Annotated in this window: 60 protein-coding genes, 4 tRNA genes and 1 riboswitch (2 of these 65 only partly in view); of the genes, 53 read left to right on the top strand and 11 right to left on the bottom strand. The window is 50.3% G+C overall.

Going from position 1 to position 56,269, the window contains the following annotated elements; genetic code table 11:
- The 3 genes from H9I52_RS14545 to H9I52_RS23265 all read right to left on the bottom strand — a co-directional run.
- Positions 1-1,927: the 5' portion of a B12-binding domain-containing radical SAM protein gene (locus H9I52_RS14545; protein ID WP_187454428.1), read on the bottom strand. 272 nt of this gene lie to the left of the window's left edge; only the first 1,927 of its 2,199 coding nucleotides appear in the window; it begins with the start codon at positions 1,925-1,927; its stop codon lies beyond the left edge, outside the window.
- 106 nt (positions 1,928-2,033) lie between these two features.
- The gene (locus tag H9I52_RS14540) at positions 2,034-3,479 is read right to left on the bottom strand and encodes a hypothetical protein (RefSeq protein ID WP_187454427.1); all 1,446 of its coding nucleotides are present in this window, start codon (positions 3,477-3,479) and stop codon (positions 2,034-2,036) included.
- Positions 3,480-3,589: 110 nt separating this feature from the next.
- Entirely contained in the window at positions 3,590-4,165 is a 576-nt protein-coding gene (locus H9I52_RS23265; protein WP_139515868.1) for a helix-turn-helix domain-containing protein, read from the bottom strand.
- 620 nt (positions 4,166-4,785) lie between these two features.
- Between H9I52_RS23265 and H9I52_RS14530 the strand changes: the two genes are divergently transcribed.
- Positions 4,786-5,061, top strand: coding sequence for a hypothetical protein (locus H9I52_RS14530; RefSeq protein ID WP_187454426.1), 276 nt, complete (start codon positions 4,786-4,788; stop codon positions 5,059-5,061).
- Between the two features lie 89 nt (positions 5,062-5,150).
- Here H9I52_RS14530 and H9I52_RS14525 read toward each other — a convergent pair whose 3' ends face one another.
- The gene (locus H9I52_RS14525) at positions 5,151-6,239 is read right to left on the bottom strand and encodes a DUF5074 domain-containing protein (protein WP_187454425.1); all 1,089 of its coding nucleotides are present in this window, start codon (positions 6,237-6,239) and stop codon (positions 5,151-5,153) included.
- 35 nt (positions 6,240-6,274) lie between these two features.
- A complete protein-coding gene (locus tag H9I52_RS14520; protein WP_187454424.1) occupies positions 6,275-8,251 on the bottom strand; it encodes a TonB-dependent receptor plug domain-containing protein in 1,977 nt (658 codons plus the stop codon).
- Between the two features lie 145 nt (positions 8,252-8,396).
- Positions 8,397-8,620: riboswitch (cobalamin riboswitch) on the bottom strand.
- 151 nt (positions 8,621-8,771) lie between these two features.
- Between H9I52_RS14520 and H9I52_RS14515 the strand changes: the two genes are divergently transcribed.
- Entirely contained in the window at positions 8,772-9,371 is a 600-nt protein-coding gene (locus H9I52_RS14515) for a DNA-3-methyladenine glycosylase (RefSeq protein WP_187454423.1), read from the top strand.
- A 107-nt stretch (positions 9,372-9,478) separates the two neighbouring features.
- Here H9I52_RS14515 and H9I52_RS14510 read toward each other — a convergent pair whose 3' ends face one another.
- The gene (locus tag H9I52_RS14510; protein ID WP_187454422.1) at positions 9,479-10,666 is read right to left on the bottom strand and encodes a THUMP-like domain-containing protein; all 1,188 of its coding nucleotides are present in this window, start codon (positions 10,664-10,666) and stop codon (positions 9,479-9,481) included.
- A 28-nt stretch (positions 10,667-10,694) separates the two neighbouring features.
- A complete protein-coding gene (locus tag H9I52_RS14505; protein ID WP_187454421.1) occupies positions 10,695-11,243 on the bottom strand; it encodes a hypothetical protein in 549 nt (182 codons plus the stop codon).
- Positions 11,244-11,553: 310 nt separating this feature from the next.
- Between H9I52_RS14505 and ahcY the strand changes: the two genes are divergently transcribed.
- Positions 11,554-12,864, top strand: a complete 1,311-nt coding sequence (gene ahcY / locus H9I52_RS14500; RefSeq protein WP_187454420.1) for an adenosylhomocysteinase — start codon at positions 11,554-11,556, stop codon at positions 12,862-12,864.
- 64 nt (positions 12,865-12,928) lie between these two features.
- Here ahcY and H9I52_RS14495 read toward each other — a convergent pair whose 3' ends face one another.
- Positions 12,929-14,125: a hypothetical protein gene (locus H9I52_RS14495; RefSeq protein ID WP_187454419.1), complete on the bottom strand. Its 1,197-nt coding sequence runs from the start codon at positions 14,123-14,125 to the stop codon at positions 12,929-12,931.
- 149 nt (positions 14,126-14,274) lie between these two features.
- On the opposite strand from H9I52_RS14495, the gene H9I52_RS14490 reads away from it, so the two are divergent.
- From H9I52_RS14490 to nadD, 7 genes are all read left to right on the top strand, one after another.
- On the top strand, positions 14,275-15,039 hold the full coding sequence (locus H9I52_RS14490; protein WP_187454418.1) for a glycosyltransferase family 2 protein: 765 nt from the start codon (positions 14,275-14,277) through the stop codon (positions 15,037-15,039).
- Positions 15,036-16,073 (top strand): glycosyltransferase family 9 protein, encoded by a 1,038-nt coding sequence (locus H9I52_RS14485; protein ID WP_187454417.1) that lies wholly within the window; start codon positions 15,036-15,038, stop codon positions 16,071-16,073. Before H9I52_RS14490 ends, H9I52_RS14485 begins: the two co-directional genes overlap by 4 nt.
- Before the next feature lie 84 nt (positions 16,074-16,157).
- The gene (locus H9I52_RS14480) at positions 16,158-17,387 is read left to right on the top strand and encodes an O-antigen ligase family protein (RefSeq protein WP_187454416.1); all 1,230 of its coding nucleotides are present in this window, start codon (positions 16,158-16,160) and stop codon (positions 17,385-17,387) included.
- A 77-nt stretch (positions 17,388-17,464) separates the two neighbouring features.
- Positions 17,465-18,109, top strand: a complete 645-nt coding sequence (locus tag H9I52_RS14475) for a sigma-70 family RNA polymerase sigma factor (protein ID WP_187454415.1) — start codon at positions 17,465-17,467, stop codon at positions 18,107-18,109.
- A 28-nt stretch (positions 18,110-18,137) separates the two neighbouring features.
- Positions 18,138-18,422, top strand: a complete 285-nt coding sequence (locus H9I52_RS14470; protein WP_139515882.1) for a hypothetical protein — start codon at positions 18,138-18,140, stop codon at positions 18,420-18,422.
- 9 nt (positions 18,423-18,431) lie between these two features.
- A complete protein-coding gene (gmk, locus tag H9I52_RS14465) occupies positions 18,432-19,016 on the top strand; it encodes a guanylate kinase (protein ID WP_139515883.1) in 585 nt (194 codons plus the stop codon).
- A gap of 8 nt (positions 19,017-19,024) precedes the next feature.
- Positions 19,025-19,600 (top strand): nicotinate (nicotinamide) nucleotide adenylyltransferase, encoded by a 576-nt coding sequence (gene nadD, locus H9I52_RS14460; RefSeq protein WP_187454804.1) that lies wholly within the window; start codon positions 19,025-19,027, stop codon positions 19,598-19,600.
- Positions 19,601-19,677: 77 nt separating this feature from the next.
- Here nadD and frr read toward each other — a convergent pair whose 3' ends face one another.
- The 3 genes from frr to H9I52_RS14445 all read right to left on the bottom strand — a co-directional run bounded on the left by frr (position 19,678) and on the right by H9I52_RS14445 (position 21,717).
- Entirely contained in the window at positions 19,678-20,241 is a 564-nt protein-coding gene (gene frr, locus H9I52_RS14455; RefSeq protein ID WP_139515884.1) for a ribosome recycling factor, read from the bottom strand.
- A 93-nt stretch (positions 20,242-20,334) separates the two neighbouring features.
- Positions 20,335-21,120, bottom strand: a complete 786-nt coding sequence (pyrH, locus tag H9I52_RS14450) for a UMP kinase (RefSeq protein WP_139515885.1) — start codon at positions 21,118-21,120, stop codon at positions 20,335-20,337.
- Positions 21,121-21,213: 93 nt separating this feature from the next.
- The gene (locus H9I52_RS14445; protein ID WP_187454414.1) at positions 21,214-21,717 is read right to left on the bottom strand and encodes a biotin/lipoyl-containing protein; all 504 of its coding nucleotides are present in this window, start codon (positions 21,715-21,717) and stop codon (positions 21,214-21,216) included.
- Positions 21,718-21,816: 99 nt separating this feature from the next.
- Between H9I52_RS14445 and H9I52_RS14440 the strand changes: the two genes are divergently transcribed.
- The 43 genes from H9I52_RS14440 to map form a co-directional block, all read left to right on the top strand.
- Positions 21,817-24,399: a M1 family metallopeptidase gene (locus H9I52_RS14440; protein WP_187454413.1), complete on the top strand. Its 2,583-nt coding sequence runs from the start codon at positions 21,817-21,819 to the stop codon at positions 24,397-24,399.
- Positions 24,400-24,643: 244 nt separating this feature from the next.
- Positions 24,644-24,726: transfer RNA gene (locus H9I52_RS14435), tRNA-Tyr, on the top strand.
- A gap of 60 nt (positions 24,727-24,786) precedes the next feature.
- A tRNA-Gly gene (locus H9I52_RS14430) sits at positions 24,787-24,859 on the top strand.
- An 86-nt stretch (positions 24,860-24,945) separates the two neighbouring features.
- Positions 24,946-25,017, top strand: a tRNA-Thr gene (locus H9I52_RS14425).
- 170 nt (positions 25,018-25,187) lie between these two features.
- Positions 25,188-26,378, top strand: coding sequence for an elongation factor Tu (tuf, locus tag H9I52_RS14420; protein WP_139515888.1), 1,191 nt, complete (start codon positions 25,188-25,190; stop codon positions 26,376-26,378).
- Between the two features lie 114 nt (positions 26,379-26,492).
- A tRNA-Trp gene (locus H9I52_RS14415) sits at positions 26,493-26,563 on the top strand.
- A 51-nt stretch (positions 26,564-26,614) separates the two neighbouring features.
- Positions 26,615-26,809, top strand: a complete 195-nt coding sequence (secE, locus tag H9I52_RS14410) for a preprotein translocase subunit SecE (RefSeq protein WP_139515889.1) — start codon at positions 26,615-26,617, stop codon at positions 26,807-26,809.
- 12 nt (positions 26,810-26,821) lie between these two features.
- Positions 26,822-27,382 carry a transcription termination/antitermination protein NusG gene (gene nusG / locus H9I52_RS14405; protein WP_187454412.1) on the top strand — a complete coding sequence of 187 codons (561 nt, stop codon included), beginning with the start codon at positions 26,822-26,824 and terminating at the stop codon, positions 27,380-27,382.
- Between the two features lie 117 nt (positions 27,383-27,499).
- Complete coding sequence (rplK, locus tag H9I52_RS14400; protein WP_139515891.1) at positions 27,500-27,943, top strand: 50S ribosomal protein L11; 444 nt, start codon at positions 27,500-27,502, stop codon at positions 27,941-27,943.
- A gap of 20 nt (positions 27,944-27,963) precedes the next feature.
- Positions 27,964-28,659, top strand: a complete 696-nt coding sequence (gene rplA, locus H9I52_RS14395; RefSeq protein ID WP_139515892.1) for a 50S ribosomal protein L1 — start codon at positions 27,964-27,966, stop codon at positions 28,657-28,659.
- Positions 28,660-28,677: 18 nt separating this feature from the next.
- Positions 28,678-29,232, top strand: a complete 555-nt coding sequence (gene rplJ, locus H9I52_RS14390) for a 50S ribosomal protein L10 (RefSeq protein WP_139515893.1) — start codon at positions 28,678-28,680, stop codon at positions 29,230-29,232.
- Positions 29,233-29,297: 65 nt separating this feature from the next.
- Complete coding sequence (rplL, locus tag H9I52_RS14385) at positions 29,298-29,678, top strand: 50S ribosomal protein L7/L12 (protein WP_139515894.1); 381 nt, start codon at positions 29,298-29,300, stop codon at positions 29,676-29,678.
- A gap of 224 nt (positions 29,679-29,902) precedes the next feature.
- Positions 29,903-33,778, top strand: a complete 3,876-nt coding sequence (rpoB, locus tag H9I52_RS14380; RefSeq protein ID WP_187454803.1) for a DNA-directed RNA polymerase subunit beta — start codon at positions 29,903-29,905, stop codon at positions 33,776-33,778.
- A 170-nt stretch (positions 33,779-33,948) separates the two neighbouring features.
- Positions 33,949-38,298 (top strand): DNA-directed RNA polymerase subunit beta', encoded by a 4,350-nt coding sequence (gene rpoC, locus H9I52_RS14375; RefSeq protein ID WP_187454411.1) that lies wholly within the window; start codon positions 33,949-33,951, stop codon positions 38,296-38,298.
- Between the two features lie 117 nt (positions 38,299-38,415).
- Positions 38,416-38,748, top strand: a complete 333-nt coding sequence (locus H9I52_RS14370) for a DUF3467 domain-containing protein (RefSeq protein ID WP_139515896.1) — start codon at positions 38,416-38,418, stop codon at positions 38,746-38,748.
- Positions 38,749-38,819: 71 nt separating this feature from the next.
- Positions 38,820-39,572: a class I SAM-dependent methyltransferase gene (locus H9I52_RS14365; RefSeq protein ID WP_187454410.1), complete on the top strand. Its 753-nt coding sequence runs from the start codon at positions 38,820-38,822 to the stop codon at positions 39,570-39,572.
- Between the two features lie 206 nt (positions 39,573-39,778).
- Positions 39,779-40,207: a 30S ribosomal protein S12 gene (gene rpsL, locus H9I52_RS14360; protein WP_139515898.1), complete on the top strand. Its 429-nt coding sequence runs from the start codon at positions 39,779-39,781 to the stop codon at positions 40,205-40,207.
- Positions 40,208-40,313: 106 nt separating this feature from the next.
- Positions 40,314-40,781 (top strand): 30S ribosomal protein S7, encoded by a 468-nt coding sequence (gene rpsG, locus H9I52_RS14355; protein WP_139515899.1) that lies wholly within the window; start codon positions 40,314-40,316, stop codon positions 40,779-40,781.
- 106 nt (positions 40,782-40,887) lie between these two features.
- Entirely contained in the window at positions 40,888-43,032 is a 2,145-nt protein-coding gene (gene fusA, locus H9I52_RS14350; RefSeq protein WP_139515900.1) for an elongation factor G, read from the top strand.
- A gap of 21 nt (positions 43,033-43,053) precedes the next feature.
- Positions 43,054-43,359: a 30S ribosomal protein S10 gene (gene rpsJ / locus H9I52_RS14345; RefSeq protein ID WP_044515480.1), complete on the top strand. Its 306-nt coding sequence runs from the start codon at positions 43,054-43,056 to the stop codon at positions 43,357-43,359.
- Between the two features lie 156 nt (positions 43,360-43,515).
- Positions 43,516-44,790, top strand: a complete 1,275-nt coding sequence (locus tag H9I52_RS14340) for an O-antigen ligase family protein (RefSeq protein ID WP_187454409.1) — start codon at positions 43,516-43,518, stop codon at positions 44,788-44,790.
- Positions 44,791-45,059: 269 nt separating this feature from the next.
- Positions 45,060-45,680, top strand: coding sequence for a 50S ribosomal protein L3 (rplC, locus tag H9I52_RS14335; RefSeq protein WP_139515902.1), 621 nt, complete (start codon positions 45,060-45,062; stop codon positions 45,678-45,680).
- 6 nt (positions 45,681-45,686) lie between these two features.
- On the top strand, positions 45,687-46,325 hold the full coding sequence (gene rplD, locus H9I52_RS14330; RefSeq protein ID WP_187454408.1) for a 50S ribosomal protein L4: 639 nt from the start codon (positions 45,687-45,689) through the stop codon (positions 46,323-46,325).
- Positions 46,325-46,612 carry a 50S ribosomal protein L23 gene (gene rplW, locus H9I52_RS14325; protein ID WP_139515904.1) on the top strand — a complete coding sequence of 96 codons (288 nt, stop codon included), beginning with the start codon at positions 46,325-46,327 and terminating at the stop codon, positions 46,610-46,612. Before rplD ends, rplW begins: the two co-directional genes overlap by 1 nt.
- Before the next feature lie 43 nt (positions 46,613-46,655).
- On the top strand, positions 46,656-47,483 hold the full coding sequence (rplB, locus tag H9I52_RS14320; RefSeq protein ID WP_139515905.1) for a 50S ribosomal protein L2: 828 nt from the start codon (positions 46,656-46,658) through the stop codon (positions 47,481-47,483).
- Positions 47,484-47,486: 3 nt separating this feature from the next.
- Entirely contained in the window at positions 47,487-47,765 is a 279-nt protein-coding gene (rpsS, locus tag H9I52_RS14315) for a 30S ribosomal protein S19 (protein WP_139515906.1), read from the top strand.
- Position 47,766: 1 nt separating this feature from the next.
- Positions 47,767-48,243 carry a 50S ribosomal protein L22 gene (gene rplV / locus H9I52_RS14310; RefSeq protein WP_187454407.1) on the top strand — a complete coding sequence of 159 codons (477 nt, stop codon included), beginning with the start codon at positions 47,767-47,769 and terminating at the stop codon, positions 48,241-48,243.
- A 5-nt stretch (positions 48,244-48,248) separates the two neighbouring features.
- Entirely contained in the window at positions 48,249-49,103 is an 855-nt protein-coding gene (gene rpsC / locus H9I52_RS14305) for a 30S ribosomal protein S3 (protein WP_187454406.1), read from the top strand.
- A 34-nt stretch (positions 49,104-49,137) separates the two neighbouring features.
- Positions 49,138-49,563, top strand: coding sequence for a 50S ribosomal protein L16 (rplP, locus tag H9I52_RS14300; protein ID WP_139515909.1), 426 nt, complete (start codon positions 49,138-49,140; stop codon positions 49,561-49,563).
- A 1-nt stretch (position 49,564) separates the two neighbouring features.
- The gene (gene rpmC / locus H9I52_RS14295) at positions 49,565-49,777 is read left to right on the top strand and encodes a 50S ribosomal protein L29 (RefSeq protein ID WP_139515910.1); all 213 of its coding nucleotides are present in this window, start codon (positions 49,565-49,567) and stop codon (positions 49,775-49,777) included.
- A gap of 3 nt (positions 49,778-49,780) precedes the next feature.
- Positions 49,781-50,071: a 30S ribosomal protein S17 gene (rpsQ, locus tag H9I52_RS14290; RefSeq protein WP_139515911.1), complete on the top strand. Its 291-nt coding sequence runs from the start codon at positions 49,781-49,783 to the stop codon at positions 50,069-50,071.
- A gap of 1 nt (position 50,072) precedes the next feature.
- A complete protein-coding gene (gene rplN / locus H9I52_RS14285) occupies positions 50,073-50,441 on the top strand; it encodes a 50S ribosomal protein L14 (RefSeq protein ID WP_139515912.1) in 369 nt (122 codons plus the stop codon).
- Positions 50,442-50,444: 3 nt separating this feature from the next.
- A complete protein-coding gene (rplX, locus tag H9I52_RS14280; protein ID WP_139515913.1) occupies positions 50,445-50,711 on the top strand; it encodes a 50S ribosomal protein L24 in 267 nt (88 codons plus the stop codon).
- Between the two features lie 15 nt (positions 50,712-50,726).
- Positions 50,727-51,287 carry a 50S ribosomal protein L5 gene (rplE, locus tag H9I52_RS14275; protein ID WP_139515914.1) on the top strand — a complete coding sequence of 187 codons (561 nt, stop codon included), beginning with the start codon at positions 50,727-50,729 and terminating at the stop codon, positions 51,285-51,287.
- Complete coding sequence (rpsN, locus tag H9I52_RS14270) at positions 51,280-51,549, top strand: 30S ribosomal protein S14 (RefSeq protein ID WP_187454405.1); 270 nt, start codon at positions 51,280-51,282, stop codon at positions 51,547-51,549. The genes rplE and rpsN overlap by 8 nt, the downstream gene beginning before the upstream one ends.
- A gap of 190 nt (positions 51,550-51,739) precedes the next feature.
- A complete protein-coding gene (gene rpsH / locus H9I52_RS14265; RefSeq protein ID WP_139515916.1) occupies positions 51,740-52,138 on the top strand; it encodes a 30S ribosomal protein S8 in 399 nt (132 codons plus the stop codon).
- 18 nt (positions 52,139-52,156) lie between these two features.
- Entirely contained in the window at positions 52,157-52,711 is a 555-nt protein-coding gene (rplF, locus tag H9I52_RS14260; protein ID WP_187454404.1) for a 50S ribosomal protein L6, read from the top strand.
- A 9-nt stretch (positions 52,712-52,720) separates the two neighbouring features.
- Entirely contained in the window at positions 52,721-53,071 is a 351-nt protein-coding gene (rplR, locus tag H9I52_RS14255; RefSeq protein WP_139515918.1) for a 50S ribosomal protein L18, read from the top strand.
- Positions 53,072-53,075: 4 nt separating this feature from the next.
- Positions 53,076-53,612 (top strand): 30S ribosomal protein S5, encoded by a 537-nt coding sequence (gene rpsE / locus H9I52_RS14250; RefSeq protein WP_139515919.1) that lies wholly within the window; start codon positions 53,076-53,078, stop codon positions 53,610-53,612.
- Between the two features lie 6 nt (positions 53,613-53,618).
- Positions 53,619-53,798: a 50S ribosomal protein L30 gene (rpmD, locus tag H9I52_RS14245; protein ID WP_187454403.1), complete on the top strand. Its 180-nt coding sequence runs from the start codon at positions 53,619-53,621 to the stop codon at positions 53,796-53,798.
- A gap of 10 nt (positions 53,799-53,808) precedes the next feature.
- Positions 53,809-54,258 (top strand): 50S ribosomal protein L15, encoded by a 450-nt coding sequence (gene rplO, locus H9I52_RS14240; RefSeq protein ID WP_187454402.1) that lies wholly within the window; start codon positions 53,809-53,811, stop codon positions 54,256-54,258.
- A 12-nt stretch (positions 54,259-54,270) separates the two neighbouring features.
- Positions 54,271-55,587 (top strand): preprotein translocase subunit SecY, encoded by a 1,317-nt coding sequence (gene secY / locus H9I52_RS14235; protein WP_139515922.1) that lies wholly within the window; start codon positions 54,271-54,273, stop codon positions 55,585-55,587.
- Positions 55,588-55,589: 2 nt separating this feature from the next.
- Positions 55,590-56,269, top strand: the 5' portion of a protein-coding gene (gene map / locus H9I52_RS14230; RefSeq protein WP_139515923.1) for a type I methionyl aminopeptidase. The gene runs 91 nt beyond the window's last position; 680 of the gene's 771 nt are visible here — the first part of the coding sequence; its start codon is at positions 55,590-55,592; the stop codon falls past the right edge of the window.

Below are 56,269 nucleotides of genomic sequence, written 5' to 3'. Positions count from 1 at the left end.
GGGCGTTGCCAAGCCAGAATAAGCGCAGGTTTTGCTTGACACTGTCGGGCTTGCCTTCGGCTTGCAGGGCCTGTTGAATAAGCTGGCGCGGTACGGTGGGACGTGGCACCCGGAAATCAAACCAGAATTGCAGCGGCTCGTTGAGGGCTACGCCGTGCATGTAGTTGTACAAGGCCTTTGCCAAGCCCGGACCAAACTGCTCGTGATCGGTGCCGGTGGGGTCGTCGTGCCAGAGGTCGTTCCACGCAAAATCACCCGGTTCCGGGCCGATGGCGGCTACTTTGTACTTCGCGGGATTCTTGCCTACTGGGCTGTGCGCCGTCATGGAGAAGCGGTGCCAATAACCCGATTGTACAATGCCTGCCGCCAAGAGCTGCCGCACAACTTCCAGTGAATCAATAGTTTCCTGCGTAGTTTGAGTCGGGAAGCCGTACATCAGGTAGGCGTGCACCATGATACCTGCCTGCGTGAAGCCGTCTGTTACGCGCGCAACTTGGGCAATCGTGACGCCCTTTTCCATCAAGGTCAACAGGCGATCTGAGGCAACTTCTAACCCGCCCGACACCGCAATGCACCCAGACGCGGCCAGCAAGCGGCACAGATCCGGCGAAAAAGTCTTCTCGAAGCGAATATTGCCCCACCACGTAATGTTGACGCGGCGGCGCAGCAACTCCACAGCCAGATCGCGTAAGGCAAGGGGAGGGGCTGCTTCGTCGACGAAGTGAAAGCCAGTTTGCCCCGTCTGCCGCACAATTTGCTCAATGCGGTCGACAAGCAAAGTCGCCGGCGCCGTTTCGTAGCGCGAGATGTAGTCGAGGGTTACGTCGCAGAACGAGCACCGCTTCCAATAGCAGCCATGGGCCACCGTGAGCTTGTTCCAGCGCCCATCGCTCCAGAGGCGGTGCATGGGGTTAAGTACCTCGATTACTGATAGATACTCGGTAAGCGGGAGGTCGCTGTAGTCGGGGGTGCCTACCTCGGGGTGCGGAATATCGGCCTCGCGGCAGGCGTTGAGGTACTGCACTTGCCCTTGGGTATCGCGCAGGAAGGTGCGCTGCAAATCCTCCTGCGCGCGCTGACCTTGTAGGTGCTCCAGCAACCGGAGCCACGGCCCTTCGCCATCGTCAAGGGTCAGGTAATCAATGTAATCGAAGAAGCGAGGCTCGCGAATCTGGCGTAGCTCGGTATTGGGGTAGCCGCCGCCCATGAGCGTTTTTACCTGCGGGCGCTGCTCCTTTACCCGGCCAGCTAAGCGCAAGGCACCATACAGGTTGCCCGGAAATGGGACCGTAAAGCCTACCACGTCGGGCTCGGTACGGGCTACCAGTTCGTCGAGTAGCTCCAACAGCATCTCGTCCAGTAGGTTAGGCGCAGCTTGCAGGGCGTCGTACAGCGGCTCAAAACTTGTAGCCGACATGGCTAGTTTTTCGGCGTAGCGGCTGAAGCCAAACTGTGGCCCAACGGTTTCCTTAATCAGATCGCCGAGGTCTTCGAGGTACAGCGTGGCCAAATGGCGTGCCTGATCGGTGAGGCCCATCGTGCCGAAAGCGCTTTCCAAGTCGGCCACGTTGTCGAAACGGGCGGCTTCGGGCAGAAAGCGGCTGTGGCAAATGCGCGGCGCAAGCGTGTTATCCTTGTTTTGCAGGAATTTTATAACTGGCTCAATAGTAGCTAGATAGCTTTTCTGCAGCCGCAGCATCCGGCGGGAGTTGTCGCTCAGGGAATATGCTCCCTGTTCGATTTCGGCAAAGACGCGCTGTAACCCGGCTTTTGAAAACAGCTTCAATACCAGCTCCAAGCCCAAGTCGGCTTGCGTTACGAAGTAACCGCGTCCGCCCAAAAAGCCCTTCAGGTATGCCGTGGCCGGATACGGCGTGTTGAGTTGCGTAAGCGGAGGCGTAATGAGCAGGATATGAGGAGATTTCACGACGGCATAACAAAGCAGAAGGCAAAGATACTCCCGTCGGGAAGGATTAACCGGAATTTAGCATTGCGCGGCGCTAGGTGTACTGCTGAAGCTGGTAGTTGGGCCTCTACATCTTCATCTTGCCCATGCTCATAAACGGCGCATTCAGGCGCAGGTAAACTTCCGCAGACACCGGAGTTTTTCCGTAGTAGATATGTATTTGGTTATCAGGACGATACACTGAGCCTTGGGCGCCTATGTGCAGCTCGGGGCCGTTCTGGCCGAGCTGGGTAAGGCGGTAGTTGGCCCCCAGTGTAAGAGCGTGAATGTTGTAGGTGGGCTCCGTTTGGTCGTGCGGGATGGCTAGCTCTTCGGCGTCCTTCTGAACAAATTCGTAGCGGCCGTAAAAGGTCGGTCGGCCAAGCGTAAGGTTGGTTTCGGCCAAAACCGAGTGTTCCTTCCCGTGATCGGATTTATTGAGACCCCAGATGAGCGACGAAGCCACGAAATGGTAAGCGCCCCATGTGCGGCTGTGCAACACGGCGGCGGTGGTGCGCGTCACGTCTTCGTCGGGGCGTAGCTGCTCTGGGCTTTTTACGTAAGCACGGCCAACTTCCAACGACAACTCTTCGGACGGGTTCCACAGCAGGCGACTGGCCCATGAGTTGGCCCGTGGTCGGTCGAAGTTGTAACGGTGCTCGTCGGGCTCGCGGCCGGTGAAATTGGAGCCTTCCAGCTTAAACTGCTTGTAGCGCACTCCAAACGTAGCCACGCCAAACGTGATGTGCGTGGCATCTACCCAGTGGTGCCCAAGCGGAGCATCGGGGTTAGGCATGGCCGAAAGTCGGTGCATAAACGCTGTAGGCCCAACAGCGGGCTCACCCGGATACCCTAAATACAGGCTCAAATCCAGGTCTTTGCTGAGGGCGTGCGTATAGCCAATGCTTAGGGCCGAAAACAGATCGTGCGGGTGTTGCCGGTCGACGAGCGGCTTCCCTTTGTAGGCTTCGCCCGATTGAAACAGCAGCGGGTAGCCGTTCGCGCCTTCGGTAAGCGGGTCGAGCGAGATCATGGCGGTCAGGTTGAGCAGGCCGCGTTGCCCGAAGTTGCGCTGGGCCATGGTCATAAACCAGTTGGGCGCGTCGAAGGTGCGGCCGCCGCGCTGGCCGTTCTCCCGCCCGAGGTTCTGGTTGGTGTAGCGCCCAAAAACGGCACCGTGGTACATGAGCATCCAAGGGCCTTTGTGCTGCATCCACATGTACATGGGCGTTGCATCGGGTTGCCACGCCGTGCCGGAACCGTTGCGCGACATGGGCAGATTGCGCGAGTAAGCGTGCGACATGTTCATGTCGCCGTGGTCGCTGTGCTGCATGGTTGTGTCGCCGGACATATCCATTTTGCTCATGTCCATTCCCGGCATGTGTTGGTGCTGGGCTGGCTGCGCAGCATGCACAGTGTCGGTGGGAGAAGTGGCCGGCTGCTTCGGCATCTGGTGCATTTCGTGTTGCGCCCACGCGGGCAGCGAAACACTAGTCAGCAGCAAAAAGGCAAATAGAAGAACTGAAAGCCGCATAAAACAGAATTGGGGTATTCGAAAGGAAATTACCCTTCAAATACCCCAATCGGTAGCAACTAGTTATACAGAATTCTACTGCATAACGTGTAAGCTTTTGTGCGACGTACCTAGCTCGCGAGTTTATCCAACGACAGGCGCTTGGGCATCATATCACGGCGGAACTCGCTTACCGAGCGGCCGGTGACTTGCCGAAATTGGTTGGAAAGGTGCTGACCGCTGCTGTAGCGCATTTGGTCGGCTATCTCGCTAAGCGTCAGTTCGCCGTAGCTCAACATCTCCTTAACGCGCTCGATTTTGAGGCGAATGAGGTATTTCTCAATGGTAAGATTGGCGGTGCGCGAAAATACCTTGCTCAGGTGCGAGTACGTCGCCGCAAACCGATCGGTGAGGAAAGCCGAGGTGGTGAGGGGCATGCGCGCCGTGCGCAAGTGCTCCAGGTATTCGGCCAGCGCGCCTTTAATCTGTTCGGTGAGCTGTTCACCCCGGCCCATGAGCAGGTCGAAACCAGCTTCGCGCAACATAGGGGCCACCGCGGCCGGATCGGCGGGGGTAGTGCGGTCGAGCTGCGCTTGGCCTAGCGTAACTTGTGTAGGGCGATACCCAGCTTGCTCTAGCAGATGGTGTACAGCCTCTATGCAGCGGGGGCACACCATGTTTTTGATATGTAGCAGTGTCGTTTTCACAAGATTTATTTTTGTTCCAACCTAGAAGTAGTGCGAGTGTTTTTGCGAGCGGTAGGAGGAGCCGCCGTACGCGGCCGCCGAAGCGGCTTAGCTGGAGCTTCTACCCAACCTTTCCCAAACCAACTGCCTGATGCCCAGGTAACAAAGGGCACCACGCCTAAAAAAGTGACTGCCAATAGCCAGAAAAATACGAAAAACGCCCAGAACAGCCTCGAAAAAAAGTGGTCCTGAACACCAAACAGATACGCGATCAGCACCAAGGCCAGCAAAAACCCAGTGCCTGCCAAAATAGCCGTGTGCCGCAGCAAAGGCCGGTAAGAAGCAGGAAGGGCGTTTAGCAGGCTCATATACGGAAAGCGAACAACAAATATAAGACTTCCTCTACTCTCGCAATCGGCGGTAGCTCAGGGGCTAAGGTAGCGAATGTCTAATATAGCACTTTTCAACTGATGATGGTTGACCACCCGACGGCAGTCGATTTGGTGCGGAAAAGCCGGGAACGTAGCTCCTGCCAAATTAGGTTCCTGGACTTTGTCGTATTCGATAAAAACCACGTCGTCTGGCAGCCGTACCACGTACTATACCCGTATGATCCTTCTCCCTGCAAAACGCCCTTCCTCATGAAAACTCCTCTTTTACCCCGGCTGATGGCACTCGCGATGGCAGTGACTGGCCTTTCTGTATCTTCTTGTAGCACAGGCACTTCCGAAGGAAGCGCCAACGTAGAACGCGGCCACGACAAAGAATTCGTCAACAACAACACGCAACAGACGCGCGGCAACGATTCGAATACCAACGGCAAAGCTGCGGACACGACCAAAGTAAAAACCGGTCAGCAAGTATACGACCAGACTACGGAGCGGAAAGATCGCAACGGCGATGGCCTAGCCGACTAAGCATTGACTCGGCTAAAACACAAAAAGCCCTCCCATTATTGTGGGAGGGCTTTTTGTGTTTTGAGTGGATTATGATAACCAGTTGACTTTTAATAGAATATAAATCCGTTGGGAAGCAGATTGACGTTGAAAGAGTCAATGGCGGTGCCGTTGGCTTGGTAGCGAATAAACTTGCCGGCGGCGGTGTAAGGCGCCACCGAGCCGTAAATGGTGTTGTCCTGCGGGTCGACGCCGAGGCCGTAGAAGCTGCGCCGTATGAGAGGGGTAGCGGGTAAGGCTGCGTCCGTAGTGCTCAAGCGGTACACGCCGCCTTTGTAGCTATAGTAGAGTTGGTCAGCGGCGCCGTTTAGGTGCAGCCCGCTTGGGCTGCCGGCAAACGGCAGCACCGTCGGCGCAGTTGGGGCGGCAGGTGAGAATTTGATCAGGTTGCCGGGCGTTGAGGAAATGACCGCGTACGGTGCCGAAGTCTGGTACCGCGTGATGCCGGTGCACAGTACCCAGACGTTGCCTGCTTTGTCCTGCACCAAGTCGTTGGGACCATCTTGTACGCTGATGGCGCTCTCCACGGCGTCGGTAGCGGGGTTGATAACGCTCAGGGTATTTTCGTCGGAGTTGCTTACATACACTTTGCCGTTGGCCAGCAGGAGGTGCTCCGGCTGCCGCCCCACGGCTATGGTTTTGGTGATGGTATTGGTGCGCAGATCAAGCACGGCAACGCGCCCCTGCTCACCGCGTTTCACCCATTCGCTCACGTAAGCCTTGTCAGCGCTGACTGCTACGGCGTAGCGTGGCTGCTCCAGCCCGGTCACCGTCGCCACCGATTGAAACGTCGTCAGATTCACGACTTCCAACTTCTTGCTGTTGTTGGCCACGATGTAGCCGCGGTTGCCCACCACCAACATCGACTGCGCCACGTCGCCCAACTCGCGTTGGTTGACGGTGTTGAAAATGTGGTTGTCGACGACGGTGCGGGACGTTTTACTGAACAGGCTTACCTCGGCGTTGGGCGTACCAAAGGCGCCTTCGTTGAGCACGAATACATTGCTGCCATCTTTGGTCAGATTATAAAGCGGCGCTGCGGCTTCGTCGGTATCGTTGCAGCTGAAAACTGTGAATGCGCCAACGCCAACCAAAAAGGCGCGCGTCAGAAAAGAGGGGAAGCGGTGAGTGCGGAACATAACGCTAGAAAAGAGGAAAGGAGATAAAGGAAAGGTTAGTGCCAGGCCACGCGCACGCTCAGCAAGCCCCAGCAAGGTGGCATAGCCCGGAATTCGTAGTTCTGGTAAGTGCGGTTGGTTAGGTTGTAGCCTTGGGCCAACGCCGTCAGCGACCACGTGGGGGCCACATGCAGCGTGCGCCCTATGGTGGCGTTCAGCAGTACATAGGAAGGCAAGGTCGTTGCGGTGCTATAGGTGCGGCGCTCGCCCGTAAACGTCAGTGACGTAGTGAGTTGCCAGCCCCGCCACGTATGGTCTGTGGTAAAGGCTGCGGAATGCAAAGGCACGTAAGCCAGCTGCTGCCCCATCGGGTTGGGGTCGTCGGCGTAGCCCCGCACCTTCTCCGACTGCGTAAGCGCATAGCTGGCCCGCGCCAACAGAGCATAAGCGCCCGGATGCCACTTGGCCTGCGTGCTGGCTTCCAGGCCTTGCGCCCGCACCTTGCGCACGTTATGCGGCGTGCTGCCGCCCGTGATCGGGTCGCTGAGCCACTCCACCCAATTGTCGACCAGCTGCCGATAAGCTGTAAGCTCGGAGTGCAGTGCAAGCTGCGGCGTTAGCGACACCTCATGGCGCAGCCCCCCCTCATAGCCTATGCCGTCTTCCGGAAGAATGTTAGGGTTCCCGGTCGGCCAGTAGCGCTCGTTGAGCGTCGGCGCCCGGTAACTGCGTGAGGCGCTGGTCTTTATTGTAAATAATTGATTATCAATGTGATATATATTCCATTCGGCGCCTGCTGTTGGGGCCAGCGGCGGCCGACGATTGGGCACCATTGCTTGGCGCAGATTGAGCGTCAGGCGTACTTCTGGGCGCGGGTCGTAGCGGAATAGTGCGTAACCCGAATACCGATTTTCCGTCTTCCGGCCGCGGTAGCCATCTACCTGCGCTGCAAAGTGTTGGGCTTCGATGCCCAACCGGAAATTGGCTTTGGCAGCGAAGTTGAGCGTGTGATCGGCCTGCAACTGAGTGGTTTGGACTCGCGAATTGCTGACCAGCCCGATCTGCTGGTAGTTGAGCACATCGTCGAACCAAGCCACGCGCACGTCCGTTTCGTGGCGGCTCGCTACATGCCGATAGCCCGCCAGCAGCCGTCGGCTCTGGTCATGCTCGCGTGCTTGATTGTTGCTGGAACCAATGGCAGGCTGAATCTGGCGGTTGGCGTCGGTGAGCCAAGCCGCGGCCATGAGTTCGCTGGCTTGGCCTAAGCGCAGCGTAACATCTTGGGCAAAGCTGCCTTGGCGAATGGCCGCATTTTGCTGGCGGTGGCGCACCAACCCCCTGAACTCGCGGGCATAGTATGGAAAATCGTTTTGCGCTTCCCGGTAAGTAGCCGATGTGCGCACCGCAATTTTCTGATTGCTGAAGCTGCCCTCCAAGCTGCCCGCGCCCAGGCCAAAGCTGCCAGCATCAAGCTGCACACTAGCCCGTGGCCCGGCGCCCCACACAACCGGCGACGACAGCAACACGGTCCCGCCAATGGCGGCCGTTCCGTATGCGGCGCTGGCCGGCCCGTGCTGAACTTCCACGCGGGCGTTGCCGCTCACGGGCAACAGCGAAAAATCGGTTTGGCCAAGCGTCGGCAGGCCGATGTTGAAGCCATTCCAGAGTACGGCTGTATGCTGCGCCGAAGTGCCTCGAAAAGAAATAGAAGATAATTGCCCTGGGCCGTAGTTCTTGATATACAGCGGCGTGCGTGCGGCCAACACGTCGGTGAGGGTGCCCGAACGATATTGAGCAAGCGTGGCAGAGTCGATGCTGGTTACGCGGCTGCCCACGGCAAAGCGGCTGAGGGGCACAGCCTGCACCCGTACGGCAGGCAACACGTGCTCGCCGGCCAAGACTACTGAATCGGGCGCAATCGGATCGGCGTGCTGCGCCTGTGTGGGGCAGACTCCCGTCAGGCACAGGAATGCGCCAAGCGCACCTAGCAGCTTCACCGGGGCTAACCGACCGAATCCACGCGTATTAATCATCCGAACCAAATTTTCAATCAGTGAAAATTCAGTTCAGAACCCCGCTCAGGTCCGAAAACCCTGCGAAGCCGAGGCCGAAAACAGGAAAACCGACGGCCAGGCCGCCAACTGCATTCATTCTCCGCCTTTCACCCGAAAGCGCTGAACATAAGGGAAATGCATAGGCAGGTCTCCTGGCTCGCTTCAGATGGGCCGCCTTCCCATTTCTTCGGTTTTCCAAGCGAAAACCATCAACGAAACAGTGGCAGCGGAATGGCCCACCTACTCTTGAAGCTTACAGTTGCGGGGACAGCTCCCGATTCGCACGGGATTCCCTTTTCAGCCTCGCCCCACAATCGGGGTCTGGCCACCTATACAGCCGCAAAGGTAAGCAGCAAATTTGGGTTGCTAGTCAACTGCGGAATTTGCAGGCCATAGTTACCCAAAAGCACCAGTTTACGTTTGTGCTTTTCACGTGCATGCGATGACCGCCGTGTTGTCCGCCGTCCTAACCTGAACTTCCCACCCCGATTTTTGCCAAGTGAAGCTTACCAGCGAATTCTACCAGCGCCCCGATGTAGTACAGATCGCCCGTGACCTATTAGGTAAGTATCTGTATACCAATATAAATGGTGTGCTTACGGGCGGGCGCATCGTAGAAACGGAGGCCTACGCCCATCTCAACGACCAAGCTTGTCATTCGCACTTGGGGCGCTACACGGCGCGTACCAGCATCATGTACGAGGCCGGCGGAGTAGCTTACGCCTACCTTATTTACGGACGCTACACGCTGTTCAACATCATTACCAACGAAGCCGGCAAAGCCGATGCCGTCCTGATTCGGGGCCTCGAACCCACGGAAGGCATCCCGGAAATGCTGCTTCGGCGGGGACTGACCAGCGTTTCGTCGAAGCTAACTGCCGGGCCGGGGTTGCTGACGCAGGCCCTGGGAATTACTACCAAACACTACGGCACCGATCTGACCGGCAACCTGATCTGGCTGGAAGACCACGGAGAATCGGTACCAGAAGAAATGGTCCGCACCAGTCCGCGCGTCGGCATTGATTATGCTGGTCTTGATGCCGCCCTGCCTTGGCGCTTTCGCGAATTAGGTAGCAAATGGACAAGCCCTGCTAAATAGCATTGTTATAACTGCTTGATTATAAATAGGTTACGAAAAAGGCCTCTGCGATCAACAGAGGCCTTCAGGCTATTTTACAAAGCCCCGAAACCGGATGGAAGCGTAGCTTAAAGCTTTTCGCAAACCAGCACCATCAGGCGGCCGCGCAGGTCGGTGGTCGCAAAAAGGTACGTTTCGCCGCCTTCCCGAATGCCAGTGCGCTGCCGAAACTCCGCGACCGTATCCGGAAAGTTGCGCGTCGTGACGTGCGCCCGAGCGGCTGGCCCCAAATGCGCTTTTAGGGCGTCGCCATCGTATCGCTCAGTCGCAATAATGCGGAAGATGCGGCCCGGAAAATCAGTTCGCAAAATGTCACTTGTATATAAGTGGCTGTTTTGCTGAAGCTTAAGAAACTCGAATGCTGTGCCAATGCTGCGAAAGCCACCCGCTTTCAGGATGGCCACATTGGGCTCATATAAGTATTGCTGCGGTTCGGCATAGCGAGCAATAGCGCGGGTTTCGCGCGCACGGTTCAGGCGGAACTCCTGTTGGTCGCCATTGCGCAATAGGTTCACAGCAAAGCGCTCAGGATCTACGGCCGGCTCGGGGCCAAGTTCGTAGAGCACCTCTTTGCACTCGTTGTCAACCGCCACTACCCACAAGCGCCGTACGTGTTTTAGCTCCAGAATAGCCTGCTCAATGTCAAGCATCGGCGAGGTCTTGAGCAGGATGCGCTGACTTTTGTGCAGGAGCAAAGGCATTAGGCGCACCACATCGGGCTCACAGTCTTGGAGCTTGTAAATCTTGCGGTCGGCGTTGCTGCGGCGGGCCGGGTCGAGGTATAGCCAATCAAACTTTTCGTCCGAGCTTTTCAGAAAAGCCAGCGCGTCGGCAGCGTGGCAGGTTACATTCTCAATGCCCAGCTGGGCTAAGTTGTACTGCACTACTGCAACCAGTTTGGGGTCGCGCTCAACATAATGAACCTCGGGGACGCGGCTGGCAAAGAAACTCGAATCCACCCCAAACCCTCCGGTTAGGTCAGCCAAGCGCTGTCCATCCACCAAATCAGCTTTGAAAGTTGCCGTGCGGGCCGAGGACGCCTGCTCAACGGACAGTGCCGGTGGAAAGATCAGGTCAGGGTTATCGGCCCAAGCGGGCAGCTTGACGCGTGCCTTTTGCCGGGCCTGAATCTGGCGTACTAACTCGGGTACCGGCAAGCTCGGGTACCGGCGAGCTTGCAGCGCCAGTTGGGCGGGGTCGTCGTGCAGGTGTTCGGCAACGTATTGCCGGGCCGCTGCAGGAAGCGGATATTCCATGAAGTATCCCTACGAGAAAAAGGGAAATTTAGCGCAAACTCCAGCGCAAAGCTAGCTGAGGCTGGCCCGTGGAAGCAGCCCCTAACCCAACACCTGTCGGAGCCAAGCGCTGCAACATAGCCCGGCGTGCCGAGGGCAGATTACCGTTGTGCGCTTGCACGGCCCGCTGCATATGCTGGTTGGTATTGCGGGTAATAAATACGTTCGAAAGCAAGCTTACGGCAGCTATGCCGATGGCGGCTTTCTGGGTATTGTTAAAATATTGCTGCTTGTCGCCAGCCAATACTTGCTGGCCGTACAAGGCCACTGAGCTTACAAACAAAGCACGCTCGCCTAAGTACATCCATTTCTGCCGGCGGTAGTGGTCCAGGTTAGCAATTGCCTCCTGATCATCGGCCAGGTAAGGCCGTAACCGCTGACCGAAAAACCCCGCGTTCTGATAATCAGAGCCAGATCCGGTGGTGAAGAAGAAGTTGTTCTGCACGCCGTTCTGGCCCCGGTCCTGGTCTTCCGGACTCAGCCGAATTACTACAGACTGACGAAGGGGTTGCTGTGCTTGCGCGACAAAAGCTGCCAAAAAAAACAGGCAAATAAGACCAAGAGTGCGTTGAAAACGCAATGCAATAGGAGAGATGAGATCGGGCATAAGTACAAAAGTAACATCCTGCCCGACAGTACAATGCGTACTGTCGAAACAAACTTTACAAGGCCCCTTAACAACGCAACAGAGCTATGCGTTCTCTGTGGCGTTTAAATAGCCTTTAGTGCTTGCTTAAGACGCTCGCTTAAGACAAAATATTGCCCATGAGGGCTTTAGCAGGATATCAGGAAATAATCGCTAACAAATTGGTTACCTTTGCGGTTGAATCGCAAACATTCTGTGTATCATGGTTGAGACGACCTACGTTCCCTACAAAGTAAAAGACATCGCGCTGGCCGAATGGGGCCGCAAAGAAATTCGTTTGGCGGAGGCTGAGATGCCCGGCCTAATGGCTCTGCGTGAAGAGTTTGGCCCTTCGCAGCCACTCAAAGGCGCTCGTATTGCAGGTTGCCTGCACATGACGATTCAAACCGCTGTTCTGATTGAGACGCTCATTGCTTTGGGCGCCGACGTTACGTGGTCATCGTGCAACATCTTCTCGACTCAGGACCACGCCGCTGCGGCCATCGCGGCTGCGGGCATTCCGGTATATGCCTGGAAGGGAATGAACGAGGAAGAGTTTAACTGGTGCATCGAGCAAACGCTGTATTTCGGCGAAGATCGTCAGCCACTGAACATGATTCTGGATGACGGCGGCGACCTGACCAACATGGTGCTGAACCACTTCCCGGAATTGGCCGCTGGCATCAAAGGCATTTCGGAGGAAACTACGACCGGCGTACTGCGCCTGCTCGACCGGGTGAAGAACGGCACGCTGCCTATGCCTGCTTTCAACATCAACGACTCGGTGACGAAGTCGAAGTTTGATAACAAATACGGTTGCAAAGAGTCGGCTGTAGACGCTATCCGTCGTGCTACGGATGTGATGATGGCTGGCAAAATTGCCGTGGTAGCCGGTTACGGTGACGTAGGGAAAGGCACCGCAGCTTCGCTGCGTGGCGCTGGCGCTCGCGTGATTGTGACAGAAATTGACCCTATTTGCGCTCTGCAGGCTGCCATGGACGGTTACGCAGTCAAAAAGATGTCGAATGCTATCAAGGAAGCTGACATTGTAGTAACGGCTACCGGCAACTGCGATATCATCACCGAAGAGCACTTCCGTGCGCTGAAAGACAAAGCCATCGTTTGCAACATCGGCCACTTCGACGATGAAATAGACATGGCTTGGCTCAATGGTAACTACGGCCACACCAAAGATACCGTTAAACCACAGGTAGACCTGTATAACATTGACGGCAAAGAAGTTATCATTTTGGCTGAGGGCCGTTTGGTAAACTTGGGCTGCGCCACTGGCCACCCTTCGTTCGTAATGTCGAACTCGTTCACGAACCAGACGCTAGCGCAGCTAGAGCTGTGGCAGCACGCCGACCAGTACGAAAACAAGGTATACACCTTGCCTAAGCACCTCGACGAAAAGGTTGCGCGTTTGCACCTCGCCAAAATTGGCGTTGAGCTCGACGAGTTGAAGTCGAAGCAGGCCTCTTACATTGGCGTAGACGTGCAAGGCCCATTCAAATCGGATTTGTACCGCTACTAAGCCTGAATAGCACACGTACAAAAAAGCCTTCCTTGACAACAAGGAAGGCTTTTTTGTACGTGTGCTATTCCAAAACCATGAACCAGGGAATATGCAGCTGTCCTGACCCAGCGTGGATCTGTATGGTATCGCTGGGTTGTACTTCGCCATAGTAATCGTGCGAAACCGTTACATCTTCGGCAGTTGAGCGCGGCCCCCACGGGCTGACGTGCAGATAGTAAGTGGTGTGTTTACCAGACGTACGATGCTTGCTTAGCACCTGAGCCTCGTAGCGAGTGCCCTCACCTTCGTCGAAAACGCAGTTGTAAATTGTAGTGGCAGCAAAGCCGTAAAGCGCCGAATAAATGACTATGGAAAACAGCAGGCCTGTGCGCGAATCGTTGTGCCAGATAAACTCGCGGCTACCAGCAAACAAAGCCAAAGAAGCTCCCGCTGCTATAGTTGCTGCCTGGGGCCATAAGGGAGCATAGTCCAAAATCTCAAAGTCCAAAAGGGCGCGTAGCAACAGGGAAGAACTTGGTCCCAGAATCGCAATAGCCAAAGAGGGGTAAGCGCTGTTCCTTTTCTCATCGAGCCGGATCACTCCTTGATGAAGCCAAAGAGCTATCGTCGCTAGCAGTGGCAACACTAGCCCAATTGGTATGGCCCATTTGTAGGGCTGCGGGTACACTAGCAGCCAACCCGCCACCGCGCCGCCAGCTATATTCAAATATTTGGCCGTTCGGAGCGCGTTTGTTAACCTTGCTTCCCGTTCTTCGGGGGTTCTCCCCAGATCGTCGTTTTCTAGAAGCTTGGCCGTATCTTGTTCTTTTTCAAGCACGTCCAAATCAGGATAACGGTTTGAAAGCCAATTTTGTAGCTCCTGATAGTTTTCACTAGTATACCCAATCCTGATTTTTGGATCAGCGAAACTCAGCGGCAGAATGTGTGTATAGTTCTGGTCAATGCGGTACCCTTTGATACGGGCTAGTGACAACTCTTTGCGCCGCAAAATGCCTTCATAAATCAGCTTGTCACTGGTAATAATATGTTTAGCCTTAATGGTTTCGAGCAATCCGTAAACTAGGAAACCCGCAAAACCTAGCATCAGAGCCGACAATCCAATTTGGAACCCTAGCTGCGCGTCGTTTTTGCCCCACATTATGATTGGCACAGCCAGAAACAACAGAATGAGGGGCGGAACAAAAATGTAAATGAAGAGACGCCACCCTTTGGCAGTGCCATACTCTTGCCGGCTTTCCGGCTCTTGAACAGTAAGCATGAATTAGTAAAGTTTAGGAATAGGCAAAAAGCAAATACATGGCTTGAGGAGAATTCTTAAGACAGCATATAGCAGGTGCAGCTTACGCTAAAGTAGCTCGATTGCGGAAGTAGGCAATAAGCTGCACTCAAATTCAGATATTTGCCCGCATGCCCGTTTCCCTGTCGGTCGTCATCATCACCTACAACGAAGAACGCAACATCGGCCGCTGCCTCGACGCGCTCGGTGATGTAGCCGATGAGGTAGTGGTGGTCGACTCCTATTCCAGCGACCAGACCGTGGCCATTTGCCACAGTTACAACGTGCGCGTGGTACAACATGCTTTCGAAGGCTATGTGCAGCAGAAGAACTTCGCCACTGCCCAAGCGCAGCACGACTATGTGCTCCAACTCGACGCCGACGAAGTCCTAACCGAAGAGTTGCGCCGGTCGATCCGGGAGGTGAAGCAGAACTGGCAGGCGGCAGGTTATTCTTTGGCTCGACTTACCAACTATTGTGGTACCTGGGTGCGCCACGGCGGCTGGTACCCCGACCGGAAGCTGCGCCTCTACGATCGCCGTTTGGGCCGATGGGAAGGCCTCCTGTTGCATGAAAAATACCAACTATTTGATAATCAATTAGTTACTAACTTACATGGCGATTTGCTTCATTACTCTTATGATTCGGTGGAGCAGCACGTCAATCAACTAAACCGCTTCACAAGTATCTCGGCAGAAGAATGGGCCTTGCGCGGCAAGCGCCGCGTGACGGTTTTTCACTTGCTACTGAAGCCGCTCTGGAAATTCGGGCACGGGTACATTCTGCGGTTGGGTTTCTTGGATGGGTTTGCGGGGTTCTGCATTGCCAGCATCTCGGCGTGGGGCGTTTTTCTGAAATTTGCCAAACTGCGCACCAAATCGCGGCTCCTTGCATGAATACTTTTCTGGTAAGCCGCACCGATGCCATTGGCGATGTCGTCCTGACGCTCCCAGTTTGCGGAGAGCTTAAGCGACTATTTCCCGGTTGCCGGGTGGTGCTGGTGGGCCGCACCTATACCCAAGCCGTAGCCGAAGCCTGTCCGTGGGTAGATGCGTTTCTGAATTACGATAGCCTTTTGCAACTGTCTGATAAAGAGAAGGTTGCAGCTATAGTTCAACAGCAGGCTACAGCTATCTTGCATGTTTTCCCCAACAAAAAGCTGGCGCAGTTGGCCCAAAAAGCCAAGATTCCGGTGCGCATTGCCACGCGCAATCGCTGGTTTCACTGGCTTACCTGCAACCGATTGGTAAGCCTGAGCCGACGGCATTCGCCCCTGCACGAGGCGCAGCTAAACTTGAAGCTGCTTCAGCCGCTTGGGCTGCCAGCGGAAATGCCTTTGGCACAAGTAGCCGAACTGGTTCGGCTGCAACCAACAGAGCCGCTGGCTCCTCAGTGGCAACAGGTGCTTGCCAATCGTACGGAAAGTCAGCTCAACGTGATTCTGCATCCGCGCTCCAGGGGCAGCGCCCGCGAATGGGGCCTAAACCACTTTGGGGCCTTGGCTAAGCTCTTGTACCAAGCCGGACATCGGGTGTTCGTGACGGGTACCGCAGCTGAAGGCGAGGAGTTGCGCCCGTGGTTAGCGGAGTACGCCGCCGTACTGGCCGGCGACCTTACCGGACTTCTGATGCTGCCGCAGCTTCTGGCTTTTATCCATGCTGCCGATGGGCTGGTAGCTGCTAGCACTGGGCCATTGCACTTGGCGGCTGCCCTCGGCCGCCACGCATTGGGTATTTACCCACCCATGCGCCCGACGCACCCAGGGAGGTGGGCCCCGCTGGGCCCGTATGCCGAATATCTGGTATTCGATCGTCCCGATTGCTCCGATTGCCGTGAGCAGTCCGCCGCGTGCACTTGCATCAAGGCCATTTCGCCTGTGCAAGCACTGGAAAGAATCTTAGCTTGGCAACAACTGCCGGTAGAGCCGTAGGTTATTTTTGAAGTTTTTGGCTATCCTTTGCCATCTATGAGAGCATTCTTGGCAAACCGATGGCAACAGATATACCGGCAAGGGATGCTTTCACAGCAATTGCTGCTGCTTGCCTGCGTGGCAGGTGTAGTAGGACTGCTGGCGTCGCGGGCGTTGGTAGCCCTAAGCCCTGTTATGGGCGTGCTGGCAGTGCTTGCCAATCCGCGTGTGCGCCGCGAGTTGCCCCGGTGGCTACACAATGGTGCTGCCGGCCGAATGGCACTGCTTTATATACTGCTATTAATAAGTGCTTTATACACTGACAATTGGCCTGAATGGCGACATCAGGTCTTTCGGCAGCTGCCTTTTATTGGGGTGCCGCTGGCGTTTTGTTTGGCAGTGCCCTTGACGAACCGGCAACGGTTTGGGGTCGGCTGTAGCTTTGTTTTGGGCGTTGGGATGGTGGCCGCGGCCACTTTGCTAGACTACATCGTGCATCCGCCCACCGACCAGCACTTTTACATGGTGGGCAAAAGTCAGCCCGCGATCACCGGGATTTTCCACATTCACTTCGGGATCATGCTGGTGCTGTCGGCCTTTTTTGGTTTGCTGCTCAGCCGTAGCAAGTATGCCGCGCAGCTACTGCGCTGGCTGCTATGGCTGGCTGCGGCCGTGAGCGTCGTCACGCTGCATATGCTAGCGTATCGCACGGGACTGATGCTGTTTTATATCGCATTGTTTGTCAATGTGTTGCGTATTCTGTTTGCGCGGCAGTTTACCTTGGGTATACTGGCGTTAGGGTTGTTTGTCGCGGTGCCTTTCGCTTCTTATCGCTTCCTGCCGTCGGTGCGCGACCGGGCTATTGCTACGCGCTACGACATCGACCACTTCTACAACGGCGAGGACATCAACAACTTTTCCCTCTCCAAACGCTTGGCCGCGTGGCATACGGCCCGCGCCGTAGCGCGCCAGCACCTGTTGGTGGGTGTGGGACCAGCCGATGCACAAGATGCCATGATGGCGCAGTACCGCCGGCACAGTTACGGCCTATTGCCCCTCAATTGGGTCATGATTCATAATCAGTACTTGCACTACTTGGTAGCGAGCGGATTACCAGGGCTTTTTGTGTGGCTGCTGGTATTGCTTGGGCCGTTGGCGCAACCCACACAGCGGCGTAACCCGTACGTGTACCATTTCTTGCTTATTCTGGGGGCCGGCATGCTTGTCGACTCGTTGCTGGAAATGCAGATTGGCTTCAATCTCTTCGTATTTCTGTACGGGTTTCTCGTAGTAGCCACGGAGCGTTCCGGCTACTCCACCGTAAACCTTCCGTAAGCAACTTGGTATATTCAGTACATTTGTTTAAAGGCTGCGCATTTTTTTTAATCTTCAGCCGAAATATTTAAGCGTCCATGAGCGACTCTCCCGAACGAGTTCCGAAGTTGAGCAAAGAAGAGAAAGACCGGCGGTTCCAAGCCGAACTGATGCCTGTACTGGACTCTTTGTACAACTTTGCCTATCGCCTGACCCTTGACGAGGACGACGCCAACGACCTCGTGCAGGAGACCTATTTGAAAGCCTATCGGTTCTTTGAGTACTTCGAACCGGGAACCAACGCGAAAGCGTGGCTGTTCCGCATCCTGAAAAACTCGTTCATTAACGACTTCCGAAAGAAGAGTAAACAACCCGCCAAGGTCGACTACAGCGAAATTGAAGGGTACTACAATTCGGAGGACGTTGAGTCTGACGCCGACGCGGGTGGCACCTCGTCGGACATGCGGCAGCAATCGGTGCGCGACCTCATCGGCGACGAGGTGGCCAGCGCGCTCAATTCGCTGCCAGTGGATTTTCGCACGGTCATTATCCTCTGCGACCTGGAAGGGTTCACCTATGAGGAAATGGCAAAAGTGCTGGACATCCCTATCGGAACGGTGCGATCACGTTTGCACCGGGCTCGCAATTTCCTGAAGGAAAAATTAGACAAGTACGCTAAATCGATGGGCTACGGCGGCGATACCGACGACGAAGATTCATCAGACGACGATAACGACCAATAAATAACCTCTTACCAACTCGGGCACTGTTATGAAACCTACATCTACTACAACCAACCAGCAGGCGGTCGATACAAACGGCCCCGACTGTGAACGCGTGAATACAATTCTCGATCAAATTATCGTAGGTCAGGACCCAACCTTGGAAGACGAGGAATACTTCGTCAACCATGCCGAGGACTGCTCGCCTTGCTTCGATAGCCTTGATAAGCAGCGGGTTTTCGTTGATTTCATCAATCAACGGATCGGGCGCAAAGGCGCTCCAGAATCGCTGTCTCAAAATATCCTTGCACGAGTTCAGACAGAAATGGCCTAATTTTACCCCATGCAGGGTAAAATTATCGTTTTTTCGGCTCCTTCCGGCGCCGGTAAGACTACTATAGTCCACCGGCTGCTGGAAAGGATTCCAGAGCTAAGTTTTTCAATTTCAGCTTGTACGCGCGACAAGCGCGGCCGCACGGAAGCCAACGGCAAAGACTACTACTTCATTTCCATCGAAGAATTTCAGGAGAAAATTCGCCACGATGAGTTCGTGGAATGGGAAGAGGTATATGCTGGCAACTTCTACGGTACTCTAAAATCTGAGATTGAGCGCATCTGGGAAAGCGGAAAACACGCCATTCTGGACGTTGATGTGAAGGGCGGTCTGAGCATTAAGGAGTTTTACAAGGACCGGGCTTTAGCCGTTTTTGTAAAACCACCTTCCTTGGAAGTACTCGAAAGCCGCCTGCGTGCCCGCGCCACCGACTCCGACGCCAGCATCTCCGGGCGCCTGTACAAGGCCAAGTTCGAGCTGACTTTTGAGGACCGGTTCGATACCATTCTCGTCAACGACGATCTGGACCACGCCACCGCGCAGGCTGAAAAGCTGGTACGCGACTTTATTACCGGCGAATCGGCGATTCTGTGAGTGCTGGTCTGAAAGTGGGGCTGTTGTTCGGCTCATTCAATCCTATTCATACCGGCCATCTCATACTGGCCAATTTTATGGCCACGCACACCGATTTGGATGCGGTATGGCTGGTTGTTTCCCCGCAAAGTCCGTTTAAGATCGGGCAGGAGATGTTGCCTGAGGAAGAGCGTCTGGCACTGGTGCAGTTGGCCATTAGTGGCAATAACAGGCTAGAAGCTCTGGACATCGAGTTTCGGATGCCTAAACCCAGCTACACCATCGATACGCTTGACGCGTTGCGTCGCCGTTATCCCGAACACCAGTTTGTGTTGTTGATGGGTGAGGACAACCTGCCTGGCCTGACACGCTGGAAAGAAGCCGGACGTATTTTGGCCGACTACGCAGTATATGTGTACCCGCGGCCAGGTGTGGACATTACCACCGTCGAAACCCGGGCTAACACATGGGTGGTCGATGCCCCGCTGCTTGATATTTCTGCCACTTTCATTCGGGAATGTGTGCAAAAAGGTAAATCTATCCGCTATTTAGTGCCCGACGCAGTAGAAGCGCGTATTCTAAGCCAAGGTTATTGGCGTACATAATATCGTTACAAATCAAAAGCCCTTCCAAGTTTAACTTGGAAGGGCTTTTGATTTGTATATAAACTATTGATTATCAATCAGATAGTCATGATTTCGCTTTCTTTCTTGCTCATCAGATCGTCGATCTTGCTGATGTAGCTGTCCGTAGCTTTTTGCACCTTGGCTTCGGCGTCTTTTACGGCGTCTTCGGCGGCGCCTTCTTTCAGAAGCTTGCGCAACGCATCGTTGACGTCTTTGCGAATGCCACGGATGCGGACTTTACCGCTTTCCGACTCGTTTTTGACTTGCTTTACTAGATCGCGCCGGCGCTCCTCGGTCATGGGCGGAATATTCAGGCGTACACCTTCAGCGTCGGACTGTGGGTTTAGGCCCAAGTCACTGTTCTTGATGGCCTTAACTACTTCCGCAATGATGTTCTTCTCCCAAGGCTTGATGAACAGCGTGCGGGCGTCGGGAGTCGAAACGTTCGCTACTTGGCTGATAGGAGTAGGAGTGCCATAATAGTCTACCCGAAGGGAGTCGAGCATCGCCGGGGAAGCTTTGCCTGCCCGGATGCGGCTCAGTTCTAAGCTAGTGTGTTGCAGGGATTTACCCATCGACTCTTCGGCTTCGCTCAGGTAAAACTGGATTTCTTCGTCCATTTTTGAAAGGTTGAATTATAAAAGCAAATGTTGACAGGAGTGTATCAGTCTGGTAATCAGGGTATTGATATTAACTGACTTGCAGCCAAGAGGTTAGGCTTGCTCTGGTGCAGGCGTTACGGCTGGGGTTAAGCCGCCGTGTTTAGGGTCGAGCGAGTGCGAGGCAGTGCCATTCATGGTAACCAGAGTACCTACCGTTTCGCCATCGATCAGGCGCTGCAGGTTGCCCGTCTTATTCATGTCGAACACAATAATGGGCAAATTATTCTCTTTGCACAGCGTAAATGCCGTCATATCCATCACGTTGAGGTTTTTCTCCATCACCTCATCGAATGTGATCTGTGGGTAACGCACTGCCGAAGGATCCTTCTCCGGATCGGCGGTATAAATGCCATCGACCCGAGTGCCCTTCAGCACCACATCAGCCTCGATCTCAATAGCCCGTAGCGAAGCAGCCGAGTCGGTAGTGAAATAAGGCGACCCGATGCCGGCGCCGAAAATCACTACGCGGCCCTTTTCCAAGTGCCGTAGCGCGCGCCGCCGAATGTAAGGCTCGCAGACACGCTGAATGGTGACGCCCGAAAGCAGCCGCGTCTGAACGCCTAGCTTTTCAAGAGCGCTTTGTAAGGCCATCGAGTTGATAACGGTGGCCAGCATACCCATATAATCGCCTTGCACCCGGTCAAGGCCAAAGGCTTCTGCCTGTACGCCACGGAATATGTTGCCGCCGCCGATCACAACGGCGATCTGTGTGCCAGTAGCCGCTACGGCCTTGATTTCTTCGGCATATTGCATGAGCCGAACGGCATCGATGCCGTATTGCTGTTGGCCCATTAAGGCTTCGCCACTCAGTTTCAGCAGGATTCGGGTGTACTTCAAAACAAAGTTGGTTTAGGCGTGAAACACTTACGAAACAGACTTATTTGTAAGTGATTGATTATTAAATACTTATAAAGTATCTCAGGTGATAAGCTAGCTGAACTGCACCAGCACTTGGCCTTTGTTGACGTTGTCGCGGAGACCGACCTTAATAGAGGTTACTACGCCGTCGCTGGGAGCCTTCAGGATATTCTCCATTTTCATTGCCTCCAGCACCAGCAACGGGTCACCCTTCTGTACTTCTTGTCCGGCTTGTACGCGAATGTCTACGATCAGGCCCGGCATTGGAGCTTTCAACTCATTGACTTTGTGCGCCGTTGCGTTGCTCATGCCTAGTTTGTCCAGCAGCAAATCGAAGCGATCTTTCGCCTCAATTTCCACCACGCGGCCATTGAGTTTTAGCGATAGGGTTTTCGCTGCGTAGTCGGCACTGATTAGCTCAGCAGAATACGACCGCCCCTCATAAAGAATGTGGTAGTGCCCGTCGGCCACGGCAACTATATCCCAAGCAAAAGGTTGCCCATTAACGGTAATTGGGGCCTTGGCATTGTATTCTACTTCCCACGTTTGATCGGGGCCGGTGCGAACTTGTAGCATGTAAAAGGAAGGCGGGGTGGGGCGGAAAAGGGCTTAAAGATAGCCCAAATCTGAAATAATTTCGGAACTTGAGGCCACTTTCCCTTATTGTTCTCTCGCATGAAATATTCGGTCCTCGGCATTCTTAGCCTGGTCCTTACGTGTCATTTAGCGGCTCCCGCCCAAGCCGTTAAGTCCGGAAAAAAAACGCCAGATAAGCCCACTCATAAGAAAACGCTTACTGCCACTCCTCCGGTTTCTGAGCCTGCCACCGCGTCCGTCATAGTGCCTTCGTGGCTGCCGCCTACCGCGCCAACACAGCCCAGCGCAACTATTGTAACTGATTTGCTGGATACCAAGCTCGACGTTCGCTTCGACTGGGCTAAGCAGTGGCTTTTCGGGACGGCTACTATCACGGCTCGCCCGCATTTCTACCCACAGAATCAGTTGGTGCTGGATGCCCGGGGCTTTGACGTGAAAAGCGTTCGTGTCCTGACCGGCAACAAAGAAAAAAACCTGACTTACACTTACGACAAGCGCAAGCTGTCCATTACGCTCGATCGGCAGTACACCCGTACTGAGCCGTACCAAGTGCGCATTACCTACGTAGCCAAGCCAAATGAGCTTCAGACAAGCGGAAGCGCGGCCATCACGTCTGATAAGGGTCTGTATTTCATTAATCCGCTGGGAACGGATAAGAAAAAACCCAAGCAACTCTGGACGCAAGGCGAGACTGAAGCTAACGCCGCTTGGTTTCCGACTATTGACAAGCCCAATCAGCGCATGACGCAGGAGATTGCCATGACGGTCGATGCGCAATTCAAAACGCTGTCAAACGGCTTGCTGATCTCCTCCAAAAAGAACTCCGACGGTACGCGTACCGATATCTGGAAACAAACGCTGCCGGCCGCACCCTACCTGACCATGATGGCAGTAGGAGATTTTGCCGTGATCAGCGACACGTGGCGTGGCAAACCCGTGGAGTATTATGTGTCACCCAGGTTTCAAAGTACTGCCAAAGAGGTTTTTGGTCGTACGCCGGAAATGATGGAGTTTTTCTCCAAGAAACTGGGAGTTGATTTTCCGTGGGAGAAGTATGCTCAAGTGGCCGTCTACGATTTCGTGTCAGGTGCCATGGAGAACACAACGGCGGTTACGATCAGGCAGGAGGAAACTCAGCTGGATCGGCGCCAACTCTTGGACCGGAACGCCGATGATGTGATTGCGCACGAGCTGTTTCACCATTGGTTCGGCGATTATGTAACCAGCGAATCGTGGTCGAACCTGCCTCTTAACGAAGCTTTCGCCGACTATTCCGAATACTTATGGGCGGAACACAAGTACGGCCCAGATGCTGCAGCTTTCATTCAGCAGCAAAAGCTAGGGCAGTATCTCGATGAGGCACAAAGCAAGCGGGAGCCACTTGTGCGCTACCAGTACACCGACCGTGAGGACATGTTCGACGCGCATTCCTACCAGAAGGGTGGCCGCGTCCTGCACATGTTGCGCAAATACGTCGGCGACGAGGCATTCTTCACTGCCCTGAACCGTTACCTAACCCAAAACAAATTTTCGGCTGGAGAAATTGCCGAACTCCGCATGGCCTTTGAGGATGTGACGGGGGAGGATCTGATGTGGTTCTTCGATCAGTGGTTTCTGAAACGAGGGCATCCAGAGTTGCGCATCACGCATTCGTACACCAACGGCCAAGTGGCCTTGCGAGTGAAGCAAATACAAGACTCTACCTTTTCGCCGATCTACCGTCTGCCAATTACGGTTACCATGTGGGTTAACAATCAGCCCACCGAACACCGAATACTGGTCACGAAAGCAGACCAGACTTTTTCTATTGCTGCAACTCAACGCCCCAACTTGGTGAAGTTTGATGCAGAGGCGCAATTGTTAGCCGAGGTTGAAGAAGAACGTACTCAGGAGGAACTGCTTTATCAATATTACCATGCCCGTAACTACCTGCAGAAGTATGAGGCTATTAATCTGTTACACAACAAGATAGCGGATTTGGCTGTCAGCAGTATGATGCGTAATGCGTTGGCGGACGAGTTCTGGGGAGTGCGCCAAGCTGCCCTTCAGTCTCTGCGCAGGTATAAAGGCCCGGAAGGCAATGCCGTTCGGAAAGACATCCAGCGCTTGGCTGTTGAAGACAAAAAGAGCCAAGTCCGGGCTACTGCTTTAACTACTCTCTCTTCGTTTCAAAACGAAGACTTTGGCAGTGCATACACTGCAGCCTTAAACGACAGCTCTTATTTAGTTCTCGGCTCAGCTATCGATGCACTTGCAAAAGCGCCAACGGTCGCTTCAAGAGAGCGGATAAGTGCGTTACAAACGACTAGTAATCCCACCCTTTTAGTAGCACTATCAAATTATTACAGCCTGAATGGTACTGCGGATCAATATGATTGGTTTATCCGGCGTGTGAATGACGTAAGTGAGGATGATCTATACACATACCTGCAAAACTTTGGCACCTTAATGTTACGAATGCCTCCTATCGAGCGCGAGAAAGGAATTCAGCGGCTCGAAACACTAGCCCGTACCCATCCGCGTTACGAGGCACGGCTTGGTGCTTACAAAGGTCTTAGCTTGCTAACTGCGAGCACTCCAACTCTGAAAGCCACGTTGCAAGACATCAAAGCGAAGGAAAAAGACCAACGATTGACTTCAATCTATAGCCTTCTACAATAAGTGGGCTGTTAAATGTCTTTTTTATAAACAAATACTTGGTAGGGTTTAATAGCAAAGCTGCTGATTAAGAGGCTTTAACCTGTTGTGAGGCTGTGAAGAGCCAAAAAATGTTAGAACCTTTTTGATTGTGAGCTTGACTTGCATTAGAAACCCCTTAATTTTGCAACTCCTTTCGCCACCCACCCACTTATTTGGGGACAGTGATTAAAGGAAATTCTTTTGGCAAACGGCCAAAAAACAAAGCGGGGGGGTTCCAGAGCGGCCAAATGGGACAGACTGTAACTCTGTTAGCGTAAGCTTTCGAAGGTTCGAATCCTTCTCCCCCCACAAGCATTCTTAATTTCGTAACTCATTGATAATCAATGGTTTACGAAATTAAGAATAAATGCGGGAGTAGCTCAGTTGGTAGAGCGACAGCCTTCCAAGCTGTAGGTCGCGAGTTCGAACCTCGTCTCCCGCTCAAAGCGAGATATTTTGCACAATGGTCACGAACTAAACTTGTTTTAGTTGGTGTTCAGTGCTCACTTGACTTGAGACCCAAAATCAGCCGTTGTAGCTCAGGGGTAGAGCACTTCCTTGGTAAGGAAGAGGTCATGGGTTCAAATCCCATCAATGGCTCTGAATTACGAGTACCGACGGGGCAGCGCGACTGCACCGTTTGGATCTGTCAGTCAGGTAAAGCGACGTGCAGTTTCCCCACTTAGCGGAGCTGCGTTTCGCTTTCTTGCAGTATAGCCGAGTCGCGTTTTTCCCCTCTTCACCACAAAATTCCTCTTAATCTCTTTACAATGGCTAAAGAAAATTTTGATCGTTCCAAACCGCACGTGAACATCGGTACGATCGGGCACGTCGACCACGGCAAAACCACCCTGACCGCTGCTATCACCACGGTACTGGCGAACAAAGGTTTGGCCGCTAAGCGTGACTTCTCTTCGATCGACAATGCTCCCGAAGAAAAAGAGCGTGGTATCACCATCAATACCGCTCACGTAGAATATGCTACGGAAAAGCGTCACTATGCTCACGTTGACTGCCCCGGTCACGCTGACTACGTGAAGAACATGGTAACAGGTGCTGCCCAGATGGACGGCGCTATCCTTGTTGTAGCTGCTACTGACGGTCCAATGCCACAAACGCGTGAGCATATCCTCCTAGCTCGTCAGGTAGGTGTTCCTCAGTTAGTCGTGTTCATGAACAAAGTGGACATGGTAGATGACCCTGAGTTGCTCGAACTCGTTGAGATGGAAATCCGCGAGCTGCTCTCTTTTTATGACTTTGACGGCGATAACATTCCCGTTATTCAAGGCTCTGCTTTGGGTGGCCTGAATGGTGACGCTAAATGGGTTCCAAAGATTGAGGAGTTGATGGATGCTGTTGACAGCTACATTCCAATTCCTGCTCGTCTGACTGACCTTCCTTTCTTGATGCCTGTTGAGGACGTGTTCTCAATTACCGGTCGTGGTACAGTTGCCACTGGTCGTATTGAGCGCGGTGTAATCAACTCGGGCGAAGCTGTTGACATCCTAGGCATGGGCGCCAAGCAAGGCCTCAAGTCGGTTGTTACCGGTGTGGAAATGTTCCGTAAGATTCTTGACCGTGGCGAAGCTGGCGACAACGTAGGTTTGCTGCTCCGTGGTATTGAAAAAGATGATATCCGTCGTGGCATGGTTATCTGCAAGCCAGGTTCGGTAACTCCTCACCAGAAGTTCAAGGCTGAGGTGTACGTGTTGTCGAAAGAAGAAGGCGGCCGTCACACGCCATTCTTTAACAACTATCGCCCTCAGTTTTATCTGCGTACCACTGACGTAACTGGTATCATCACTTTGCCAGAAGGTGTAGAAATGGTAATGCCAGGTGACAACATTACCATCCAAGTTGAACTGATCAACAAGGTGGCAATGGAGAAAGGTCTCCGTTTCGCTATTCGCGAAGGTGGCCGTACAGTAGGTGCTGGTCAGGTAACTGAAATCCTCGATTAGTCTAACTATCAGAACTATCCGCCTCCGAATTTTCGGGGGCGGATTTGTTTTGTTTAGACTTTACCTTACATTTGCACTCCCAATTGAGGCTAAGTCTCGATGAGTGCATTTTTTACGGGCGTAGTTCAAGGGTAGAATAGAGGTCTCCAAAACCTTTGATGGGAGTTCGAATCTCTCCGCCCGTGCAAGAAATGACCTTTAAGGTCGAAGCAGTAATAGCCTAAACGGCGCCAGACATGAGTAAGCTAACGAATTATTTCCGCGAAACGACTGAGGAGATGCGTTACAAAGTAACGTGGCCTTCCTTCGAAGAACTGCAGAAAAGTGCCGGTTTGGTACTTATTGGCTCTCTTGTATTCGCTGCAGTAGTTGGTTTGATGGATATCATTTTCAAAACTGGCTTAGAGGCATTTTACAACTCATTCCGTTAACCAGCATCTAAGATGGGAGAGTTGAAGTGGTATGTTGTCCGCTCAGTTAGTGGACAAGAAAAGAAGGCCAAACAGTATCTCGAAACTGAGATTGGACGTCATGGCCTTTCGGAGTTAGTACCTCAGGTACTGATTCCAGCCGAGAAAGTATATGAAATGCGTAACGGCAAAAAGCGCGTACGCGAACGTAATTTCTTTCCTGGTTACATTTTAATACACGCCGACCTTTCTCACGGTGAAGTAGACCATATCATCACCAGTACTCCAGGTGTAATAGGTTTCTTGAGCGACAAGGAAGGGAAGACTACTAATACTAAGCCTGTACCTCTTCGTTTATCGGAGGTTAACCGCATTCTCGGTATAGTTGATGAGACTGAGGAAGAGGCTGCATCATTGGAGACTCCTTTTGTAGTAGGAGAATTAGTGAAAGTAGTTGACGGTGCCTTTAGCGGTTTTTCTGGTAACGTAAGCGAAGTGTTCGAAGAACGCAAGAAGCTTAATGTTATCGTTAAGATTTTCGGCCGTAGCACTCCAATGGAGTTAAGCTACACCCAAGTTGAAAAAGAGTCTTAAAATAAATCTTACGTCGCTGACTATTCGCTCCAAGTCAGCGGTGCTTCCACAAAGGAGCAACTTTCAAAACTGAGGGCACTGGTGTTACGACCTGTTGGCCTGAAGCCTTTTAAACCAATGGCCAAAGAAATTAGAGGTTATCTGAGACTTCAGATAAAGGGAGGCGCTGCGAATCCTTCGCCGCCGGTTGGACCTGCACTTGGTAGCAAAGGCCTAAATATCATGGAGTTCTGCAAGCAGTTCAATGCTCGCACCCAAGATAAGGCTGGCCAAGTATGTCCTGTGTTGATCACTATGTATACTGACAAGTCTTTTGACTTTGTGGTAAAAACTCCACCTGCACCGGTTATGCTACTGGAAGCTGCTAAGCTTCAGAGTGGTTCGAAAGAGCCTAACCGTAACAAAGTAGGTTCTGTTACATGGGATCAAGTTCGCCAGATTGCCGAAACCAAAATGCCTGATCTCAATGCTTTCAAAGTTGAATCAGCTATGAAATTGGTAGCTGGTACGGCCCGTAGCATGGGTATCACCATCTCGGGAACTTCTCCCTTTGCTGAATAACTAGAAAGGAGAAGCAAATCATGGCAAAAGTTAGCAAAAAGCGCAAGGAAGCCCTTGCCAAACACGACCTAACACAAATTCGTAGCTTAGTTGAGGCAGCTAAAGTAGTGAAGGATATTACCTACACTAAGTTTGATGCTTCGGTTGATATCGACGTGCGTTTAGGTGTAGATCCTCGTAAAGCTGACCAGATGGTTCGTGGCGTTGCTACGCTCCCTCATGGTACTGGCAAAACCGTTCGTGTATTAGCCCTGGTGACTCCTGACAAGGAAGCTGAGGCTACAGCTGCCGGTGCTGACTACGTAGGACTTGATGACTATATCTCCAAAATCGAGAAGGGTTGGACCGACATTGACGTAATTATCACTATGCCGTCGGTGATGGCAAAAGTTGGTCGTCTAGGTCGCGTACTTGGTCCTCGTGGTTTAATGCCAAACCCAAAATCGGGTACGGTTACAACTGATGTAGCTAAAGCTGTACAAGAAGTAAAAGCTGGTAAGATTGACTTCAAAGTTGATAAGACCGGCATCATTCATTGCAGCGTAGGTAAAGTCTCCTTTGATGATCAAAAGATTGCTGAAAATGCTATAGAGGTCATCCAAACGTTAACTCGTTTGAAGCCTTCTTCGGCAAAAGGCACTTATATCAGAAGCATCACGTTGTCGAGCACGATGAGCCCGGCCGTTCCGGTTGACACGACGGTAACTTCCGCTTAATAACAACTGACGACGCATATGACCCGGGAAGAAAAACAAGCCCTTGTCGACGAGCTGAGCGAGAAGTTTCAATCGCACAATTCGTTCTACATCACTGATGCTTCGGTGATGTCAGTGGCTAAAATCAATGAATTTCGTCGCCTGTGTTTCAACCGCGGCATGGAATTCAAAGTGTACAAGAACACTCTGATTCGCAAAGCACTTGACACTCTTACCAGCGATACCACTGAGATGGACGCTGCATTGAAAGGTCAATCGGGCGTTTTGTTTTCAAAAGAATCAGGTTCGGCACCAGCAAAACTTTTACAGGATTTCTATAAGCAACAAGCTTATGGCAAAGGTGTAGAGCCCAAGCCAGTCCTGAAAGGTGCTTATGTAGATGCTAGCATCTACATTGGTTCTAACCAGCTAACAACTCTTAGCACTATCAAAGGCAAGCAAGAACTCATCGGCGAAATCGTCGGCTTGCTACAATCACCTGCTAAGAATGTTATTTCGGCTCTTTCGAGTGGAGGCAGCAAATTGGCTGGTATTCTCAAAACTCTTTCGGAAAAAGAAGAGGCTGCAGGCTAACCGCTGCTCATCTTTTCCATCTTCAATTCAACTCAACAACCCTCTTTTTTTAACAATCTACAGAAATGGCAGATTTGAAAGCATTCGCTGAGCAGCTCGTTAGCCTGACGGTGAAAGAAGTAAACGAACTGGCCGCTATCCTGAAGGACGAGTACGGCATTGAGCCCGCTGCTGCTGCCCCAGTAATGGTAGCTGGTGGTGGCGCTGGTGCTGCTGCTGAAGCTCCTGAGGAGAAGACCTCATTTGACGTAATCCTGAAAGCTGCTGGCGGCCAGAAATTGGCAGTTGTAAAGCTGGTTAAAGACCTAACCGGTCTGGGCTTGAAAGAAGCAAAAGAGCTGGTTGACGGTGCTCCTAAGCCCCTGAAAGAAGGCGTTGCTAAAGACGAAGCCGACTCGCTGAAGAAGCAACTGGAAGAAGCTGGCGCTGAAGTAGAGGTTAAATAACTCTGCGGCCCCGTTTTTTCTCCCGCAAATAAGGATAGGCCTGGCAACTAAGCCAGGTCTTTTCCTGTTTGTAGGCAATAAACTTTACTGAAGTTCGATTACATGCCGCTTTGCGGCTTTTTGTGCCTAAACGCACCGGGCTTCTGTTGGGTTACCAATTGCATCCTCTCAGTGTCCATTTTCTAACCCCACATACATTGGCTACACCGAAAGCAAATGCAGCACTGCAAAAATTGCAGGCTGCTGACGAGCGGATCAATTTCGCCAAGATTAAAAAGGTTATCGAGTATCCCGACTTCCTAGACGTGCAAGTACGCTCGTTTATGGATTTCTTCCAGTTGGAGACGGCCGCCGAGAACCGGACCGACGAGGGGCTCTTCAAGGTTTTCGCCGAGAACTTTCCAATTTCGGATTCGCGCGAAAACTTTGTTTTAACATTTATTGATTATCACGTCGATCCACCGAAATACTCAGTGGATGAGTGCATTGACAGGGGCCTGACTTATTCGGTACCTCTGAAAGCTAAGCTGCGTCTGGTGTGTAACGACACGGACAACGAAGATTTTGAAACGATTGAGCAGGAAGTGTTTTTGGGTAACATCCCATACATGACCGAAAAAGGCTCATTCGTTATCAATGGTGCTGAGCGGGTTATTGTATCGCAATTGCACCGTTCGCCAGGCGTATTCTTTGCTCAAAGCAAGCACACAAACGGCACGAAATTATATTCAGCGCGCATCATTCCGTTCAAGGGTTCGTGGATTGAGTTTGCCACGGACGTGAACAATGTAATGTATGCGTACATCGACCGGAAAAAGAAGTTTCCGGTGACCACGCTTCTTCGGGCAATCGGTTACGGCACGGATAAAGACATTCTCGACTTGTTCGGCTTATCTGAGGAAGTGAAAGCTGAGAAGAAAGCTCTGAAGAAGGCAGTGGGCCGCAAGCTGGCTGCCCGGGTTCTGCGCACTTGGACAGAAGATTTCGTGGACGAGGATACCGGTGAAGTGGTATCTATTGATCGTAACGAAGTACTGCTAGAGCGTGACTCGACTATTGAGGAGGAAGATATTGACACTATTCTGAATGCGGGTGCCAAGTCGGTAATCCTTCATCGGGAAAACGTGAATATTGCTGACTTCGCAATCATTTATAACACACTTCAGAAGGACAACTCTAACTCGGAGAAAGAAGCCGTTGAGCAAATCTATCGTCAGCTCCGCAACACGGAAGCCCCTGATGAAGAAACCGCTCGTGACATCATCCAAAAGCTGTTTTTCTCGGATAAGCGCTACGACCTTGGTGACGTAGGCCGCTACCGGATCAATAAAAAGCTGGGCCTTGATAAGAACTGGGATGCGCGCGTTCTAACGAACGAAGACATTGTGCTGATTGTCAAGTACTTAATCGGTTTGATAAATTCCAAGGCAGTAGTCGATGATATTGACCATTTGTCGAATCGTCGGGTACGCACGGTAGGGGAGCAGCTTTACGCCCAATTTGGTGTAGGTCTGGCCCGTATGGCGCGTACTATCAAGGAGCGCATGAACGTGCGTGATAATGAGGACTTTAAGCCTGTTGACTTAATCAACGCGCGTACGCTGTCGTCGGTAATCAACTCGTTCTTCGGCACTAATCAGCTTTCCCAGTTCATGGACCAGACTAACCCGTTGGCTGAGGTGACGCATAAGCGTCGCGTATCGGCATTGGGACCAGGAGGTCTATCGCGGGAGCGTGCAGGTTTCGAAGTACGTGACGTTCATTACACGCACTATGGTCGTCTTTGCACGATCGAAACACCGGAAGGACCAAACATCGGTCTGATTTCGTCGTTGTGCGTGCATGCTCGTGTCAATTCGATGGGATTCATCGAAACTCCTTACCGTGCTGTAGAGAACGGTAAAGTTGACGTTAGTGAGAACGTAAAATATCTGACTGCTGAAGAGGAAGATACTCACCACATTGCACAGGCCAACGCCCGTATTGATGATGAGGGTAACTTCATTAACGATTTGGTAAAAGGACGTTTTGAAGGTGACTTCCCGGTTGTAGAACCGCAGGAGTATACCTATATGGACGTTGCCCCAAACCAGATTGTATCGGTAGCTGCTTCACTGATTCCATTCTTGGAACATGATGACGCCAACCGTGCGCTGATGGGATCGAACATGCAACGCCAAGCAGTGCCGCTGTTGAAGCCACAAGCTCCAATCGTGGGTACTGGTCTGGAGGGTCGTACTGCAATTGACTCACGTGCACTGGTAGTAGCCGAAGGCTCAGGTATTATCGATTATGTTGATGCTAATAAGATCATCGTTAAGTACGATCTTACGGAAGACGACATCTTAGTGAGCTTCGATGCTGAACGGGTTTCTTATGACCTGATCAAATTCCGTCGGACTAACCAAGATACCTGCATCAACTTGACTCCGATTGTAAAACGCGGTCAGCGCGTGGAGAAGGGCCAACCGCTATGCGAAGGCTACGGCACCAACAACGGTGAACTGGCTTTGGGTCGTAACATGCAAGTGGCGTTTATGCCATGGCAGGGTTACAACTTCGAGGATGCTATCGTGATCTCGGAGCGTGTAGTTCGTGACGACATCTTCACTTCGATTCACATCGAAGAATTTGAGTTGGAAGTTCGCGAAACCAAGCGTGGCGAAGAAGAACTGACGTCGGAGATTCCGAACGTGAGCGAAGAAGCTGTTCGAAATCTCGACGACAACGGTATCATCCGTTTAGGCGCTGAAGTTCGAGAAGGTGATATTCTTATTGGTAAGATTACGCCGAAAGGTGAAACTGATCCGACTCCAGAAGAGAAGCTACTCCGCGCCATCTTTGGTGACAAAGCCGGCGATGTGAAGGATGCCTCGCTTAAGGCGCCGCCCTCACTCAATGGGGTTGTTATCGGTACGAAGCTATTCTCACGTCCGAAGAAGGATAAGAACCTGCGCGCCAAGTCGAAGAAGGAAGTAGAAGAGTTGAAAGACCGCTACGCCCAAGAGCTTCGTGGTGTGAAATCGGTGATGGTTGACAAGCTCGTGCAATTGCTGGAAGGCAAGACGTCGCAAGGCATTAAGCACAAGTTTGGCGATGAAATCCTGAGCAAAGGCGTGAAGTTTGGCAAGAAGAATATCGCTGAAGCGCTCTTCCCCGAAAAAAACCCTTACAAGGACGAGAGCAACTACGCTGTGCCGGAAGAGGTCAACATGTTCAAAGACCTCATGCTGGACAACTGGACTGCTGATGACAAAGTGAATGGCATGGTGACGCAATTGGTGAAAAACTATACCAAGCGTCGCAACACCATCACTGCCCGTTTCAAGCGCGACCGGTTTACACTGGAAGTAGGAGATGAGCTTCCCGCTGGCATCGTACAGTTAGCCAAAGTATACATCGCCAAGAAGCGTAAGCTGAAAGTGGGTGATAAGATGGCTGGTCGTCACGGTAACAAGGGGGTTGTAGCCCGTATCGTTCGCGATGAGGATATGCCTTTCTTGCCAGATGGTACGCCCATGGACATCGTGCTTAACCCGCTCGGTGTACCTAGCCGTATGAACATCGGCCAGATCTATGAGACTGTGTTGGGCTGGGCTGGCTTGAAGCTGGGCCGTACCTACGCTACCCCAATTTTCGACGGTGCTACCGAAGAGGAAGTATCGCGCGAATTGACGGAAGCTGGTCTGCCAACCTTTGGCCGGGCTTACTTGCACGATGGCCTGACGGGTCAGCGTTTCGACCAGCCGGTAACGGTTGGTGTCATCTACATGCTGAAGCTGGGTCACCTTGTCGATGACAAGATGCACGCTCGTTCGATCGGACCCTACTCGCTCATCACGCAGCAGCCGCTGGGTGGTAAGGCGCAGTTCGGTGGTCAGCGTTTCGGCGAGATGGAAGTGTGGGCACTGGAAGCCTTCGGTGCGTCGAACGTGCTGCAGGAAATCCTGACGGTAAAATCGGACGACGTTATCGGCCGGGCCAAAGCGTACGAAGCCATTGTAAAAGGCGACGTATTGCCGAAGCCAAATATCCCCGAGTCATTCAACGTACTCATTCACGAGTTGCGCGGTCTAGCCCTGGAAATCACACTTGATTAAGCTGTTTGGTGTAGGTTGTTGACTGTCAATGTGTTGTATATTGACAGTCAGCAACTTCATCTAACCGCACTTTTATAGAATGTTACTTGTTGGTTTACTCTGGGCCAAGACCCTTGGTGTTGATAAACTAACAGCTTACAGCCATCAGCTAACAGCTTAAACCCACACAAATGGCGTTTGCAAAAAACAAGAAACTGGTGCAAGACTTCTCGAAAGTCACCATTTCGCTAGCCTCGCCCGAATCCATCTTGGAGCGGTCGAACGGTGAAGTTGTGAAACCCGAGACGATCAACTACCGGACGTACAAACCCGAAATGGGTGGCCTGTTCTGCGAGCGGATTTTCGGTCCTGTGAAGGACTGGGAATGCCACTGCGGCAAGTACAAGCGCATTCGTTACAAAGGCATCATCTGCGACCGTTGCGGCGTGGAGGTGACCGAGAAGAAAGTACGTCGTGAGCGGATGGGCCACATCGAACTGGTGGTGCCTGTTGCTCACATTTGGTATTTCAAGTCGCTGCCCAACAAAATCGGCTATCTGCTGGGCCTGCCCACCAAGAAGCTCGACCAGATCATTTACTACGAGCGCTACGTGGTAGTGCAACCGGGCGTGCTGGCCGAAGAGGGCGTACAGCAACTTGACTTCCTTACGGAAGATGAGTACCTCGACATCATCGACAAACTCCCCCGGGAGAATCAGATGTTGCCGAACGAAGATCCTAATAAGTTCATCGCTCGCATGGGTGCTGATGCTCTGCAACTTCTGTTGGAGCGCATCAACCTCGACGAGCTTTCTTATAGCCTCCGGGACTCGGCTGCGCATGAAACTTCGCAACAGCGTAAAGCTGAGGCACTTAAGCGTTTGCGCGTAGTTGAAGCGTTCCGTGATGCTGCAACTCGCATTGAGAACAAGCCCGAGTGGATGGTAATTCGCATGGTACCGGTAATTCCACCGGAACTGCGTCCGCTTGTGCCGTTGGATGGTGGTCGTTTTGCTACATCCGACTTGAACGACCTGTACCGCCGCGTTATCATCCGTAACAACCGCCTTAAGCGCCTGATCGAAATCAAAGCGCCCGAGGTGATTCTGCGGAACGAGAAACGCATGTTGCAGGAAGCCGTTGACTCGCTCTTCGACAACTCGCGTAAGGTAAACGCCGTGCGCGCCGAAGGTAACCGCGCCCTGAAGTCGCTGTCCGATATGCTGAAAGGCAAGCAGGGCCGCTTCCGTCAGAACCTGCTCGGTAAGCGTGTAGACTACTCCGGCCGTTCGGTAATCGTAGTGGGTCCTGAGTTGAAACTGCACGAGTGTGGTTTGCCCAAGAACATGGCGGCCGAGCTGTTCAAACCGTTCATCATCCGTAAGCTCATCGAGCGCGGTATCGTGAAGACGGTAAAATCAGCGAAGAAAATCGTTGACCGTAAGGACGCCGTAGTATGGGACATCTTGGAGAACGTTCTGAAGGGCCACCCCGTCCTGCTGAACCGTGCTCCTACGTTGCACCGTCTGGGTATCCAAGCTTTCCAGCCTCGCCTCATCGAGGGTAAAGCTATTCAGCTGCACCCACTCGTTTGTACGGCCTTTAACGCTGACTTTGACGGTGACCAGATGGCTGTGCACGTTCCGCTTGGGCCGGCCGCTATTTTGGAAGCTTCGATGCTTATGCTCGCGTCGCACAACATCCTGAACCCCGCCAACGGCGCACCCATCGCGGTACCGTCGCAGGACATGGTTTTGGGCCTGTATTATGTGACTAAAGGCAAGCGCAGTACACTCGAAGAGAAGATCGACGGCGAAGACATGACTTTCTACTCTTCGGAGGAAGTAGTTATTGCCATCAACGAAGGTCGCCTCTCGAAGCACGCTTATATTAAGGTTCGGACGAAGGTTCGCGACGAAAATGACAACTTGGTGACGAAAATCATCGAGACTGTTGCAGGTCGTGTGCTCTTCAACGAGTTTGTGCCAGAAGAAGTAGGTTTCGTAGATGAGTTGCTGACGAAGAAGAAGCTTCAGCAAATTATTTCGTTGGTGTTCAAGCGGACCGGTATGGCTCGCACAGCACAGTTCCTCGACGACATCAAGACGCTGGGTTTCCAGTCGGCTTACAAAGGTGGTCTGTCGATGGGCTTGGGTGATATCCAAATTCCAAAGGAAAAGGACGAACTCGTGCTGCAAGCGCAAAACGACGTGAAGGCGGTAACTCAGAACTATCAGATGGGTCTGATTACCGATAACGAGCGTTACAACCAAGTAATTGACATCTGGACGCGTATCAACAACCAGATCACTGAAACCCTTATGGGCCGCCTCGAAAAGGAGAACCAGGGCTTCAACTCGATCTACATGATGATGCACTCCGGTGCCCGCGGTTCGCGTGAGCAGATTCGTCAGCTCGGCGGTATGCGTGGTCTGATGGCCAAGCCTCAGAAATCGTTGCAAGGTTCAGTAGGTGAGATCATCGAGAACCCGATTCTGTCTAACTTCAAAGAAGGTTTGGACGTAATCGAGTACTTTATCTCAACTCACGGTGCTCGTAAAGGTCTGGCTGACACCGCGTTGAAAACGGCTGATGCTGGTTATTTAACTCGTCGTTTGGTAGACGTGTCGCAAGACGTGATCGTAAACGAAGTAGACTGCGGAACACTCCGTGGCCTCGAGGTTTCGGCGCTGAAAGACAACGAAGACGTAGTAGAATCACTGGCTGAACGTATTCTTGGTCGCGTAGCTGTTCACGACATCGTGGATCCGCACACCGACGAAATCATTCTGGCAGCAGGTGAGGAAATCACGGAGGAGTACACCCGCATGATCGACAATACAGCCATTGAGACGGTAGAAATCCGTTCGGTGCTGACTTGCGAATCCAAGCGTGGTATCTGCGCCAAATGCTACGGCCGTAACCTTTCAACTGGCCGTATGGTGCAGAAAGGTGAAGCTGTTGGTGTTATCGCGGCTCAGTCCATTGGTGAGCCTGGTACCCAGTTGACGTTGCGTACTTTCCACGTAGGTGGTACGGCTTCTAACATTGCGGTTGAGGCCAGCATCCGGGCTAAATTCGCCGGTACTGTTGAGTTCGAAGATATCCGTACGGTTGATTCGACCAACGCTGAAGGCGAAAAGGTGAAGGTTGTAATGGGACGTTCGGGCGAAGTTCGGCTTGTAGAACCTACCACGGGTAAAGTCTTCATTTCCAACCACGTACCTTACGGTTCCTTCTTGCTCGTTGACGAAGGTCAGCAAGTCGAGAAAGGCCAAGAGCTTTGCAACTGGGATCCGTATAATGCTGTCATCCTCTCGGAGTTTGATGGTACGGTTCAATATGATGCTATCACTGAGGGTGTTACCTACCGTGAAGAATCGGATGAACAAACGGGTCACCGTGAAAAGGTAATCATTGAGTCTCGCGATAAGGCGCAGAACCCCTCTATCATCGTGAAAGCGACGAAAAAGGGCGATGCCGAGCCGCAAAAAGGGTATAGCATCCCGGTTGGTTCGCACATCAACGTGGAGAACGGCGAGAAGATCAAAGCCGGTCACATCTTGGCTAAGATTCCGCGTGCTGTGGGCAAAACCCGCGACATTACCGGTGGTCTGCCCCGTGTTACCGAACTCTTTGAAGCTCGTAACCCGTCGAACCCCGCCGTTGTATCGGAGATCGATGGTGTAGTAACCTATGGTACCGTGAAGCGTGGTAACCGTGAAATCTTCGTCGAGTCGAAAGACGGCGTGAAGAAGAAATACATGGTACCGCTGTCGAAGCACATCCTGGTACAGGACAACGACTTCATCCGGGCTGGTATGCCGCTTTCAGACGGTGCTATCACGCCGTCCGACATCCTGAGCATTCAGGGACCAGGCGCGGTGCAGGAGTACCTTGTAAATGAGATCCAAGAGGTATACCGCTTGCAAGGTGTGAAGATCAACGACAAGCACATCGAGGTGGTAGTGCGCCAGATGATGCAGAAGGTTGTGATTCTGGATGCTGGTGACACAACCTTCCTTGAACACCAAGTGATTGATAAGATCATCTTCATGGAGGAGAATGATACTATCATCGACATGAAGGTGGTGACTGAAGCTGGTGATTCTCCGAACCTGAAGCCTGGCCAGATTGTGAGTGCTCGTCGTTTGCGCGATGAGAACTCTAGCCTGAAGCGCCGCGACCTCAAACTCGTGGAAGTACGTGACGCTCAGCCTGCTGTGTCTCGTCCTACCTTGCAAGGTATTACGCAAGCCTCGTTGGGCACCCAATCGTTCATCTCGGCCGCTTCCTTCCAGGAAACTACCAAGGTGTTGTCAGAAGCTGCCATCCGTGGCAAGGCTGACGAACTGTTGGGCCTGAAAGAGAACGTAATCGTGGGGCACCTCATTCCAGCAGGTACTGGTCTGCGCGAGTACACTCGCCAAATCGTAGGGTCGAAGGACGAACTCGAAACTCTGCAAGCCTCGAAAGCCGAAGCTCCTGAGCCGAAGCGTTCGTCGCGGGTAGGCAGACGCGAAACTTCCGTTCAGGAATAAGCACTGCTGATACTATAAGAGAAAAAGCCGATCGGAGGAATCCGATCGGCTTTTTCTTTTGGGTAGCTTTAGTTCTTCGGTTTTCGTACCTACATATCAAAACTTGTTTTCAATCCTATGTCTCAACAACCCGACCCCCCGGTTCCACAGGACCCCAACGCCATCAATATCGAGCTCTCAGAAGAAGTCGCTGAAGGCGAATACGCCAATTTGGCGATGATTGCGCACAGCAGCAGCGAGTTCGTGATTGATTTTATACGTCTGATGCCAGGCCTGCCGAAGGCCAAGGTAAAGGCACGCATTGTGGTAACGCCCGAACATGCCAAGCGACTATTAGCAGCTCTTTCAGACAACATTGAGCGGTTTGAACAGACTTTTGGGCCAATCAAACAGCAGCCTGATATGCCAAGCTACCCCATGAACTTCGGTGGAACTATGGGGGAAGCATAAAATTCTGATAATCAATTAATTGTAAATGAAGCTTCTGTTCCGCACAGAAGCTTCTTGTTTTAGATTTGGGTATGGGCTTCCCATCGCTTGATCGCTTTTCGGGGCATGCTGATTTGTATGCACAATACAGGATTGAGTACCCCCCAGAACTATACGCCTACATATACTCACGCTTAGAAAGTAGCATTTCAGCCTGGGATTGCGGTACAGGTAATGGCCAAGTTGCTGCTGCTTTGGCAAAGCATTTCACTCACGTAGAAGCAACCGATATAAGTGAGGCGCAACTGCAAAGGGCAATCCAACTTGATAATATCAAGTATAGCATTAGCTCAGCTGAGCAAACCCAGTTCTCAAGCAACTCTTTTGATCTTATCACGGTTGCACAAGCCTTACATTGGTTTGATGCGGCTGCTTTTCATCAGGAAGTATATCGTGTTGCCAAGCCTCAGGCAATTATTGCAGAGTGGGGGTACAGCTTGCTGAAGGTGAATCAAAGCATCGATCCTATTGTTGAGCACTTCTATGCCGAAACAATCGGGGCTTACTGGGATAGTAATCGCAAGCATATTGATGACCGATTCTCTAAAATTCCTTTCCCGTTCGCTGAGGTAGAACACCGCGAATTCAAAATCGAGCTAGAATGGGATGCGGAAAGATTCCTGAATTATCTGCGCACGTGGTCCAGTGTTCAGCAGTACCAGCAGCAAAACAATAGCGACCCACTTCTTCTCATATCTGATCAGGTAAGAAGAGCTTGGGGAGAACAAAAGCAAGTCGTTGAGTTTCCTGTATTTATACGAACAGGTAGGTTAAGCAAGCTCTGACTTGGCAGGATAACATAAGTTAAGAAGACTTATATTCCTGCTATTAGCCGCTAAATGCATGATTCTGAGAATTTAACCACTTCTCTTGCCAACTCTGCTCTCCTAAAATTATCTATTTCAACACGTTTGCTATTGTAAACCAGAGTCTATACCTTTGCAAGCCTAATTTTTTGGGAGAAGACCCTCCTCGACAAACCATTCCGTAGATGCCTACCATCAACCAGTTAGTACGCAAAGGAAGAGAGAAGCTTACGACTAAGTCGAAGTCGCCCGCTCTCGACTCTTGCCCGCAGCGCCGTGGCGTTTGCACCCGTGTATATACCACTACGCCTAAAAAGCCGAACTCGGCAATGCGTAAAGTCGCTCGTGTGCGTCTCACCAACGGCAAAGAAGTCAACGCCTATATTCCAGGTGAAGGCCACAACCTGCAGGAGCACTCAATCGTGCTGATTCGCGGTGGCCGGGTTAAAGACTTGCCAGGCGTGCGTTATCACATCATCCGTGGCGCTCTCGACACGGCAGGTGTTAACGGCCGTTTGCAGCGTCGCTCGAAATACGGTGCAAAGCGCCCGAAGCCAGGTCAACCAGCTGCTACCGGCAAAGGTGGCAAGCCAGCACCAGGCAAGAAGAAATAATTTTTAGGGGCTTGGGGTCTTGAGGACTTAGGGAAGTGGGTTTTGTAACAGGAACCTGCATGACTAAGTCCCCAAGACCCTGAGACCCCAAGTCCCTAACAGCAATATGAGAAAGTCAAAACCAAAGAAGCGCATTCTCCTGCCCGATCCTAAGTACAAGGAGACGCTAGTAACCCGTTTCGTCAACTACATGATGTACGACGGGAAAAAGAATCTTGCTTACACTATTTTCTACGATGCCTGCGAAATTGTAGAGCAGCGTACCAAGGAGAATGGCCTGGAAATGTGGCGCAAGGCCCTGAATAATGTAATGCCTACCGTAGAAGTTAAGAGCCGCCGAGTAGGTGGTGCTACCTTCCAAGTGCCTACTGAAGTTCGTCCTGATCGCCGCATTTCGGTTGGTGCCAAGTGGATGATTCAATACGCTCGTCGTCGTGGTGAAAAGACCATGAAGGACAAGTTGGCAGGTGAGATTATTGCTGCTGCTAAAGGTGAAGGTGCTGCTGTTAAGAAAAAAGACGATACGCACCGGATGGCCGAAGCAAACAAAGCTTTCTCGCACTTCCGCTTCTAATCTAGACATACAGAGATTTTAGGAGTTGAGGACTTAGTGAATCGGAATACTTTTTTCCGTGTTCTAAGTCCTCAAGTCATAAAGTCCCTAAGTCATAAACAAAGCAATGGCCGTTAACAAAGACCTGCATTTCCTCCGAAACATCGGGATTATGGCGCACATCGACGCCGGTAAAACCACGACTTCGGAGCGCATTCTTTACTATACCGGAAAAACCCACAAGATCGGGGAAGTGCACGAAGGTGCCGCCACGATGGACTGGATGGAACAGGAGCAGGAGCGTGGTATTACTATTACTTCTGCTGCTACCACCACGTTTTGGAATTATCCAACTGATGCCAATGGCGATCCTACGCCGGAGACTAAGCAGTATAAAATTAACCTAATCGATACTCCTGGCCACGTTGACTTCACTGTAGAAGTTGAACGTTCGTTGCGAGTATTAGACGGTGCGGTAGCCCTTTTCTGTGCTGTATCGGGTGTAGAGCCCCAGTCAGAAACGGTTTGGCGCCAAGCCGATAAGTACAAGGTTCCGCGCATTTGCTTCGTCAATAAGATGGACCGTGCAGGAGCTGACTTCTTCAAAGCTGTAGCCGAGATCAAGGATAAGCTGGGTGCTAACCCTGTCCCACTGCAAATTCCGATTGGCGCTGAAGATACCTTCAAAGGTGTTGTCGACTTGCTGACAGGCAAAGCAATTGTATGGGATGATGCTACCCAGGGTAAGTCATACCACGAAATCCCAGTTCCTGAGGATCTGGTGGAGACTGTAGCCGAATGGCGTCAGAAGCTGGTAGAAAGCGTTGCTGAATACGACGATCTTCTACTAGAAAAGTTCTTTGATGATCCAGAAAGCATTACCCGCGAGGAAATGATGGTGGTAATCCGCAAAGCGGTTATCGACATGAAGTTTTCTCCTGTGATGTGTGGCTCGGCTTTCAAAAATAAAGGTGTACAGTCGATGCTAGATGGCGTAATGGCCTATTTGCCATCGCCGCTTGACATGCCTCCTATCATCGGTACTAATCCCGAGAATGGCGAGGAAATGGAGCGCCATCCCGATAATGATGAGCCTTTTACCGCGCTTGCATTTAAAATTGCAACCGATCCATTCGTAGGACGTCTGTGCTTTTTCCGTTGTTATAGCGGCGTGCTAGAGTCTGGCTCTTACGTATTGAACAACCGTACTGGCAAGAAGGAGCGTATTTCGCGGCTTATGCAGATGCACTCCAATAAGCAAAACCCAATTGATAAAATTCAGGCGGGCGATATTGCAGCTGGGGTTGGTTTCAAAGACATCAAAACGGGCGATACTCTTACCGATGAAAAGTCGCCTATCGTACTCGAATCGATGTCGTTCCCGGAACCGGTAATTGGTTACGCTATTGAGCCAAAAACGCAAGCTGACGTAGATAAGATGGGTATGGCAATTGCCAAGCTCATTGAAGAAGACCCTACTTTGAAGGTAAACACTGACCCTGAAACTGGTCAGACTGTTCTGCGTGGCATGGGTGAGCTTCACTTGGAAATCATTATCGACCGTATGCGTCGTGAGTTCAAGGTGGAAATCAACCAAGGTGCACCGCAGGTTGCTTACAAAGAGATACTTACGAAGAAAGTAGAACACCGCGAAACTTACAAGAAGCAAACCGGTGGTCGTGGTAAGTTTGGTGACATTGTCTTTGAACTCGGCCCTAAAGAAACAGAGCCTGAGAAGCCAGGTTTAGAATTTGACAATGCTATCGTAGGTGGTGTTATCCCCCGCGAATTTATTGCTCCGATTCAGAAAGGTTTCGAAGAGGCAATGAAAAACGGCCCATTGGCTGGTTTCCCTATTGAAGGCATGAAGGTGCGGCTGTTCCACGGTTCGTATCATGATGTTGACTCAGACGCACTGTCTTTCGAACTTGCTGCCCGTGGTGGTTTCCGTGAAGCAGCTCGTCAAGCTGGTCCTAAACTCCTTGAGCCTATTATGGCAGTTGAGGTTGTTTGCCCTGACGAATACACTGGTCCTGTTACCGGTGACCTTAACCGTCGTCGCGGCTTGATGAAAGGTATGGATACCAAAGCTGGTGCTCAAGTTATCAAAGCTGATGTTCCTCTATCGGAATTGTTTGGTTATGTAACTGATCTACGCACTATCTCTTCCGGTCGTGCTTCGGCTTCTCTTACTTTCTCACATTATGAGCAGGTACCTCAGAACTTGGCCGATGGTATTGTTGCTAAACAAAAAGGGAATGCCGTTCGCTAATCCGCTTTAAGACTAAGAATCATGAACCAGAAAATTCGCATTAAGCTCAAGTCTTACGATCATAATCTTGTGGACAAGTCCTCCGAGAAGATTGTAAAAGCGGTAAAGGCTACGGGTGCCATTGTAAGTGGTCCTATTCCACTGCCGACTAACAAAGAAAAATTCACAGTACTGCGTTCGCCACACGTGAACAAAAAGTCTCGTGAGCAATTTCAGCTTTGCACCTATAAGCGCTTAGTTGATATATATTCTACTTCTTCCAAGACAGTGGATGCCTTGATGAAGCTAGAATTGCCAAGCGGCGTTGATGTAGAAATCAAAGTCTGAGGCTTTCCTATTTGTTAATAACAAAACACCCCACAGGTTTTATAAATCCTGTGGGGTGTTTTGTTATTGCACTAACTACGTTAAAGTAAGTTGGAACCTTTGGTATAATCTGTTTGAAGACACTAATATTTGCTTAGTGCTAAAATTGCCTTCTGCATGAATTCTATTTTAAATAAGAGGTACTTGAAGCCGCATTTTCCTCTTGTAGCAACGAGTTTCTGCTCATTAATTATTGCAGGACTTTTCACAAGTAGTTTCTTTAGGATATTACCTAGTATTGGAATAATAGGGTTATTAGTAACCGCTTTAATATATTTTTTACTCTATAGAGAAACCCAGAACAAGGAATTTAAGGTATATATCCCTATTACAGTAGTATTCTTTCTTCATCTGTCAGCTGGATTAAATACTGATGAAGCAAATCGACTTGAATACTGGCGCGATGTGCTTTTGCAATCTCCTTTTTTATTGCTTCCTGTATCTTTTGCAATACTGCCTGAATTTCCTGCTAAATATTTGAGGTGGCTTTGGATTTTCTTTTGTGTTTTGGTATTAGCTTCAGCGATAGTCAGTACGAGTAACTATTTACAACATGTAGAGCAAATAAATGAACAGTACCTAAGGTCAAAAATTATGCCTACAGAGCCTGATCACATCCGCTTTAGCTTGATGGTAACTTTGGCTAGTGCTTTCGGAGTATTGTGGATATATAATGATAAAATAACTAAAGCGAAGAAAGTCAGCATACTAGCTGGTACAATATTTTTGATATTTTTTCAACATCTATTAGCTGTTAGGAGCGGATTAATTACAATGTATGCTGTCGCGGCACTAGCATGGTTATGGTTGCTTGTGAAGTCAAATAGTTATAAGCGAATTATTTTGCTGGCTTTTGTAATGATAATAATACCCCTTATTAGTTATTTGATTTTTCCGACATTTCGTAACAAATTTACAAATACGCGTGAGGACGTTAGTAAAGTAGATAAGATGGAATCTGCTAACAACTATTCTTTAGTAGGTAGGGTATATTCTTATAAAGTTGCTTACTTAATTATTAAAGAGCATCCATGGTTTGGGATCGGTAAGGCTGATATGGATAGTGAGTTGGCAGAGTATTATAAAAAAAACTTTCCAGCAATTAGGCATAAATCATATATTAAGCCCCATAATCAGTTTTTATATAATCTCGTTGCATATGGTATAGTTGGATTAGTTGTATTTTTAGTATTCTTCTTCATGCCATGTGTGCAATTATGGTCTAAACTCAGCCCACTATTAGTAGTGCATTATACTATTCTAACCCTTTCCTTTTTGGTAGAATATACCCTAGAAACACAGATAGGGCTTACCTTCTCTATCCTATTTATTATGCTTGCTATTGAAGGCAACAGGTCGGAAGAGGAAACCTATACATGGAAACCAGCTTGACTGTGAGGCACAACCGCAATTGAGAAGGGCTTTTTACATAAAGAAGCATACCTATTCTACAAGCAAGCGCTATGGCAAGCGATGTTCATTTGTATAGCGTGAAGGGTTTGAAACAGAGATAGCAGCTATTCAATAGGCGATATGTTTAGAATAGAAAAATATTTCCAGATCACATTAGACTTTTAGACCTCTTTTGCCTAGCTTTGCACTCCCATTCTGAAAACGCCACTTGGGCGTTTTCTTTGCGTCTTTAATAAATTTCAATCAGAATGCCTGGCATCATCGGTAAAAAAATCGGTATGACAAGCCTCTTCACTCCGGACGGGAAGAACATTCCTTGCACGCTCATAGAAGCGGGTCCGTGCGTAGTGACGCAGGTTAAAACGCTCGAGAATGACGGCTACACAGCTGTACAACTCGGCTACGGCGAAAAAAAAGCAAAGAACACCACCAAGGCTTTGGCTGGACACTTTGCTAAAGCCGGTACAACTCCCAAGCGAAAACTTGTAGAGTTTCGTTTGGATGCTGAATCTACGTATGCAGCTGGTGCTCAAATCGATGCTAGCTTATTTGAGGAAGGTGAATTTGTTGACGTTGTCGGCACTTCGAAAGGCAAAGGCTTTCAGGGTGTTGTAAAGCGCTACAATTTTGCTGGTGTTGGCGGCCAGACCCACGGTCAGCACAACCGTCTTCGCCACCCAGGTTCTATTGGTGCTTGCTCTTGGCCTTCACGCGTATTCAAAGGAATGCGTATGGCTGGTCGTATGGGCGGTGACCGTGTGAAAGTGCAAAACCTGAAGGTTTTGCGCGTAGTAGCTGATAAGAATCTTATCGTAGTGAGCGGCTCTGTTCCTGGTGCCAAAAATTCTTACGTGGTCCTGGAAAAATAACGCGTGATGGAACTGTCAGTATATAACATCAAGGGTGAAGACACAGGCCGTAAGGTTACTTTGTCAGATGCCGTATTCGGTCTCGAACCTAACGAGCACGTAATGTACCTCGACGTAAAGCACTATTTGGCTAATCAACGCCAAGGTACTCACAAGTCGAAGCAGCGCAACGAGGTTAGCGGTACAACCAAAAAGCTTAAAAAGCAAAAAGGAACTGGCGGCGCTCGGGCAGGCAGCATGAAGTCACCAGTCTTCATTGGCGGTGGTCGCGTGTTCGGTCCTGAGCCGCGTGATTACGGTTTTAAGCTGAATAAAAAGACCAAGCGTCTTGCTCGTCTTTCTGCTTTGTCTGTGTTAGCACAGGAAGGAAAACTTGCTTTGGTAGAGAATATTACTTTCTCTGCGCCTAAGACCAAGGAATTTCTTTCGATTCTCTCCGGTTTAAAGCTGAACAACGGTAAAAAGACCTTGCTAGTGACGGCTACAGCTGATAAGAACGTGATCCTATCGGCTCGCAACATTCAGAAAGTGAAAGTTGCTACGCCCATTGCCTTGAACACGCACGATCTGCTCAACACAGACACTTTGTTGTTGTCAGAGGATGGGTTGAAGTCGTTAGAACAACTCTATACTACTGCTGAGTAATGAGCACGCTGAAAAAACCAATCGTGACCGAAAAGGCCACGGCTCTGAACGAAAAGGGGCAGTATGCTTTTGAAGTAGAGCGCACTGCCAACAAGGTTCAGATTAAAAAGGAGATTGAGCAAATTTATGGTGTGACTGTAACGGGCATTAGCACGATTCGCACCAATGGTAAACTCAAATCCAAGTTCACGAAAGGTGGCTCCGTAACAGGTCGTCGCCCTCATGGCAAAAAGGCTATCGTAACTGTAAAAGAAGGCGACGTAATCGACTTCTATAACGGTATCTAATTGATACAGAAGCCTTTCTGAAAAGCGAATTTAAGCTATATCAATGGCACTCAAAAAACTAAGACCAACATCACCGGGTCAGCGCTTCCGTATCGCTCCTGCCTTCGACGAAATTACGACGTCGACGCCAGAGAAGTCGCTGTTGGCACCCATGGAAAAATCCGGTGGCCGCAACAACGCGGGGAAAATGTCCAACCGCTACATAGGTGGTGGCCACAAGCAAAAGTATCGTATCATCGATTTTAAACGGGATAAAGCTGGTGTTCCAGCTACTGTTAAGACGATTGAGTACGATCCTAACCGTACTGCTCGCATTGCTCTTTTGAGTTATGCTGATGGTGAGAAGCGATATATCATCGCGCCTGCAGGTTTGGCTGTTGGATCTACTGTAGTATCAGGTGCAGCAGCTGCTCCTGAAGTAGGGAACGCTCTTCCGTTACGTGAAATGCCTCTAGGTACCATAGTGCACAACATCGAGTTGATGCCTGGTGCCGGTGCTGCAATGGCGCGGTCGGCTGGTACTTATGCTCAGCTGGTAGCACGTGAAGATAAATACGCAACGTTAAAGTTACCTTCTGGTGAAATGCGCATGGTACTAGTTACCTGCATGGCTACAGTAGGGACTGTGTCAAACGGTGATCATATGAATGTACGTCTCGGCAAAGCTGGGCGTAACCGTTGGTTAGGTCGTCGTCCACGTGTACGTGGTGTTGCAATGAACCCAGTTGATCACCCCATGGGTGGTGGTGAAGGTAAATCGTCTGGTGGTCACCCGCGCAGCCGCAATGGTATCTTCGCTAAAGGTCAGAAGACACGCAACAAAAACAAGTATTCCGAGCAGCTCATCGTTAACCGTAAAGGCAAGAAGTAACCAATGGCACGTTCGCTAAAAAAAGGGCCGTACATTGACTTCCGGCTCGAGAAGAAAGTTCAAGTGATGGAAGACTCTGGCAAGAAGTCGGTGGTGAAGACATGGTCTCGCCGTTCGATGATTTCCCCAGACTTCGTAGGTCACACATTCGCCGTACACAACGGCAATAAGTTCATCCCGGTTTATGTAACGGAGAATATGGTTGGTCACAAGCTCGGTGAGTTTGCCCCAACTCGTAACTTCCGTGGTCACGTAGCCAAGAAAGATAAAGGCAAGCGCTAAGATGGAAGCTACTGCTAAACTCCGCAATGTGCCTACCTCGCCTCGTAAGATGCGTATGGTAGCCAACTTGGTTCGCGGCCAGAAAGTAACTCGTGCTTTAGGCTTGCTAAAATTCGAAGCTAACTCAGGTGCCGAACGCATCGAAAAACTCCTTCTTTCAGCTCTTGCCAACTGGCAGCAAAAGAATGAAGAAGAGCGAATCGAAGATGCAAATCTCTATATAAAAGAGATTTTCGTTGACGAAGGCAGACAATTAAAGCGGTTGCGTCCAGCTCCCCAAGGACGCGGCCACCGCATCCGCAAGCGTAGCAATCATGTGACGCTGGTTATTGATTCGAAAGTAGAACCGATGGGCAGCAAAGCTGCTGCTAAACAAGCTGCTGAGAAAAATCCAGTTGAAGCACAAGCAGGCGCTGTACGCACTCGCCGTAGTTCTTCGAAGAAAACCACTGAAAACAAGGCAGAAGCCTCCGTATAAGCACTATGGGACAGAAAGTAAATCCGGTTGGCTTCCGCTTGGGTGTCATTAAAGGATGGGACTCGAACTGGTACGGTGGCAAGGACTTTGCCGACAAGCTGGTAGAAGACGAAAAAATCCGTAAGTATATTATGGCGCGTATCCCGAAAGGTGGTATTAGCCGCATAGTTATTGAGCGTACTCTAAAGCGCATCACTATTACTATCAATACAGCTCGTCCGGGTGTAGTGATAGGCAAAGGCGGTGCTGAGGTCGATAAGATCAAAGACGAACTGAAGCAGATTACGAGCAAGGACGTTCAGATCAATATCTTCGAAATCAAGCGTCCAGAACTTGATGCTAAACTAGTAGGCGAAAGTATCGCTCAGCAGTTGCAAGCTCGTATTTCATTCCGTAGGGCGATGAAACAAGCCATCCAAGGCGCTATTCGCGTTGGAGCAGAAGGCATCAAAGTACAAGTATCGGGACGTCTTGGCGGTGCTGAGATTGCTCGTACTGAGCAATACAAGGAGGGCCGTACACCTCTGCACACTCTGCGTGCTGATATAGATTATGCTTTATCAGAGGCACAGACTGTGTATGGTAAAATTGGCATAAAGGTATGGGTGATGCGTGGCGAAATATTCGGCAAGCCTGATCTTTCGCCAAACCAGCAGCCCGCTAATCAAGGTAACGACAACCGTAGTAATGATCGTGGCCCACGTGGTGAGCGCGGTGAGCGCGGCGGTGATCGTGGTCCTCGCCGCGATCGTAATGATCGTGGTGGTGATAACCGTGGTGGTGATAACCGTGGTGGTCAGGCTGGAGGCCAACGTCGCGGTGGTGGCGCTGGTGGACAGAACCGTGGGCCACGTCGCTAATCCTTTTCTTCTCGAATCTTTTTTTCGATAACTCATGTTACAACCGAAAAGAACCAAGTATCGGAAGATGCAAAAGGGTCGCGTAACGGGTCTTGCTCATCGCGGCAGCACCATCGACTTTGGTTCATTCGCCATCAAGTCGCTGGAGCAAGCTTGGATCACAGCTCGCCAGATTGAAGCAGCCCGTATCGCCATGACCCGCGCAATGAAGCGCGAAGGTCAAGTATGGATTCGCATTTTCCCTGATAAACCTATCACAAAGAAGCCAGCCGAAGTTCGTATGGGTAAAGGTAAAGGCTCCCCTGAGTATTGGGTAGCTGTTGTAAAACCTGGGACCATTATGTTCGAATCAGACGGTGTGCCTTTGGAAGTGGCGCAAGAATCTTTGCGTCTTGCTGCGCAAAAGCTGCCAGTGAGAACTCAATTTGTTGTTCGTCGCGACTACGTAGAAAGCAAGTAAGATGAAGAACACTGATATCCGCGCCCTTTCGCTAGAAGAGCTGAAGGAGCAAATCAAAGCCGAACAAACCAATGGTCAAACCCTGCGTTTTGCGCATGCTATTTCTCCCTTGGAAAACCCGGTTCGCCTGAAGCATAGCCGCAAGAACATCGCTCGTCTGAAGACTGAGTTGACCCGTCGCGAAAACGAGCAGGCAACCCAAACTGCTAAATAAACGATGGCAACCAACGCAGAACAGCAGGTAACTAACGCTTCCGAGCGTAACCTGCGCAAAGAAATCATTGGGCGCGTAACCAGTTCCAAAATGGACAAGTCCATTACGGTGATGGTGGAAAGCAAAATGAAACACCCGATCTACGGTAAATTTGTGACCAAGAGCACTAAGTTCATGGCTCATGATGAGAACAACGAATGCGGCGAAGGGGACACAGTACGAATTATGTCGACTCGTCCTTTAAGCAAGAGCAAGCGTTGGAGACTAGTAGAGATTATAGAACGCGCTAAATAAGATGATACAGCAAGAATCCCGTCTTACCGTCGCTGATAATAGCGGCGCTAAAGAAGTACTTTGCATTCGTGTCCTAGGGGGTACAGGTAAAAAGTACGCCAGCGTAGGCGATAAGATCGTCGTAGCTATCAAGTCGGCTCTGCCTTCAGGTAACGCTAAAAAAGGCGCTGTATCAAAAGCAGTAGTAGTTCGTACGAAGAAAGAAATCCGTCGTAAAGATGGCTCTTATATTCGCTTCGATGATAACGCTGCTGTATTGCTCAATAACAATGATGAGCCACGTGGCACTCGGATCTTTGGGCCAGTTGCCCGTGAATTGCGTGAAAAGCAATTCATGAAGATTGTTTCGCTGGCTCCTGAAGTTCTCTAAGTGATGGCAACAAAAACTAAAGAACAAAAGCCCGCAAAACTGCATGTTAAGACTGGCGATACCGTAAAGGTTATTGCTGGTGATGAGCGTGGCAAAACCGGCGTGATCAAGTCGGTGAACCGCTCAACACAGCGCGTGATTATAGAAGGTTTGAATCTGGTTACTAAGCACAATAAACCTAGTGCTAAAAACCCACAAGGTGGTATTACCAAGATTGAAGCTCCTATTCATGTGAGTAATGTGCAGCCAATTGATCCGAAAAACGCCTAAACTGGCTCTACGACAATGGCTCGACTGAAAGAGAAATATAATAAGGAAGTGGTACCAGCTCTGCAGGAGAAATTCCAATTTAAGAGCATCATGCAGGTTCCACGGATCACAAAAATCTGTATCAACCGAGGAATTGGTGCTGCAGTAGCTGATAAAAAGCTTGTTGATAACGGAGTTGATGAACTGTCGACTATAACGGGTCAAAAAGCTGTTGCTACTATTGCTAAACGCTCGGTATCTAACTTCAAACTCCGTGAAGGGATGCCAATCGGTGCAAAGGTTACTTTGCGCGGTGAGCGTATGTACGAATTCATGGATCGTTTGCTTACCGTGGCTTTACCACGTGTGCGCGACTTCAAAGGTATTAACGATAAAGGCTTTGATGGTCGTGGTAACTATACATTAGGTATCAAGGAGCAAATTATCTTTCCAGAAATTTCGATAGATAAAATCAAGTCGATTTCTGGTATGGATATTACCTTCGTGACTACCGCCGAAAATGATGAGCAAAGCTACGAGCTTCTCAAAGCATTCGGTATGCCGTTCACCAACGCCAAGAAACAGAATAATGGCTAAGGAATCCGTTAAAGCGCGAGAGAGAAAGCGTATTGCCACAGTTGCTCGTTATGCTGAGAAGCGTAAAGCTTTAAAAGCTGCTAGCGATTATGAAGGACTTGATAAATTGCCTCGTAACGCCTCACCTGTACGTATCCACAACCGTGACAAGATCAATGGTCGCCCTCGTGGTTACATGCGAAAGTTTGGCATCAGCCGTGTTACGTTCCGTGAAATGGCGTTAGCAGGTAAGATACCAGGTGTAACTAAGTCAAGCTGGTAGATGATAATTAAGTTGCTTGTGTATCCTATACACAAGTAACAAGACTTGGCAGGTTGCCGAGAGAAACCATTAGCCGAGCCCTGAAAGTCGAGCTAAGTAGTCTTAACCGAAAATTTCGTCGCCTCTTTCTGTGGTGACGAAATTTTCTTATCTTTGCGGCTCCCTAAAAAGGTCGCTCTTTCTTGATCAAATGAATACAGACCCAATTGCTGATTACCTTACCCGGGTACGTAATGCCATAAAGGCTAATCATCGTGTGGTAGAGATCCCGGCGAGTAACATCAAAAAGGAGATTACGAAAGTTCTCTACAACAAAGGATACATCCAGAGTTACCGTTTTGATGATTCTTCAGTTCAGGGTACAATCAAAATTGCCTTGAAGTATAACCCTGCTACAAAGCAACCTGCTATTACAAAGTTGGAGAGGATTAGTACTCCTGGTTTACGTAAATATGCTCACGTTGAGAATATGCCTCGTGTCCTAAGCGGACTAGGTATTGCAATCTTGTCAACTTCTAAGGGAGTAATGACAGAGAAAGAGGCGAAAGCTGAAAATGTGGGTGGCGAGGTATTGTGCTACGTTTACTAATCGAGGAGGAACTAAACTATGTCACGTATTGGTAAACTGCCGATTAGCTTGCCGACCAATGTTCAGGTCGAGATCAGCAAGGAAAATGAAATTATAGTAAAGGGCCCTAAAGGCACTTTATCAACTCCAGTGGACCGCGATATCATTGTTTCTACAAATGATGGTCAATTGGTGGTAGAACGTCCAACTGAACAAAAGCGTCATAAAGCCATGCATGGTTTGTACCGTTCATTGATCAATAATATGGTCAATGGTGTAAGCAACGGCTTTACCGAGCAACTTGAACTAGTAGGTGTAGGTTACAAAGCCTCCATGGCTGGTACTACATTAGAATTGTCACTTGGATATTCTCATAATATTTTCTTGGCTCTTCCTAAGGAGGTAACTGCTACTGCCGTTACTGAGAAAGGTAAGAATCCAATAGTCACTTTGACTAGTATTGACAAGCAATTGTTAGGTCAAGTAGCTGCCAAGATTCGCTCACTACGTAAAGTTGAGCCTTATAAAGGCAAAGGTGTACGCTTTGTGGGTGAGCAGATTCGTCGCAAAGCTGGTAAAACGGCTTCGAAATAATTTTGCATCATGGCTTTCGATAAAGCAACAAGAAGAAAACGGATCCAGCGCATTATCCGCACAAAGGTGGCTGGCACGTCCGAGCGCCCACGTCTATCAGTATTTCGTAGTAATACGGGCATTTATGCTCAAATTATAGATGATACTGTTGGCCACACGTTGGTAGCTGCTTCCTCAAAGCACGTTTCGGTGGATGGGGGCAACGGAGTAGCCCTCGCTGCCGCTGTAGGCAAAGAACTTGCCTCCCGTGCTCAGGAAAAAGGCATTACGAAAGTGGTATTTGACCGTTCCGGTTATCTCTACCATGGTCGTGTTAAATCATTGGCAGAAGGAGCCCGCGAAGGCGGACTCAATTTCTAAAAGTATGTCGCAAGATAACCGAGGTAACAACCGGGATAAACAAGTAGTGCGCGCCACAGATACAGACCTAAAAGAAAAGGTTGTGGCGATCAACCGTGTAGCCAAAGTGGTAAAAGGTGGTCGTCGCTTTAGCTTTTCTGCAATCGTTGTGGTTGGCGATGGTAATGGCACTGTGGGATTCGGTCTTGGCAAAGCCAACGAAGTTACTGATGCTATTGCTAAAGGAATAGATGATGCAAAAAAGAACCTTGTAAAGGTTCCTTTATATAAGCATACTGTTCCACATGCAATGGAGGGTAAGTATTCAGGCGGTTTTGTTTTAGTACAGCCTGCAGCGGCTGGTACTGGCGTAATTGCCGGTGGAGCTATGCGGGCTGTTTTTGAAAGTGCTGGTATTAAAGATGTCCTTGCGAAATCGAAGGGATCTTCAAACCCTCACAATGTTGTCAAGGCAACTTTCGATGCTTTAAGCAAAATGCGAGATCCGATGACTATTGCTCAGCAACGCGGGATTAGCCTTCAGCGTGTTTTCAACGGCTAAGTAGAGATGACGCAGATCAAGATCAAACTTATAAAAAGCGTTATTGACCGCCCTGAGCGTCAAAAGCGTACTGTCAAGGCTCTAGGCCTAGGCAAAATTGGTAGCGAAACGGAAGTCGAGAATACTCCACAAGTTGCTGGAATGGTGGCTAAAGTACAGCACCTATTAAAAGTAACTGAACTCTAGACGCATTAACATGAATCTCAGTAATCTCCAACCTGCCGAAGGCTCAGTTCGCAATAATAAGCGTTTGGGCCGTGGTACGGGTTCAGGCCGCGGTGGTACATCGACGCGCGGTCATAAAGGACAGAAATCTCGCTCGGGTTATTCAAAGAAATCAGGATTCGAAGGCGGCCAAATGCCATTGCAGCGCCGTGTACCTAAATTCGGTTTCAAAAATATCAACCGTATTGAGTACAAGGGTATAAACATTGATGTACTAGCTGATTTAAACGAAAAAGATAGCTCTTCCACTATTATGGATGCTGCCTATTTTGTGAAGGCTGGCTTAGTATCAAAAAATGCCAAGATTAAAATCTTAGGTCGTGGTGAAATCACTACTGCTTTAGAAGTACATGCCCATGCTTTCTCAAAGTCTGCTGTTGAAGCTATCGAGAAAGTAGGAGGTAAAGCTGTGACGCTGTAAGCCTAAAAGGCAATGAACAAGTTCATCACAACGATTAAGAACATTTTTGCGATTGAGGATCTGCGTGCGCGGATTCTCAATACGCTTTTTTTCATTGCCATATATCGGCTGGGTTCTTACGTTGTATTACCCGGCGTAGACCCTACCCGGCTGAAACAGGGCGCTCAGGGACTATTCGGCATACTTGATACTTTGCTAGGAGGAGCCTTTAGTCATGCTTCAATCTTTGCATTGGGCATTATGCCTTATATCTCGGCTTCTATCGTTTTACAGCTATTAACGATAGCAGTTCCTTATTTCCAAAAGCTCCAGAAAGAGGGCGAATCAGGACGTAAGAAGATCAACCAATATACACGTATTCTGACCATCCCAATTGTAATGGCTCAGTCGATCGGTTTTATAGCTACGATCAATGCTGAAGCTATTATTAATCCTGGGCCTTTCTTCACATTCTCAACGATGATTATCATCACCGCTGGGACTCTGTTTTGTATGTGGCTTGGCGAAAAAATCACTGACAAGGGCATAGGTAACGGTATATCCATGATCATTATGATCGGGATAGTGTCGCGGCTTCCTGGTGCCATTATTGGAGAAGCTGCTGCTAAAGGTATGCGTGGTTCTTTGATCTTCTTGATCGAATTAGTAGTGCTGTTTTTAGTAGTTATGGCTGTTATAGTCTTAACTCAAGCGGTTCGCCGAATTCCTGTGCAGTATGCGAAACAGATTGGTAGTGCTACACAGTTAAATGCACAGCGGCAATTTATACCGATGAAGGTTAATGCTGCAGGGGTAATGCCCATTATTTTCGCTCAATCGCTGATGTTTGTTCCTGCTATTGTAGCTTCTATATGGCAGAATGATAGTGATACTGCTAGCTATATTGGCGTTAAGTTTTCAGATTACACTTCATGGCAGTATAACCTTGTATTCGGTCTGCTTATTATAGTTTTTACCTATTTCTACACAGCTATTAGTGTCAACCCCAACCAAATTGCAGACGATTTAAAGCGTAGCGGTGGTTTTGTGCCTGGTGTCAAGCCAGGCCGTGATACTTCTGAATACATTGACGAAATATTAACTCGCATTACTTTACCAGGTGCTGTTGCCCTTGCTTTGATTGCTATTTTTCCTGCTCTAGCTTTATTGACAGGTGTAACAAGACCATTCTCAGCTTTTTACGGTGGTACATCTTTAATCATCATGGTAGGCGTAGTTTTGGACACATTAAACCAGGTTGAAAGCTACCTGCTAATGCGTCACTACGATGGAATGATGAAGTCTGGTAAACTCAAGGGCCGTACGCAAAATATTGCGATGGCTTCTTAAATATGATAGTCTATAAGACCGAAGAAGAAATAGAGCTTATTCGAGTAAGTGCAAAAATTCTGGCTCAAGCCCACGGAGAAGTGGCGGGCATGATAAAAGAAGGAGTTACTACTCGACAGCTTGACCAGCGTGCTGAAGAATTCATTCGGGACCATGGTGCTCAACCTTCTTTTAAAGGTTACAATGACTTTCCTTTTAGCCTTTGCATATCTCCTAATTCTGTAGTAGTACACGGCTTTCCTAGTGATTATACTTTGAAAAGCGGTGATATAATTTCAGTTGATGCAGGGGTTTTTTACAACGGCTATCATTCCGATAGCGCTTACACTTACCCAGTAGGGGAGGTGGCACCTGAAGTATTAAAGTTACTGGAGGAAACCAAAAAATCACTTTACGTTGGTATCGAGCAAGCGGTAGCAGGTAACAGGATGGGCGATGTAAGTTTCGCAATTCAGAATCATGTTGAAAAACAAGGTTATGGAGTAGTACGAGAGTTAGTCGGCCATGGAATTGGTGAGAAGCTTCATGAACGTCCTGAGGTTCCGAACTATGGTAAACGTGGTTCAGGACTTAAGTTGCAAACAGGACTTGTGATTGCAATTGAGCCAATGGTGAATCTAGGAACTAAAAATGTTGTTCAAGAGAAAGACGGTTGGACCATTCGTACTAAGGACAACAAGCC

Origin of the sequence: Hymenobacter sp. BT491 (assembly GCF_014349165.1) — a bacterium.
In the GTDB taxonomy this organism is placed as follows: domain Bacteria; phylum Bacteroidota; class Bacteroidia; order Cytophagales; family Hymenobacteraceae; genus Hymenobacter; species Hymenobacter jejuensis.
Note: the sequence above shows the minus strand (reverse complement) of the source record. Positions and strands in the feature narration are given on the sequence as shown.

What these genes read in the sequence shown, in the direction of transcription:
- rplL (WP_139515894.1), top strand. Translation starts at nt 29,298, where the DNA reads ATGGCAGATTTGAAAGCATTCGCTGAGCAGCTCGTTAGCCTGACGGTG.
- rpsS (WP_139515906.1), top strand. Translation starts at nt 47,487, where the DNA reads ATGGCACGTTCGCTAAAAAAAGGGCCGTACATTGACTTCCGGCTCGAG.
- H9I52_RS14520 (WP_187454424.1), bottom strand. Translation starts at nt 8,251, where the DNA reads ATGATTAATACGCGTGGATTCGGTCGGTTAGCCCCGGTGAAGCTGCTA.
- gmk (WP_139515883.1), top strand. Translation starts at nt 18,432, where the DNA reads ATGCAGGGTAAAATTATCGTTTTTTCGGCTCCTTCCGGCGCCGGTAAG.
- H9I52_RS14440 (WP_187454413.1), top strand. Translation starts at nt 21,817, where the DNA reads ATGAAATATTCGGTCCTCGGCATTCTTAGCCTGGTCCTTACGTGTCAT.
- rplX (WP_139515913.1), top strand. Translation starts at nt 50,445, where the DNA reads ATGGCAACAAAAACTAAAGAACAAAAGCCCGCAAAACTGCATGTTAAG.
- nusG (WP_187454412.1), top strand. Translation starts at nt 26,822, where the DNA reads ATGGGAGAGTTGAAGTGGTATGTTGTCCGCTCAGTTAGTGGACAAGAA.
- secY (WP_139515922.1), top strand. Translation starts at nt 54,271, where the DNA reads ATGAACAAGTTCATCACAACGATTAAGAACATTTTTGCGATTGAGGAT.
- rplV (WP_187454407.1), top strand. Translation starts at nt 47,767, where the DNA reads ATGGAAGCTACTGCTAAACTCCGCAATGTGCCTACCTCGCCTCGTAAG.
- H9I52_RS14540 (WP_187454427.1), bottom strand. Translation starts at nt 3,479, where the DNA reads ATGCGGCTTTCAGTTCTTCTATTTGCCTTTTTGCTGCTGACTAGTGTT.
- rpmC (WP_139515910.1), top strand. Translation starts at nt 49,565, where the DNA reads ATGAAGAACACTGATATCCGCGCCCTTTCGCTAGAAGAGCTGAAGGAG.
- rplF (WP_187454404.1), top strand. Translation starts at nt 52,157, where the DNA reads ATGTCACGTATTGGTAAACTGCCGATTAGCTTGCCGACCAATGTTCAG.
- fusA (WP_139515900.1), top strand. Translation starts at nt 40,888, where the DNA reads ATGGCCGTTAACAAAGACCTGCATTTCCTCCGAAACATCGGGATTATG.
- H9I52_RS14530 (WP_187454426.1), top strand. Translation starts at nt 4,786, where the DNA reads ATGAAAACTCCTCTTTTACCCCGGCTGATGGCACTCGCGATGGCAGTG.
- H9I52_RS14470 (WP_139515882.1), top strand. Translation starts at nt 18,138, where the DNA reads ATGAAACCTACATCTACTACAACCAACCAGCAGGCGGTCGATACAAAC.
- H9I52_RS14365 (WP_187454410.1), top strand. Translation starts at nt 38,820, where the DNA reads ATGGGCTTCCCATCGCTTGATCGCTTTTCGGGGCATGCTGATTTGTAT.
- H9I52_RS14340 (WP_187454409.1), top strand. Translation starts at nt 43,516, where the DNA reads ATGAATTCTATTTTAAATAAGAGGTACTTGAAGCCGCATTTTCCTCTT.
- rpsL (WP_139515898.1), top strand. Translation starts at nt 39,779, where the DNA reads ATGCCTACCATCAACCAGTTAGTACGCAAAGGAAGAGAGAAGCTTACG.
- rplW (WP_139515904.1), top strand. Translation starts at nt 46,325, where the DNA reads ATGAGCACGCTGAAAAAACCAATCGTGACCGAAAAGGCCACGGCTCTG.
- rplO (WP_187454402.1), top strand. Translation starts at nt 53,809, where the DNA reads ATGAATCTCAGTAATCTCCAACCTGCCGAAGGCTCAGTTCGCAATAAT.
- frr (WP_139515884.1), bottom strand. Translation starts at nt 20,241, where the DNA reads ATGGACGAAGAAATCCAGTTTTACCTGAGCGAAGCCGAAGAGTCGATG.
- rpsJ (WP_044515480.1), top strand. Translation starts at nt 43,054, where the DNA reads ATGAACCAGAAAATTCGCATTAAGCTCAAGTCTTACGATCATAATCTT.
- H9I52_RS14370 (WP_139515896.1), top strand. Translation starts at nt 38,416, where the DNA reads ATGTCTCAACAACCCGACCCCCCGGTTCCACAGGACCCCAACGCCATC.
- H9I52_RS14445 (WP_187454414.1), bottom strand. Translation starts at nt 21,717, where the DNA reads ATGCTACAAGTTCGCACCGGCCCCGATCAAACGTGGGAAGTAGAATAC.
- rplR (WP_139515918.1), top strand. Translation starts at nt 52,721, where the DNA reads ATGGCTTTCGATAAAGCAACAAGAAGAAAACGGATCCAGCGCATTATC.
- rplN (WP_139515912.1), top strand. Translation starts at nt 50,073, where the DNA reads ATGATACAGCAAGAATCCCGTCTTACCGTCGCTGATAATAGCGGCGCT.
- rplD (WP_187454408.1), top strand. Translation starts at nt 45,687, where the DNA reads ATGGAACTGTCAGTATATAACATCAAGGGTGAAGACACAGGCCGTAAG.
- H9I52_RS14485 (WP_187454417.1), top strand. Translation starts at nt 15,036, where the DNA reads ATGAATACTTTTCTGGTAAGCCGCACCGATGCCATTGGCGATGTCGTC.
- tuf (WP_139515888.1), top strand. Translation starts at nt 25,188, where the DNA reads ATGGCTAAAGAAAATTTTGATCGTTCCAAACCGCACGTGAACATCGGT.
- rpsH (WP_139515916.1), top strand. Translation starts at nt 51,740, where the DNA reads ATGAATACAGACCCAATTGCTGATTACCTTACCCGGGTACGTAATGCC.
- rplJ (WP_139515893.1), top strand. Translation starts at nt 28,678, where the DNA reads ATGACCCGGGAAGAAAAACAAGCCCTTGTCGACGAGCTGAGCGAGAAG.
- rplC (WP_139515902.1), top strand. Translation starts at nt 45,060, where the DNA reads ATGCCTGGCATCATCGGTAAAAAAATCGGTATGACAAGCCTCTTCACT.
- rpmD (WP_187454403.1), top strand. Translation starts at nt 53,619, where the DNA reads ATGACGCAGATCAAGATCAAACTTATAAAAAGCGTTATTGACCGCCCT.
- rplK (WP_139515891.1), top strand. Translation starts at nt 27,500, where the DNA reads ATGGCCAAAGAAATTAGAGGTTATCTGAGACTTCAGATAAAGGGAGGC.
- rpsE (WP_139515919.1), top strand. Translation starts at nt 53,076, where the DNA reads ATGTCGCAAGATAACCGAGGTAACAACCGGGATAAACAAGTAGTGCGC.
- rplB (WP_139515905.1), top strand. Translation starts at nt 46,656, where the DNA reads ATGGCACTCAAAAAACTAAGACCAACATCACCGGGTCAGCGCTTCCGT.
- rplP (WP_139515909.1), top strand. Translation starts at nt 49,138, where the DNA reads ATGTTACAACCGAAAAGAACCAAGTATCGGAAGATGCAAAAGGGTCGC.
- H9I52_RS14490 (WP_187454418.1), top strand. Translation starts at nt 14,275, where the DNA reads ATGCCCGTTTCCCTGTCGGTCGTCATCATCACCTACAACGAAGAACGC.
- rplE (WP_139515914.1), top strand. Translation starts at nt 50,727, where the DNA reads ATGGCTCGACTGAAAGAGAAATATAATAAGGAAGTGGTACCAGCTCTG.
- rpsN (WP_187454405.1), top strand. Translation starts at nt 51,280, where the DNA reads ATGGCTAAGGAATCCGTTAAAGCGCGAGAGAGAAAGCGTATTGCCACA.
- H9I52_RS14480 (WP_187454416.1), top strand. Translation starts at nt 16,158, where the DNA reads ATGCTTTCACAGCAATTGCTGCTGCTTGCCTGCGTGGCAGGTGTAGTA.
- H9I52_RS14495 (WP_187454419.1), bottom strand. Translation starts at nt 14,125, where the DNA reads ATGCTTACTGTTCAAGAGCCGGAAAGCCGGCAAGAGTATGGCACTGCC.
- rpsG (WP_139515899.1), top strand. Translation starts at nt 40,314, where the DNA reads ATGAGAAAGTCAAAACCAAAGAAGCGCATTCTCCTGCCCGATCCTAAG.
- H9I52_RS14525 (WP_187454425.1), bottom strand. Translation starts at nt 6,239, where the DNA reads ATGTTCCGCACTCACCGCTTCCCCTCTTTTCTGACGCGCGCCTTTTTG.
- rpsC (WP_187454406.1), top strand. Translation starts at nt 48,249, where the DNA reads ATGGGACAGAAAGTAAATCCGGTTGGCTTCCGCTTGGGTGTCATTAAA.
- rpoC (WP_187454411.1), top strand. Translation starts at nt 33,949, where the DNA reads ATGGCGTTTGCAAAAAACAAGAAACTGGTGCAAGACTTCTCGAAAGTC.
- secE (WP_139515889.1), top strand. Translation starts at nt 26,615, where the DNA reads ATGAGTAAGCTAACGAATTATTTCCGCGAAACGACTGAGGAGATGCGT.
- rpsQ (WP_139515911.1), top strand. Translation starts at nt 49,781, where the DNA reads ATGGCAACCAACGCAGAACAGCAGGTAACTAACGCTTCCGAGCGTAAC.
- rplA (WP_139515892.1), top strand. Translation starts at nt 27,964, where the DNA reads ATGGCAAAAGTTAGCAAAAAGCGCAAGGAAGCCCTTGCCAAACACGAC.
- ahcY (WP_187454420.1), top strand. Translation starts at nt 11,554, where the DNA reads ATGGTTGAGACGACCTACGTTCCCTACAAAGTAAAAGACATCGCGCTG.
- H9I52_RS14510 (WP_187454422.1), bottom strand. Translation starts at nt 10,666, where the DNA reads ATGGAATATCCGCTTCCTGCAGCGGCCCGGCAATACGTTGCCGAACAC.
- H9I52_RS14475 (WP_187454415.1), top strand. Translation starts at nt 17,465, where the DNA reads ATGAGCGACTCTCCCGAACGAGTTCCGAAGTTGAGCAAAGAAGAGAAA.